This window comes from Mesorhizobium sp. M0184, from assembly GCF_040322215.1.
In the GTDB taxonomy this organism is placed as follows: Bacteria; Pseudomonadota; Alphaproteobacteria; order Rhizobiales; family Rhizobiaceae; genus Mesorhizobium.
In genome coordinates this window covers 56074-110061 of the sequence record NZ_JAMYSZ010000009.1, presented here as the reverse complement: position 1 = coordinate 110061, position 53988 = coordinate 56074, and the positions used below count along the sequence as shown (strand labels likewise).

Sequence of the window (53988 nt, the reverse complement as noted above, 5' to 3'; positions counted from 1 at the left end):
GCTTCTGCGCCGGCCAGGAAAACTGGCGGGGCTGGAGCTTTCGTGACTGGCGGCTCAACCGCGCCCTCGACAGGCGTGGCCCGTTCGTGGTTCCTCCGATGTCCGAACCCTTCATGCCGGGCCGCTGATTTGATGCCGCACCACATACTGGTCGCCGACGACGACCCGCACATTCGCGAAATCATCTGCTTCGCGCTGGAAAAGGCCGGCATGAAAACGCTGGCGGTGCCGGACGGCGCGGCTGCCTTGCTGGCGATCGAACGCCGTGCTCCCGATCTTGTCGTGCTCGATATCGGCATGCCGGAAATGGACGGGCTGGAAGTGTGCCGGCGGCTTCGCCACACATCCGACCTGCCGGTGCTGTTCCTGTCCGCGCGGGATGAAGAGATCGACCGCGTCCTCGGGCTGGAGATGGGCGGCGATGATTATGTCACCAAGCCGTTCAGCCCGCGCGAGCTGGTCGCCCGCGTCAACGTCATTCTGCGCCGCGCTCGGCCCACGCCGGAACTAGCCGACGACCGGCAATTCTCGCATGGCAGACTGTTGCTGGTTCCGGCAAGCCATACAGCCAGCTTCGACGGCAAGCCGCTGGCGCTGACGTCGATCGAATTCGCGATCCTGAAAGACTTTTGGCGCGGCCGGCGCATGTGCTTGGCCGCGACATGGTGATGGCCAACGCCTATGCGGCCAATATCCATGTCGCAGACCGCACCGTCGACAGCCATATCCGCAATATCCGCGCCAAGCTGGCGGCCGTCGGCTGCGTCGATGCGATCGAGACCGTGCACGGCGTCGGTTTTCGGCTGGGCGGATGCGGCGCGTGAGCGCCCAAGAACTGATTGGCAGCAAATGGCGGCCTCGCCTCGCCACGGTCGTCATCGCCATCCTGATCATGGTAATGGCGCTGCCGCTGGCCGGCCTGTTTTTCTTCCGGCTCTACGAGAACCAGCTGATCCGGCAGACCGAGGCCGAGCTGATCGCCCAAGGCGCCGCCCTTGCCGCGATCTATGCGCAAGAGGTTCGCGAGGCCGGCATTGCCCCGGAAAAGCTAGGCGCACCCGTGCCTTCACCCAACACCAGCGATCGGGCCTCTCCCTACCAGCCGATCGAACCGGGCCTCGATCTTGCGTCCGACGGGATCCTGCCGACCCGGCCCGCGGCCACCGCGGCCAGCGCCGATCCCGCCTTCGCTGCAATCGGCGCACGCCTGACGGGCATTCTTGCCGAGACGCAGAAGACCACGCTCGCTGGCTTCCGGCTGCTCGACCCCAGAGGTGTGGTCATCGCCGGCCGCGCGGAAGCCGGCCTGTCGCTCGCGGCTGTCGAAGAGGTTCGCGCAGCGCTTGCCGGCCGCTACGCCAGCGCGCTCAGGCTGCGGGTTCCCGACCAGCCGTCGCCGCCGCTCTATTCGGTCAGCCGCGGCACCAAGGTTCGCGTCTTCGTGGCCATGCCGGTTGCGGTCTCCGGCAAGGTCGCCGGCGTCGTCTATCTGTCGCGGACGCCGAACAACATCGTCAAGCATCTCTATGGCGAGCGCGGCAAGGTGGCGCTGGCGGCAATCGCCATCCTCGGCGGCGCGCTGCTGATCGGGCTGGTCTTCCTGCGCGCCGTCAGCCGTCCGATCTATGCGCTGATGGAACGCACGAAACGCATCGCCGCCGGCGACCGCGCGGCGATCAGGCCGCTCGATCACCACGGCACGCGCGAAATGGGTGAACTCTCTGCTGCTTTCCTCGACATGGCCGAAAAGCTGCACGCACGCTCCGACGGCATCCAGACCTTTGCCACCCACGTCTCGCACGAGCTCAAATCGCCGCTGACGGCGATCCAGGGGGCTGCCGAACTGCTGCGCGATTCGGGCAGCGCGATGGACGAGGCCGAGCGGCGGCGGTTTTCGGACAATATCGTCACCGATGCCGGCCGGCTCAACCTTCTGGTGCGCCGCCTGCTCGACCTGGCGCGCGCCGAAAATCTCGAGCCGAGCGGCGAAAACACGTCGCTCGGTGCGTCATTGGCGCTGCTGCCGGCAGACGACAGGCTGGCGGTGCGCGTCGAGGCGGGCACCGAGATCGGGCTGCGCATATCGGCCGAAAACGCTGCGATCGTGCTGGCCAATCTCATCGACAATTCGGCGCGGCACGGCGCGACGCTGGTATCGGTCACAGCCGCAAAAGCGGACGGCAAGGCCACCATCGTGGTCGCTGACGACGGCGCCGGCGTTTCGCCCAGCAACCGAGGCCGCATCTTCGAGCCGTTCTTCACCACGCGCCGCGATTCCGGCGGCACCGGCATGGGCCTCGGCATCGTGCTGGCCCTCCTGAAAGCGCATGATGGCACGATCCGGCTGGTTGACTCGGCGAGCGGCACGCGCTTCGAGATCATCCTGCCGGCGGCGTGACTCGGCGATTCAGACCGGAAGGGCGAAAAGGTGCATTACGACATCGTCATCATCGGCGGAGCCATCGTCGGCTCGTCGGTTGCCTATTACCTGCGCGAGGAAGGGTTTTCGGGCTCGATCGCGCTTGTCGAGCGCGACCCGCAATTTTCCCGCGCCGCGACCACGCTGTCCTGCGCCTCCATCCGCCAGCAGTTCTCGATCCCGGAAAACATCCGGCTGTCGCAATTCACGCTGAAACTGTTCCGGCGGCTCAGGGAAGAGTTTGGCGCGGACGCCGATATCGGCTTTCGCGAAGGTGGCTACCTCATCCTTGCCGGCGAGAACGGGCTGCCGATCCTGCGGGCCAACCACGAGGCGCAGATGGCCGAGGGCGCCGACATCGTGCTCGAGGATGCGGAGGCGCTCGTCCGCCGCTTTCCGTGGCTGTCGGTCGAGGGCATTTCCGCCGGCGCCTATGGCCGCAGCGGCGAAGGCTGGTTCGACGCGCATGCGATGCTGATGCTGTTCCGCAAGGCACTGCGGAGCAAGAACATCGATTTCATCACGGCGTCGGTGACCGGTATGGAGCGGCAAGGCGGCCGCGTCACCGGTGCGACCCTCGACAATGGCGAGCGGCTCGAGGCCGGCATCGTCGTCAATGCCGCCGGGCCGAACGCCGGGAAGGTGGCAACGATGGCCGGGTTGGCGCTGCCGGTGGAGCCGCGCAAGCGCAATGTCTTCGTCTTCGAGGCGCGCGAGAAATATGACGACATGCCGCTGCTGGTAGACCCGAGCGGCATCTATGTCCGGCCGGAAGGTTCGGTCTACATTACCGGCGGCGCCGAGCCGGAAGAAGGCGACGGCCCCGCCGACCCCGCCGATTTCGACCCCGACTGGCCGCTGTTCGAAGAGGTGATCTGGCCGGTGCTGGCGACCCGCATTCCAGCCTTCGAGGCGATCAAGCCGACGCGCGCCTGGGTCGGCCATTACGACTACAACACGCTCGACCAGAACGCGGTGATCGGCCCGCACCCGGAGGCCGGCAATTTCCTCTTCGCCAACGGTTTTTCCGGCCACGGCTTGCAGCAGGCTCCGGCGGTCGGCAAGGCGCTGGCCGAACTGATCGTGCATGGCGGCTATCGCACGGTGGATTGCTCGGCGTTCGGGTACAGCCGGATCGCCGACGGGCGGCCGTTTCGGGAATTGAATGTAATTTAACGCTGGCGCGAAGGGATGCTACCGTTGGGTTAGGCCGCCACCAAGCCGCCTGCACCAAGATACGCCTGAAGCCAGCCCAGCACCCTACCCCAGCCTTCCGCGTGCTCCGTTGCGGCAGCAGCGAGGCCGGCAAAGCCGCCATGGCAGATGGTGACGCGCGTGCCGCCGGCGATCGGCTCCAGCAGCCAGGCGACTTTGGTTTCGCGGCGGCCAAGCGTCGGATGATCCCAGTCATATCTGCGCGTCTGCACGATCCGGCGCGGCTCTTCGATCTCCAGGAATTCGCCACTGGCGGGCAGGTGTCTGCCGGCCGCCGTCTCGACGGTGACGCTCCAGCGGCCGCCGACGCGGAGGTCGGCCGCCCATCCGGTCATCCGGTAGGTCCTGGCGGACCCCCACCAGCGCTCGACCTCGCGTGTAACGAGCGCGTCAAATATCCGCTCGGGCGGCGCGCAAACATCGGCGCTCGCCATGACGGTCTCGCCATTGGTTATGCTGTGCACCGCGGAACCGTGCATCACCTGTCCTCCAGAAACGTTTCGCTATCGAAACGACCTCAAGCCTTCGACGCCGGGCGCGACAGGCCTTTGCCGGTTTCGAGCAAGCTCTTCAGGCTGGACAGGATGAGCGGCCAGCCGTTCGCCACATGGCCAAGCAGCTTGTGCGGTCCATCGGCTTCGTGTGTGATGGCGAGCTTCATCATCTCGCCCTCCTGCTCGAGGGCGAAGGTGCAGCGTGTGTAGCCGTCCGCCTTGACCTCGGGCATGAACTCGTTGCGCCATTTGAGCACGATGCGCTTGGGTGGATCGATCTCGAGGACCTCGCCGCTGTCGGTGACGCGGCCGTCGGTGTAAACCATCTTCCACGCCGAACCTTGTTTCCAGTCGCTTAGCATCTGGGCGCCGAGGAAATATTGCCGCTGGAACTCCGGCTCGGTCAGAGCTTGCCAGAGTTTTTCGGGCGAGGTGCGGGTGTAGGTGACATAAACGAAAATGTTGCTCATCAGTCTTCCCTTTCGAGGCGTTTCTTCAAATCGCTGAGGGCGCCCAGTCGCCCCCGCTCGAATTTGCCGATCCAGCGTTCGGCGATCTCGTTGATGGGAACCGGATTCAGATAATGTTGCTTCTCGCGTCCCTTGCGGATGGTGGTGACGAGGTTTGCTTCTTCCAGGATCGCCAGATGCTTGGTCACCGCCTGGCGCGTCATGTCCATCTCACCGCACAGCGCGTTCAGCGTCTGCCCGTTCCTGGCATGAAGGCTGTCCAGCAATCGCCGGCGTGTCGGGTCGGCCAAGGCGCGAAAGACGGCATCCATGCTCATGACTCTAATATGCAACCATTTGGTTGCATGTCAAGAGGCAGAACCCTAGCCAAGAATGCGCGGGTTGAGGTCGCTGGGAGTGGATTTCAGCGCTTGCGGCCGAACCAGAATGCGTTGGGCATGCGCTCCATGCCGATACGCTCATAGAAGCCGACGGCGTCGGGTATGGAGATCAGGCTGATGGCAACGGAAGGTCCGAGTTGCCGGCGTGCCTCATCCATCAGGCCCTTGCCGATACCCAGCCCTTGCGCCGATGCAGAAACAGCGAGCTCGGAGATATAGCAGACCCAGGAAAAGTCGGTGATGCCGCGAGCGACACCAACCAGCGGCTTGCCCGGTGCATCGATGCGCGCGGTGAGCACCAGGTCGGCACTGGCAAGCATCGCCTTCAAACGGGCATGATCATCGACGGGCCGTGTCTCGCCGAGGCCGGATTCCACCAGAACGCGGCGGAACTCGGCGATGCCGAGGCCCGGTTCGCTGGCATAAAGGATCGTGGATCGCGTTGTCATGTCGACAAAAGTGCACCATGGGCTGGTGGTTTTGAAGCTGTTTTGTACCGATTTTGTATTTCGATCGACGACGGAAGTCCAAAAACAGCCGTCTTTTATTTGCCCGCGGCATTGTGTAAACCGGGCGCCAGCAATTCCCCGCAACGAGAAGAAGACGGGCAAGAACCATGGAAAAATTCACCAAGCTCACCGGTGTCGCCGCGCCGATGCCGATCGTCAATGTCGACACCGACATGATCATCCCCAAGGATTATCTCAAGACGATCAAGCGCACCGGGCTCGGCACCGGCCTGTTCGCCGAAATGCGTTACAAGGACGACGGCTCGGAAAACCCGGACTTCGTGCTCAACAAGCCGGCCTACCGCAAGGCGCAGATCCTGGTCGCCGGCGACAATTTCGGCTGCGGCTCGAGCCGGGAACATGCGCCGTGGGCGCTGCTCGATTTCGGCATCCGCTGCGTCATCTCGACCTCGTTCGCCGATATTTTCTACAATAACTGCTTCAAGAACGGCATCTTGCCGATCACCGTCAGCCCGGAAAACCTGGAGAAGCTGATGGACGATGCCTCGCGCGGTTCCAACGCGACGCTGTCGGTCGATCTCGAAGCCAAGGAAATCCGCGGGCCGGACGGCGGCGTGGTCAAGTTCGACCTCGACGAATTCAAGCGCCACTGCCTCTTGAACGGCCTCGACGATATCGGCCTGACCATGGAGAAGGCCGGCGCCATCGCTTCGTTCGAGAAGAAGAACGCCGAGCTGCGGCCCTGGGCATAGGCTCTAAAGCCGCGCCGACGGTCAGCCTCTACGCCAAGTGTCCGGGGAGGGATGTGATGACACGCTTGCTTGTTGCCGCTGCCTGCGGACTGCCGCTGATGCTGCTGCCCCCGGCGAGCGTCTATGCCCAGACGCAGACGCCCGCCACGGAAGCGCCAGCGGCAGATCAAGGCGCCAGCGACACAGCCGCCGCCGACGATGACAAGCAGGCGCCGATCCCGTTCGAGGGCGGCCAGCTGACCATCACCCAGGAGGAAGAATACGGGGAACGGGTACTCGCCTTCGACGGCAAGGAACTGGCGCGCAATTACGACGTCTTCTTCGACAAGATCGTCGAGGTCGGCGGCGTCAAGGTGGCGCTGGTCGATGTCGGCGACGGCGGCAACCAGTGCGGCCCGGCCAAGGTGATCGTGTGGAAGCCGGAGGGCGGTGCGATCCAGACGACCACGGTCGAGCAGGATGAATGCGGCGCGCCGCCGGCCGCGATCTCCGACAGCGCCGTCTATTTCGTACCCTATCTGCTGCCGGGCGATTCCAAGCCGGCGCTGCAATGGTCGCCGACGGACGGACTGACGACGTCCGGTAATCTGACCTACATGCCGGAGCCGGGCACCGACTGGAAAGACATCGATCCGTCGAAATACGACAACATCATTGATGCCTTTCACAACGAGGCCGTCTACAGGCTAGCCGAGACGCTGCTCGGCAAGGACATGCCCGACATGGCGACCAGCCTGCTGGTCGGCGGCGGCACGGAAAAAACCGCGTCGGGTGCCTTCTTTGCCAGCGGCTGCGTGCCGCATGATTGCGGTGGCAATGACGGCTTCATGGCGGTCGACCCGGTCAAGCACAAGCTGTATTTCGCCCGCCGCGGCGACAAGCCCGAGCCGGACGCGTGGCCGGCGGTGAGTACATGGCCGGCCGACGTCAAGGAAGCGCTGGACAAGGCGCTGGGGTCGCCGAATTAGAAATCGTTCTGCCGCGATCCTTCGCGCGCCCCTCTGTCCTGCCGGACATCTCCCCCACTTGGGGGGAGATCGGCCGTCACCGCCGCTTTCGCCAAACCGCCTACGCTGCAAAAAAGGAGGACACCATGCGAAAACTGATCTCCACCGGTTCGCCCTTCGAGAAGACCGCCGGCTATTCGCGCGCCGTGGTGCAGGGCGACTGGTGTTTCGTGTCCGGAACGACCGGCTACGATTATGCGACCATGTCGATGCCGGAGACCGTGGAGGCACAAACGCGCAATTGCCTGACGACGATCGCCAAGGCGCTCGGGGGCGGCGGCTTCGAGACGGCCGATGTGGTGCGGGCGCATTACTATATCACCGATGCGGCTTTCGTGGATGTGGTGTTCCCGATCCTCGGCGAGGCCTTTGGCGAGATCAGGCCGGCGGCAACGATGATCGTGTGCCAGCTCAACAAGCCGGAGATGAAGATCGAGATCGAGGTGACGGCGCTGCGGCGCACAGCCTGATGCCTGTCACGGTTGCGACAACGACACGGTTAGCACGAGGATCGGCCCATGGTGAAGGTCAGGCGCATCGTTGCAAACATAGACACGCAGGATATCGCGGCGGCAAAACCCTTCTATCAGGATGTGCTCGGCCTCGATCTCAAGATGGATATGGGCTGGATCGCTACCTACGGCTCGCAAGAGACGATGTCCGTGCAGGTCAGTTTCATGGCCGAAGGGGGATCAGGAACGCCGGTGCCGGACATCTCTATCGAAGTCGACGACGTCGATGCCGCGCTTGAAAGCATGAGGACGGCCGGCTTTGCCATCGAATACGGTCCGGCGGACGAACCCTGGGGCGTGCGGCGCTTCTTCGTACGCGACCCGTTCGGCAGGCTGGTCAATATCCTTTCGCATCTCTAGGCATTTTGTCTTGAGCATCGGATTTTCCCAAAACCGGTTTCCACTTTTGGGTCCGATGCTCTGAACCGCAGGCTTGCGCGCCGGCCGCTTGGCGTTTAGCAAGGCCGCGGCTCACGACACAATCAGGACGGTTCCCCATGGCTTCGAAAAATCTTCTCCTGCTTGCCGGCGACGGCATCGGCCCCGAGGCAATGGCCGAGGTGAAGAAGCTGATTTCCGCCATGAACGACAGGCTCGGCAGCGATTTCGTCACCGATGAGGGCCTTGTCGGCGGCTGCGCCTACGACGCGCATGGCGCGGCGATTTCCGATGCCGACATGGCCAAGGCAATGGCGTCGGACGCGGTGCTGTTCGGCGCCGTCGGCGGACCGAAATGGGATGCGGTGCCTTACGAGGTGCGCCCGGAGGCGGGTCTGCTGCGGCTGCGCAAGGACATGGAGCTGTTTGCCAATCTCAGGCCGGCAATCTGCTATCCGGCGCTGGCGGCGTCCTCCTCGCTGAAGCAGGAGGTGGTCGAGGGGCTCGATATCCTGATCGTGCGCGAGCTCACCGGCGGCGTCTATTTCGGCGAGCCTAAGCAGATCATCGACCTCGGCAACGGCCAGAAGCGCGGCATCGACACCCAAATATACGATACGTTCGAGATCGAGCGCATTTCGGGCGTTGCCTTCGAATTGGCGCGCACGCGCAAGAATCACGTCACCTCGATGGAAAAGCGCAATGTGATGAAGTCGGGCGTGCTGTGGAACGAGGTCGTCACCCAGACGCACAAGGCCAAGTATGCCGACGTCAAGCTCGATCACATGTTGGCCGATGCTGGCGGCATGCAGCTGGTGCGCTGGCCGAAGCAGTTCGACGTCATCGTCACCGACAATCTGTTCGGCGACATGCTGTCCGACATCGCCGCCATGCTGACCGGCTCGATCGGCATGCTGCCGTCGGCCTCGCTCGGCGCGCCGGATGCGAAGACAAAAAAGCGCAAGGCGCTCTACGAGCCGGTGCACGGCTCGGCGCCCGACATCGCTGGCAAGGGCATCGCCAATCCGATCGCCATGATCGCCTCCTTCGCCATGTGCATGCGCTATTCCTTCGGCATGGTTGAAGAGGCCGACCGGCTGGAAGGCGCGATCGCCGCCGTGCTCGATCAGGGCTTGCGCACCAGGGATATTCATTCACCGGGGATGACCGAGGTCGGCACCGCTGAGATGGGCGACGCGATCATCGCCAGGTTCCTGGGCTGATCCTGTGGCGGTCGACGTCCGCTGGGCGACGACTGGGGATGCGGCGGCACTCGCCACCCGTGCTTTGCGAGATGGCGGTGCATTACCGGCAACCGCCACTCGACGCCAGCCAGGTTTTGTCGGCGGCGCAGAAATGGCTTGGCGACGAAAGCCCATCCTATCCGCATTTTGCGCTCGCCTTCGTCGATGGCGAAGTTTGCGGGCTGGCCTCGGTTGCGATCGCGCATCCCGGCATCGATCTCGAGCGGCTGCTGTTCCTCAAGGACCTGTTCGTGCGCGATACCGCCCGCGATGACGGTGTCGGTCGAGCGCTGATGGCATTCCTCGCCGGCAATTGCATGCGCGAAGGCATCGGCCGTATCGATCTGACCACGGAGGACTGGAACGAAGGCGCGCTGCGCTTCTACGTCGGACTCGGCGCGGAGCGCCAGGGCCAGAAGGTCTTCCTCAGGCTTTCGAGCGAGGCGCTGAAGGCGATCGCTAAACCCTGACGCCCGCCGGCACCGGACCCCACTGGTTTTCGCGCGGCTGGGTCGGGATCAGCGCAAAGATCAGGATGATCACGGTGCCGAAGGTCGGGATCAGGAAAAGCAGGAAGAGCCAGCCGGTCAGGCCGATGTCGTGCAGGCGACGCACGTTGAGCCCGAACCACGGCAGGGCTGTCGCCAGCAGAAAGAGGCCGAAAAGGCCGACCGCTACTGCCGGCAGTTCACTGTTGTCGAGATTGCCCATGGCGTCGTCGATAAAGACGCCGAGTCCTATGACCACGATCAGCGCGATCGTCCAGAACAGGCAATAGCCCCAATATTCCTTGCGGCAGGCACGGCCAGCGAAGTTGAAGTAATTCTCGGTCAGACCCAGCCAGAAATAGTTCCACAGGCCGGCCGATTCGGCCGGATTTTGTTCAGCGGAACGGCCGAAATGTTGCGGCTGACGTGCCGCGGGCGCATTGCCGGCCTGAGACGGCGCGGCGGTTGCAGTGGAGGCGTCGGCGGGCGCACTGGCAGGTTGGGCGCGGATCGAAAAAACATCGCGTGCCCGTCCGCCAGCCGGCTGGAATTCGACGGTCGTACCTCCGGCAACCGATGCTTCGCGGCGCAAATCTTCGCGCGCCAAAGTGTAGCGGTTGCCGTCGGCTCCGGTGATGAAGCCGAAACCCTGGTCTTCGTCGTAATGAAGAACTTCGCCGCGCATGTCCTGCCCACCCCCATTTCCCCGCCCCAGACTGTGCAAAGTTCCGGCAGACCGCAAGGGGCGTGCGGAAATGGAGAGTGCTGGCTATTTACCCCGGCCGTTCTTCGATTTCTTGTGTTTCGCAGGTCCGCCTTCGAACTTCGCCTTGGCCGGTTTCCCGGCCCAGGGCTTCGCCTCGAATGCCGGGCGCTGGTCGGCCGGTGCGCGCTTCTCGAATTTGGGCGTGTTCTGATCGAAGGTGCGCTTGCCGCGGTGCGGCTTCTTGTCGGGCCGTGGTTCCTGATAGCCGGCCCGCGACAAATCCGGCGTGCCGTCCAGCCGCTTGACCGCAATGTTGCCCTGCAGCTTCCGGTCGGGGCCGATCGCAGCGAGGAAACGCTCGGCCCAGTCCGCCGCGATCTGCACGAAGGTTTCCTCCGGCTGCATCTTGATGGCGCCGATCTCGCGCTTGGAAATGCCGCCTGTCCGGCACAGCATCGGGATCAGCCAGCGCGGCTCGGCATTCTGCCGGCGTCCGACCGACAGCGAGAACCAGACGCTGTCGCCGAAATCGTCGCGGCGGCTCGGTGTCTCGTCCCGCCGCGCAAATTTTTCGCCCGACGGCGTGAACGCTGCCACGTCGAGAAGATCCTCCGGCGCCGAGTGGCTGGAGCGGCACATCCGCACGAAGGCGGCGGCAACCTGTTCGGGCCCGTGCTGATCGAGAAGCGCCTCGACGAAGCCGCGCTCCTCATCCTTCATAGGCTCGCTGAAGACCGGATCAGCGAGAATGCGCTCGTCGTCGCGCCGTATCACGTCGTCGGCCGACGGCGGGCTCGCCCAGGTTGCCGCAAGGCCGGCACTTTGCAGCAGCCGCTCGGTGCGCCTGCGGGCACTATTGGGCACGATCAGCGCGCTGACGCCCTTGCGTCCCGCACGACCCGTGCGTCCGCTTCGGTGCAGGAGCGTTTCCGGGTTGGTCGGCAGGTCGGCATGGATCACGAGCTCGAGATTGGGCAGGTCGATGCCGCGTGCCGCGACGTCGGTGGCGATGCAGACCTTGGCGCGGCCGTCGCGCATCGCCTGTAGCGCGTGGCTGCGCTCGTTCTGGCTAAGCTCGCCGGACAGCGCCACCACGGAAAAGTTGCGATTGTTGAAGCGCGCTGTCAGATGGTTGACGGCGGCGCGGGTGTTGCAGAACACCAATGCATTCTTCGCCTCGTAGTAGCGAAGCACGTTGATGATGGCGTTTTCGCGGTCCGCCTGGGCGACGCTCAGCGCCCGGTATTCGATGTCGAGATGCTGCTTTTCCTCACCGGAGGCCGAGATGCGTACCGCATCGCGCTGGTAGCCTTTGGCCAGCGTGGCGATGGAGCGCGGCACGGTCGCGGAAAACATCAGCGTGCGGCGATCGGCGGGTGCGGCATCGAGGATGAATTCCAGATCCTCGCGAAAGCCGAGATCGAGCATCTCGTCGGCCTCGTCGAGCACCACTGCCTTGAGCGCCGACATGTCGAGCGAATTGCGGGTGATGTGGTCGCGTAGGCGGCCGGGCGTGCCCACGACGATATGGGCGCCGCGCTCCAGCGCGCGCCGTTCGGTGCGCATGTCCATGCCGCCGACGCAGGACGCCACCGTGGCGCCGGTCAGTTCGTAGAGCCATTCCAGCTCGCGCGTTACCTGCAGGGCCAGCTCCCGCGTCGGCGCCACGGCCAGCGCCAGGGGTGCCGCCGCGTGGGAAAAGCGCTCCGCGCCATCGAGAAGGGTCGGCGCCAAAGCCAGACCGAAGGCGACGGTCTTGCCGGAGCCGGTCTGGGCCGAAACCAGCGCATCGGCCTGGCCAAGCTCGAGAACGGCCTTCTGCACCGGCGTCAGCTCGACATAGCCGCGTTTTTCCAGCGCCTTTGCCAGCGCTGGAACAATAGCTTCGAAATTGGACATCTTGCTCTTTCGAAATTCGGATTCTGAATACCCGGCGACGGGTCAAATGTCGGCAAGCGCCACAGACGGGCGCCACGAGCCAGACGATGCTCGTTCGTACTTGGTGCCGCCGTCATTGTACAGGGCGGGCGGGTCGGCCTGGTTGGATTGACTCTAGACGTAAACCGCGTAAAAGCCGGCACCGAACGGGATAGTTTTCGATGCGCGGCCTTTTGATGGCGCTTTCTGCCTTCGACATCCCCGGCCCCAATGCGAACCATTGGGCCGGGCGCGTCTTTGCGTCTCCTCGTTCCAGCAAAATCACGTTCTTGCTCAAAAAAACCGGCAAAACGACCACCAAAACGGTCTGATTCCCTTGGCCTAACCACCCTCTCCCGGGTCCGGCCCGGGGGTTGAAACCCGCATCGGCCGGCGGGTTTTCTCCAGAAAACGAGCGGAGAGGGACAGGAGATTTCGATGAGTTTCAAGGTTGCGATCGTCGGCGCCACGGGCAATGTGGGCCGGGAAATGCTCAACATACTCGAAGAGCGCGACTTTCCGGTGAGCGAGGTGGTGGCGCTGGCCTCGCGGCGCAGCCAGGGCACGGAAGTGTCGTTCGGCGACCGCACGCTGAAGGTCAGAGCGCTCGACCAATATGATTTTTCAGATACCGACATCTGCATCATGTCGGCCGGCGGCAACGTCTCCAAGGAATGGTCGCCGAAGATCGGCAAGCAGGGCTGCGTCGTCATCGATAATTCGTCGGCCTTCCGCTACGACCAGGACGTGCCGCTGATCGTTCCGGAAGTGAACCCGGATGCGATCTCGCTGTTCACGCGCAAGAACATCATTGCCAACCCGAACTGCTCGACGGCGCAGCTGGTCGTGGCGCTGAAGCCGCTGCATGACGCGGCCACCATCAAGCGCGTCGTCGTCGCCACCTACCAGTCGGTCTCCGGCGCCGGCAAGGAAGGCATGGACGAATTGTTCACGCAGACGCGCGCGGTGTTTGTCGCCGACCAGGTCGACGTCAAGAAGTTCACCAAGCGTATCGCCTTCAACGTCATCCCGCATATCGACGTCTTCCTCGACGACGGCTTCACCAAGGAAGAGTGGAAGATGGTGGCCGAGACCAAGAAGATGCTCGATCCGAAGATCAAGCTGACGGCGACCTGCGTGCGCGTGCCGGTGTTCATCGGCCATTCGGAAGCGGTCAACATCGAGTTCGAGAAGCCGATCACCGCCGATGAGGCGCGCGAGATCCTGCGCGAGGCGCCGGGCTGCCAGGTCATCGACAAGCGCGAGGACGGCGGCTACATCACGCCGCTGGAATCGGCCGGCGAGGACGCCACCTTCATCTCGCGCATCCGCGAGGATTCGACCATCGACAACGGCCTGTCGATGTGGATCGTCTCCGACAATCTGCGCAAGGGCGCGGCACTCAATGCGGTGCAGATCGCCGAGCTGCTGGTCGAGCGCGGGCTGATCCAGCCGAAGAAGAAGGCGGCATAGTTCGCTCACGGCCGTATCGCCGCTAGCGCGGCTGGCCTCCGCGGGGGCGCCGGACGACCGGCGGCCTGCGGTCGCAGGCTCGGCCTTCGGCCGCGGTTTTTGCTCAGCTTGCTTTTCCGCTCACGGCCGTATCGCTGCTGTTGCGGCTGGCCCTCCGCGGGGGCACCGGACGACCGGCGGCCCGCAGTCGCGGGCTCGGCCTTTGGCGGTTGTTTCGCTCACGGCCGTATCGCCGCTACGCGGCTGGCCTCCGCGGGGGCGCCGGAAGGCCGGCGGCCCGCAGTCGCGGGCTCGGCCTTCGGCCGTTCACGCCCTTCTCGCCGTTCGCGGGGAGGAGGTTCCGGCAGGCGTATGAGGGGCAGCGCAGGCGTCTCAAATAGGCAGCAAGGCGCCGGTGTCACAGCCGGTTCTCCTCCGCTAGGTCCAACAGCAACTCCAGCGCCTCCTCCGCCCGGTCGGCGGGCACGAACAGATGATCGTGGTAGAAGGCCGAGACCGGATTGACGCCGATGCCGGCGGTGGCCAGCCGCGCGGTGATGGCGGCGAGGAAGCCGACCGCTTCCAGCGACGAATGGATGTTCAGCGTCAGCATCCGGCAGCGGAACACGGTTTTCAGTCCAGCGGCCTTGGCATGCTCTTCAAGCACGATCAGCGTCGTGCCCTCGCGCTCGCGAAATAGCATCACCGGCTGGAGCCTGTCGGGAACGGGCGCATCGGGTGGCAACGTGGTGAAGACATGAACGCCGGCAAGCAATTCCGGCGTCATTGCCGCCAGCAACTGTTTCAGGTCGGTCTCTCCGGCCATCGGTTGCTTTCGTTGTGCGATCAGGCGGTGGTTGCCGTCGAGCGCTCGGAAGACACCTCTACGGTTTTCAATAACGCCCTCCACCTCACCCTGCAAGGTGGACTTGTCCAGGTTCGTTGCTGACTGAACTTGCACATCCAAGGTCGCCGTCCCCCCGGACCTGAAAAAGAACTGGAGGCATGTCGGATCGCCGTCATGGGCCGCGTCCTTGGTTCGAGCTGGCGGAGGAGCCAGTGCTCACAACGACCGGAGGGAACATCAATGACCATGTCTCAGGCAGCACCCGTCTCACCGCGTGCCCTGTGGGCCGGCCGCGTGCTCAGCGCCGTCATCGTGCTGTTCATGATCTTCGTCGGCGTCATCAAGCTACCGCCGCTCGAAATCGTCACCCAGACCATGGTGCAGCTCGGCTGGCCGGCCGATGCCAATGTCTCGCGCATGCTCGGCACCATTGGATTGGTCTCGACAGCGCTTTACGCGCTGCCAGGCACCTCGGTGCTCGGCGCCATCCTGCTCACCGCCTATCTCGGCGGCGCCGTCGCCACGCATGTGCGTATCGGCAGCCCTTTGTTCTCGCACATACTGTTCGGCGTCTATCTCGGCGCCGTCCTCTGGGGTGGCCTGTATCTGCGCGATCCAAGGGTGCGCGCATTGTTCCCGTTCAGCCAATAGCGGCGACATCGAAAGCCGTTCGATGCTGGCCACGCTGCCAGAGCGGGCGCGGTCTGCGCCGCCTTTCTACTCTTTGGATCAAATTGAGCGCCGCCGGGCGGCAGCCGATCTTCTTCTTTGGATCAAATCGCCTGGTTGCGAGTTAGGGGGTGCAGCGGCGAGGACGGCACCCTGTTGGAGAGGAACGACAATGAAAAAGGTGATGATCTTGATGGCCTTGCTGGTCCCGCTCGGTGCCTGCTCCCGTACTGAGCAAGGCGCGGCAGTTGGTGGCCTGGGCGGTGCGGCGGTCGGCGCTGCTGTGGCCGGCAACCCGACCAAGGGCGCGGTGATCGGCGGTGCGGCCGGCGCTTTGGCCGGTGCACTGATCGGCCGCGCCAGCGAAAGCGGCCAATGCCGTTATCGCGATCGTAACGGTCGTGTCTACGTTGCGAGTTGCCCGGAAGGCTATTGATCGGGCCGCATCATATGGATGCAATAGCAAAACGGCGGGCAGGGCCCGCCGTTTCGTGGTTGTGGAGATGATTTATTCGGCGGTCGCGCCCTCGGCCGGCGCTGCTGCAGCGGCGGCAACAGCGGCTGCCGCATCTTCCTGCGCCTTCTTCAGCAGCGCTGCGCGCTCCTGCGCCTTCTTGCCGGGCTCGGCCTTTTTCGGGTTGGCGCGCGCTTCGCGCTTGGCGAGGCCGGCCTCGTCGAGGAAGCGCAGCACGCGGTCGGTCGGCTGGGCGCCGTGCGACAGCCAATGCTTGACACGCTCGGCGTCGACCTTGACGCGTTCGCCGTCCTTGGGCAGCAGCGGGTTCCACGAGCCGAGCGACTCGATGAAACGGCCGTCGCGCGGCGAACGGGCGTCGGCGACGACGACGTGGTAATAGGGACGCTTCTTCGAGCCCGCACGGGCCAGTCGGATTTTCAGTGGCATTTCTTTTCTCCTAAAAAGCTCTGATTTGGTTGATCGGTTGGTGGCTGGTCCTCAGCCGGTTTTCGCTACGCCGTTGGATGCGGCGATCTGCTCGTGATGGCGGATCACTTCGCGGACGACGAAGTTCAGGAATTTCTCCGCGAAATCCGGGTCGAGATGGGCGTCCTTCGCCAATTGGCGAAGACGGGCGATCTGCTCCTGCTCGCGTGCCGGATCGGCAGGCGGCAGGCCATGCTCCGCCTTCAGAACGCCGACCGCCTTGGTGCAGCGGAAGCGCTCGGCCAGCATGTGGATCAGCGCCGCGTCGATGTTGTCGATCGAGGCGCGATAATTGACCAGCGCCGCGCGCGCGTCGGCCATGTCCTTTTCTTCGTTCATGGCGCCCTCACTTCTTCTTGCCGAGGCCATTCTTGCCAAGCATTGGCAGCCCGCCACCGCCCGGCAGGCCGGGAAGTTTCATGCCGCCGGGCAGCCCAGGCAGGCCACCGCCACCGGGAAGACCACCGGGCAGGCCCTTCATGCCGCCGAGCCCGGCCGCCTGGGCCTGCTTCTGCAAGGCTTCGAGCTGCTTGGGGTCCATCTTGGAGAGGTCCGGCATGCCGCCGCCCATCATACCGCCTGCGCCGCCAGGCATCATGCCGCCGAGCCCCATCTTGGAAGCGAGGCCGCCCATCATGCCGCGCATCAGGCCGCCGCCTTTGCCCTTGCCGCCCATCGCCTTCATCATGTCGGCCATGCCGCGATGCATCTTCAACAGTTTGTTGATTTCGGCTGCGTCGGTACCCGAGCCGGCGGCGATGCGCTTCTTGCGCGAGTGCTTCAGAATATCGGGGTTGGCGCGCTCGGCCTTGGTCATCGACGAGATGATGGCGAGCTGGCGACCGAACATCTTGTCGTCGAGCCCGGCGGCGGCCATCTGGTCCTTCATCTTGCCCATGCCGGGCATCATGCCCATGATGCCACCCATGCCACCCATTTTCGACATTTGCTGAAGCTGGCCGGCGAGGTCGTTCAGGTCGAACTTGCCCGACTGCATCTTCCTGGCCATCGCCGCGGCCTGTTCGGCGTCGATGTTCTCGGCCGCCTTTTCGACGAGGCTGACGATGTCGCCCATGCCGAGGATGCGGTCGGCGATGCGCTTGGGGTGGAATTCCTCCAGCGCGTCCATTTTTTCGCCGGTGCCGATCAGCTTGATCGGCTTACCGGTGACGGCGCGCATCGAGAGCGCCGCACCACCGCGGCCGTCGCCGTCCATGCGGGTCAGCACGAGGCCGGTGATGCCGACGCGCTCGTCGAAGCTTTTTGCCAGATTGACGGCGTCCTGGCCGGTCAGCGAATCGGCGACCAGCAGGATCTCGTGCGGCGACGACATCTTCTTGATGTCGGCCATCTCGACCATCAACGGCTCGTCGATATGGGTGCGGCCGGCCGTGTCGAGGATGACGACGTCATGGCCGCCGAGCTTGGCCGCCTGCACGGCGCGGCGGGCGATATCGACCGGCGTCTGGCCGGCGACGATCGGCAATGTGGCGACCTTGACCTGCTCGCCGAGCTGGCGGAGCTGCTCTTGCGCGGCGGGACGCCGCGTGTCGAGCGAGGCCATCAAGACTTTCTTGTTTTGACGGTCGGCGAGGCGCCTGGCGATCTTGGCCGAGGTCGTCGTCTTGCCGGAACCCTGCAAGCCGACCATCATGATGACGACCGGAGCCGGTGCATTGAGGTCGATGGCGACGCCCTCGGCGCCGAGCATCTCGACCAGCTCGTCATGGACGATCTTGACGACCATCTGGCCGGGCTTGATCGACTTGACCACGGCGGCGCCGACGGCCTTCTCGCGCACCTTGTCGGTGAAGGAACGCACCACTTCCAGCGCCACGTCGGCCTCGAGCAACGCACGGCGCACCTCGCGCAGCGCCGCCGAGACATCAGCCTCCGACAAGGCGCCGCGGCCGGTGAGGCCGTTCAGGATCGAACCAAGACGTTCCTGTAGCGATTCAAACATTCTTTTTCCTTTTCCCTGGCACCCGGATGATGCCCGAGAGGTAATGCGTTCGCGCCAACTGTCCAAGCAAAAGCCGGTCCGGGCAAAGCCCAAAGCCAAAAAGCACCCGGGGGCGCACAGCGCTGCCGGGTGTTGGCCTCCGGGATCGATTTACAGCACTTCACCTCAAAGAGGTTTCGGCGTCCCGGTCGGTTTGCTCGGAGGAATACTCGTCGCGGAATTCGCGGCGTGTAGACAGGAAATCGGCCGCAGAGTCAAGCTTTGGTCAAGCTTTGCGTCAAATAGCTCAGGACGACCAGGCAATGCACATCAGCGCACGCTGCCGGCGCGCGCCATATCCGGCTCGACCTTCAGCGGTGAGCGCGGATGTAAAAGCAGCAGAACGGTCAACAGGCTGCTGACGATGCCGATCGAAGCGATGAGGACGGCGTCTGAAGTCGTCCAGCCGGCGGCTTCGAGCGGCTTGGCGTTGAACAGGGCGAAGGAATTATAGCTTTGCTGGTGCGAAATCAGCAGGAAGCCGGTCAGATTGTTACCGAGATGGGCACCAAAGCCGGCACCGAGATTACCGGTTGCATAGACCAGAAGCGTTAGCAGCAGCGCAAAGGCGGCGATCGAGGCCAGCACGCAGGCATTGATGGCAGCGCTCGAACCTGGGCTCCAGTGCAGGGAGGTGAACAGCAATCCCGGCAGCAGCGCCCAGATGAAAGGGTTCCGGAACCGGCTCGCCAGGCCCCTGAGCAGATAACCGCGAAACAGCATCTCCTCCGACGAGGTCTGCAGAAAGGTCAGGGCGGCGATCGGGATCAGGAACGAAAGCCACGCGGACAGGCCGATCGCGCCGCGCGCGATGTCGGGCTGCAAACCATAAAGCAGGATCTCGGAAAGCAGCGAGGTGATCAGCACCGCGGTCAGTCCTTTCAGGAACCCCGACCAAGAAATGCGCCGGCTGACGCCAATCAGGGCTGTCAGCTTCTCGCGATGGATCCAGCGCATGGCAGCCCAAAGGCCGAGCCAGATTCCGGCAAATGAAGCCAGCGCCGCGAGGATGCCCGCAGGAGAGGCCATTAAATCCTGCACCGCTCCTCCACCTGGCGGGGCGGTGCCAGACGATGCCTGCCAAACGGCAAAGGCATAGGTGCCGCCGAACAGCACGGCGGCAGTGGTTCCGAGCCAGAACAGGATGACGACCACCGCTCCAAGCAGAAGCCGCAGCAAAGTGGTCTTGTTGTTGGCGGTGTGCCGGTACTGTTGGAAGGCGGTTGGGTCGATCGTCACGCGGGCTCGCTGGCTGGTGCTTCGGCTCGCAAGGTCTAGAACATCGGCCCCAATGTGGAAACCGGTATTGCAGCGGCAATACCGGCTTGTGGCAATGTCGGGAGTGCGAGCGGCCGCCATTACAGGGCGACCGCCCTGTTTGTATCGTCAGCGCACGACGTACATGATGCGCCTTGTGTCCGGATCGATCAGCGCCGGCTGACCGTTCACATAGACGTAGCGGTAATCATAGTCCGGAATCTCGCGCAGCTCGACGGTGTCAGGCAACGTCGCGCCCGTCACCACCTCGCCCTCGAGATAGACCGGATCGAGCCGATGCGTACGTACATAGGTACGGATCTCGGCCGGCGGTCTCCGGATAGGTTCGATCGCCTCGCCGGCGACGATTGCTCCGGTATAGCTGTCGGAATACTCGACGCTATCGGCGGGCGGCATCACGACGGCAATGTCGGCGCTGGCCGGACGCTGTGTCAGGACCACACGGCTGCCGCCGAAATCGGCCGTCACATAGTCGGAATAGACCCAGCCCTGGCCGTTAGCCTCGGCGATAGTGCACCATTTGCTGTTGGCGATGCAGCCGTCGAGCGTCGCCGACTGGCCGGCCGCGAGCACGCCGATCACCGGATATTGCGGGCCGGGGCCGGCGCGTACATTGAGATCAGTGATGGCCGAGACGGCGGTGTCGGCCAATGCAGAGCCCGACATCGCTATGAGCGCTCCGGCCACCGCCGGAAACAATATGCGTTTCATGGTCTTCTCTCCGTTTCACAGTCCCTTGGCACGGAAAACGAAGCAAAGCCGCATGCGTTCCGGCTAAAAGGCTTCGGCCGGCTCACGATTTGTTCCAGTCGTTTTCGGCAGGTCGGTCAAAAGCTCGTGAACAAAAGCAAGTTTTTGCGCCGCCACGTCCGAGATGACGAAGGGATAGAGATCGGGCAGGCCCATGCAGCGGTTGATCGAGTTGGACGCCTCCGACAGCACCAGCCAGCGGTCGAGAATCCTTTCGAAAGGCTCTGGCCTGGAGGCGGGTTCCGATGGTGCCGGCTGCAGCTTGCCGCCGGTGTCGGCGCGCGGCAGCTCGTTGGCTTCAACGGTTTCCAGCCGGCCGAGCGGGAAATTCAGGGCATGCACCATCTCCAGCGTGTCGGTGATGTGCATGTGATGCGCCCATGTCTCGGCCCAGTCCTCCCATGGGTGCGACGTCGCATAGGCCGAGATATGGCGCTGCTGCCAGTCGGGCGGCGCGCCATCGGCATAATAGGTCTTCAGCGCCTGTTCGTAGCCGGCGCGCTCGTCGCCGAACAAAGCGCGAAAACCGGCAAGCTTTTGCGAATCGTCGCGGATCAGGCGGTCCCAGTAATAATGGCCGAGCTCATGGCGGAAATGGCCGAGCAGTGTGCGGTAGTTCTCGCCCATCTCGACGCGCCGCCGTTCGCGCTCTGCCGAATCCGCCTCGGCGACGTTGAGCGTGATCCGGCCGTTGTCATGACCGGTCAGGATACGTTCGCCGCCCGGACCGCCGCCGATCGGATCGGCAAGAAAATCGAAAGCGAGACCGATCTCGTCGCCAACTTCCTGCTTGGGTGCGACCGGCAGGCCGAAGGCGAGCAGCGAATAGACGGCACGCTTCTTTGCCGCCTCGACACGGATCCAGCGGCGGCGGTTGCCGTCGACCGACAGATCCGGGATCAGCTGGTTCAGCGCACAGGCGCGGCAGAAGGCGTGGCCGGGCTCCGCCATCCAGTTGCAGGCGCATTCGTCGGCATTGGTGCAATGGAAGACGTCGGCGCCGGACAGCGCGAAGCGCGCATGCTCGGGATCGTAGAGCACGAGGCTGGCGCAGTTCAGGCATTGCGCGTTCTCGAAATAGAGACGGTGGCCGCAATGCGGGCAGTCGAAAAGCTTCATTGGCGTCTCAAATCATTCGAAATGCGGAGGACGATACGAGCAGGAGAACGCCAAACGCATGTCAGCTGCCCACGTTCCTGCCGGCCGATGCTATTTTGCCGCAAGCTGGGCGACGACCTCCTTGGCCACTGCCTCGCCCGACAATCTAGCGCCGCCGCAGGTCTGCATCAGCGGACCGGCCAAATGTTCGCCGGCGAAGAAGATCTTTTCCGCCACGGGCTGCATCAGCGTGGCGCGCGCTTGCGAGCGGCCGGGCCGCGCCGCCGCATAGGCGCCGCGCACGAACCGCTCAGCGCCCCAATTGGTCATCATTGCGCGTCCGACATGCTTTCGTATGTCGCCGCCAAAGATGCCGCAGAGCCGGTCGACGACGAAGTCGATGCCAGCCGCCTCGCCCGCCGCCGACATCTCCCAAGCGAAATCGCCGCCGACGAAACCGACCATCAAATCGAGGTCGAAGGGAAAGCAGAGGAAGTAGATGTCGTGCCGGGCCAACCGCTCGATCAGCAAATCGTCGAACGGCTCCAGGCCGAGTCTTGTACCGGATATTTCGACCGGCAGCTTGGTCAGCATGCCCATCGGCAGGTCGAAGAAGGCGGCGAAATGCGCATCGGGGAGTGCAGGCGAGAACGCAATCTCCTCGAAGGCGAGCACTGCCGGGGAGGCAGTGACGATGACCGCCTTGGCGCAGATGGTACCGCGATCGGTGACGCAGGCTACGCCCGGCCCATCCCAGACGATCTTGCGCACCGGCGTCGACAGTTCCACTGGCACATCGGCACCGAAGCGGGCAACCAGCGTACCGAAGCCTTCCCTGGTGAAATAGTTCGGATCGAGATCGGCGGCGGCCTGAAAGTCGCGGATCGATATCTCGTCCTCGTCGGCGCCGAAATCCATCGGCCCGGCGAAGGTTGCGGCGGCGCGCGGCGCGTGTCCCTTGGCGAGCAATGCCGAAAGGCGGTCGTCGTCGCCTTCCCTCACCTGATGTGCCGCCACCAGTTCGAACAGCCTTGCGTCGGCCACCTTCATCGCCGCCTCCTCGGCTTCGCTTGCCTTTCGCTCACGGTAATAGAGATGATCGACATTCATGTCGTGGTGATGAAGCGTCCAGGCAGCGGCCTTCGCCTCGGGAAAGTAGGGATTGCGGTCCGCGGCATGCAGCCAGGCGCAGCCGATGTCGAACGGCACGCCGAAATGCTGGTCGCTGGTCCAGGCGCGGCCGCCAATGCGGTTCATCGCTTCCAACAATTTGAAGGAAAAACCGGCAGCGCGCAGGGTCTTGGAAGCCGAAAGCCCGGCTGAACCGGCGCCGATGATCACGACATCAACGTCTTCCATGCTTATTCTGTCCCCGCCACAATAATTACTTGATCGTAGGCAAATTCCCGGGCGTCCGCCAGTGTGGTGGATTTGAGGTTCCTGCTGTATTGAGTGCATCGGCGCAGCGCCGGGGCAGTGACAAGCAGGTGTTTCGCAGGCAAGTTCGCAATTGGGAACGTGATTCAGGCAACCAGGAGAGCAGCATGGCATTTCTTGCCAAGGGGAAGATGTTTGTAGTGGCCACGGTGGTGGCGGTGCTTGCGCTGGCGACGGGCGCGCAGGCGGCGGCCAGCTGTGGCAAGAGCGGCGCCGGCTTTGAGGCATGGAAACCGGAATTCGCCGCGGAGGCGAAGGCCGACGGTGTCGGCTCGAAGGGTCTGGCCGCTCTGGCTCGCGCAACCTACGCGACAAAGACGATCTCCGTCGACCGCGCCATCCATAAGGCTTTCAGCGGCTCGGTGGAAGCTTTCATGAAGCGCCGTGGCGCGTCCGCGATCATTGCCAGGGGCCGTGCGCTGAAGAAGGCCAATGCTGCGCTGTTCGACAAGATCGAACGGAATTACGGCGTGTCGCCGGGCGTGTTGCTCGCCATCTGGGGTATGGAGACCGGCTTCGGTTCCGCCATGGGCAACCAGAATACGGTCTCCGCCATTTTAACGCTGGCCTATGACTGTCGCCGTCCGGAGTTCTTCTACCCGCATGCCATTGCGGCCCTGAAGCTGGTTGATCGCGGAGCGTTGAGCGCCGCGTCGGTCGGTGCCGCGCATGGCGAGATTGGCCACACGCAGTTCCTGCCCGGAAATGTTTTGACGTATGGTGTCGGAAACAAAAATCTGCGCGACAAGAGCACTGCGTTGGCTTCTACCGCCAACTTCCTCAAGGGTCATGGTTGGCGACCGGGCGCCAGCGCGCAGGCGAATATCGGCGCAATTGCTGGCTGGAATTCGGCGAGCGTCTATCAACAGGCCATCGCCCGCATGGCCACGGCGATCGATGCCGACTGACAGGATATAAACGCAAAAATGACTGGGCTCGGTTGGAAGCGCGAGGCGAGCATGAAGAGTCTCGCAACAGCGCAGGGCTTGCCTTGCCCTTTGGAACCTAGCTAGGACAGGCGATGATCTCGCTCTCGATCGTTGATTTCGATGCGGACCCCGAGGGGGTGACTGCGATCCTAAGCCTCGAACCGACACGCATAGTCCGCAAGGGCGACCCGATGCGTAACGGTTCCCCGCGCAAGAAGAATGGATGGAGCCTCGATGGTCCGCGGCAAAGGCTCCGGAGTGGGGCCGAGCACGAGAATGCGGTCAACTACCTGATCGAGCAGATGCGAGGTCGGGAGGAGGCCTTCGCACGGCTGCGGCAGGAAGTGCGGCCAAAGCAGATAACTATCTACGGCGGGTTCTATCAGCCCTACGACGTACAGTGCGGCATTTGGCTTGAGCCGTCTGCGATGAGGGTGCTCGCGGATTGCGGTGTTGGCTGGAGCCTCGACCTTTTTGTTGAGGACGAAGCTCACCAACATGGAAATGAGGTGTGAGCAGGCGTCCTGTCCGCATTGGGTCGTTTGCCGACTGGCTGGTTCCAAATTTGAGCGGAGTCTGATTCATAAGGGCATGAGCCGATACGATCTGACCGACTTCGAATGGCGCGTCATCGAGCCGCTTTTGCCCAACAAGCCGCGAGGCGTGCCGCGTGTCGATGACCGTCGCGTGCTGAACGGCATCTTCTGGGTGCTGCGATCGGGTGCGCCATGGCGTGATCTGCCCGAGCGCTACGGCCCTCGCACCACTTGCTACAACCGCTTCGTTCGATGGCGGAAAGCAGGTGTCTGGGATCGGCTGATGGACGCCACTACCGAGGCCCATGACGGCACGGTGCAGGTAATGAGTCTACGTCCTAGTTTTCTCGGATCGTTTTCAGCTTTCACGAGATCGGTAGAGCGCCCAGCCCGCTGTTCGGATGTCAGCGCTGGCGGTTACGCGCCGCCAGTGTCCTCAGCCTGAGCGCGTTGAGGCGGATGAAGCCTTCGGCATCCTTCTGATCGTAGGCGCCGCGGTCGTCCTCGAAGGTGACCAGCGCGTCGGAATAGAGCGTCTTCCTCGACTTGCGGCCTGTGACAATCACGTTGCCCTTGTAGAGCTTCAGCCGCACGGTGCCTTCGACGTCTTCCTGGCTCTTGTCGATCATCGCCTGCAGCATCAGCCGCTCGGGCGCGAACCAAAAGCCGTTGTAGATGAGCTCGGCGTAGCGCGGCATGAACTCGTCCTTGAGATGGGCGGCTCCGCGGTCGAGCGTGATCGATTCGATGGCCCGGTGGGCCGATATCAGGATGGTGCCGCCGGGGGTCTCGTAGACGCCGCGCGATTTGATGCCGACGAAACGGTTCTCGACCAGGTCGAGCCGGCCGATGCCATTGTCACGGCCGAGATCGTTCAGCGCCGCCAGCATCGTTGCCGGCGACAGTTTCTTCCCGTTGAGCGCAACCGGGTCGCCCTTGAGGAATTCGATCTCGATCTCGGTGACCTCATCGGGCGCATCCATCGGCGAGATGGTGCGCTGGTGGACGAATTCCGGCGGCTCGCTCCACGGGTCTTCCAGCACCTTGCCCTCGGAAGACGAATGCAGCAGGTTGGCGTCAACCGAGAACGGCGCATCGCCCTTCTTGTCCTTCGGCACCGGGATCTGGTGCTGCTCGGCGAAGTTGATGAGATCGGTGCGCGACTTGAACGACCAGTCGCGCCAGGGTGCGATCACCTTGATGTCGGGGTTGAGCGCATAGGCCGACAGCTCGAAACGCACCTGGTCGTTGCCTTTGCCGGTGGCGCCATGCGCGATTGCATCGGCGCCGGTCTCCCTGGCGATCTCGACAAGATGTTTCGAGATCAGTGGCCGGGCGATCGAGGTGCCGAGCAGATAGGTGCCTTCATAGACAGCGTTGGCGCGGAACATCGGGAAGACGAAATCGGATACGAACTCCTCGCGGACATCGACGATGCGGATATCCTTGATGCCCATCATCTCGGCCTTGCGCCTGGCCGGCTCCAGTTCGCCACCCTGGCCGAGATCGGCGGTGAAGGTGACGACCTCGGCGCCGAGTTCGGTCTGCAGCCATTTCAGGATGATCGAGGTATCAAGGCCGCCGGAATAGGCGAGCACGACTTTCTTGACGGCTTTTGCTTTCGACATGGTGGGCAGTTCCGCGACAGGGGTTCTTCGCGGGCGAGGTATCACGGCGTTTTAGGCCAGCGCAAGGGACGAACGATGCCTGGACCAGATGCTTCATCTCCAAGAGGCTGGCGAGGACACGGCTCTTGCGCTATGGCTGCGCCGTCTTTTGCCCCTACGAGACGAGCCATGTCCTTCATCCCCGACAGTACGACGCTTATCCAGTTCTCCATCGCCACCTTCATCCTGGCGATCACGCCCGGGCCTGACATGACGCTGTTCGTCTCGCGCACGCTGAGTCAGGGCCGTGCCACCGGCTTTGCCTCGATGGCCGGCGCCTTGTGCGGCACGCTGATTCACACCACGCTGGTGGTGGTCGGCGTCTCGGCGCTGATCGTCGCCTCGCCGATGGCGTTCTTCGTGCTGAAGATTTTTGGCGCCGGCTATCTGGTCTTCCTGGCATGGCAGGCGATCACAAAAGGGTCGGCGTTTTCACCGGAGAAGAAGAGCGGGCCGCAGATCTCGCTGTTCCGTAGCTGGGCGGCGGGGCTCGGGGTCAATCTGCTCAACCCGAAGATCATCCTGTTCTTCATGACCTTCCTGCCGCAATTCGTCTCCGCGCATGATCCCGACGCGCCGGGAAAGCTGTTCTTCCTCGGCGCGATGTTCGTCGTGCTGGCGATCCCAGTGACGGCGCCGATGGTGCTGGCGGCGGAAAAATTCTCGGCCGCGATGAAATCCAGCCCGCGCGTCACCCGCGTCGTCGACTATCTGTTTGCCGGAGTTTTTTCGGCCTTCGCGCTCAAGATCCTGACGGCCCAGGCGAAATAGGGCGTCCGATCTGACGCCAGCTTCCGGCCGAGCGCCCGGCGCTCAGCCAGTAGAAAATACCGCCGACCATACCGCAGCCGATCACCGCCAGCATGACGCTGGTATTGGTAACCTCGAAATTGGCATCGGCCGTCTGGTGGACGAAGCCAAGGAAGACCGCCGAGACCACAGCACCCGCCAGCGCATAGAACAGCCAGTCACGCCGGCCAAGGATCTCGGAGACGAGGATGGCGATGGCGGCCGGCATGAAGGCGAAATAGGCGACGAACAGCGCGACGAAGGGGATTGAAAACCACAGCGACGCCTGCGCCGCCGGTTGCGTCTCGTCCGTTATCAGCCCAAGAGACGCCAGGAACATGACGTTAAGGAAGGCGCTTGCCGCCAGCGAAGCCACGCCGTAGCCGACAAGGATGACGGCGAAGCGGATCAGATAGGCGACGACGCGATTCACGCCTCGCCATGCCCTGCGATCATCATCGCTTCCAGCGCCAGCCGGTCGACCTTGCGCATGCGCTCGGACTCCGACTTGAGCTGGCCGCAGGCGGCCAGGATGTCGCGGCCGCGCGGCGTGCGGATCGGCGAGGCATAGCCGGCATTGTTGATGTAGTCGGCGAATTTCTCGATCGTCTCCCAGTCCGAGCACTGGTAGTTGGTGCCCGGCCACGGATTGAACGGGATCAGATTGATCTTGGCCGGGATGCCCTTGAGCAGCTTGATCAGCGCCTTGGCGTCTTCGATCGAATCGTTGACGTCCTTCAGCATCACATATTCGAAGGTGATCCGCTTGGCGTTGGACAGGCCGGGATAGGCGCGGCAGGCAGCGATCAGTTCGTTCAGCGGATACTTCTTGTTGATCGGCACCAAAAGGTCGCGCAGATCGTCATTGGTGGCGTGCAGTGAGATCGCCAGCATGACGCCGATCTCTTCGCCGGTGCGGAAGATCTCCGGCACGACGCCGGAGGTCGACAGCGTGATGCGCCTCTTCGACAGGGAAAGCCCGTCGCCGTCGGATGCAATCAGCAGCGCCTTCTTCACCGCCTCGAAATTGTAGAGCGGCTCACCCATGCCCATCATCACGACGTTGGACACTTTCCTGCCCTCGGCCGGCACGATGGCGCCGTCGGGCGTGTCGCGGTCGGGGAAATCGCCGAGCCGGTCGCGGGCAGTCAAAAGCTGGGCGAGGATTTCCTCGGCGGTCAGGTTGCGCACCAGCTTTTGTGTGCCGGTGTGGCAGAAGGAGCAGGTCAGGGTGCAGCCGACCTGCGAGGAGATGCAGAGCGTGCCGCGGCCCTCTTCGGGAATGTAGACCGTCTCGATCTCGACCGGCCGGCCAGCGCCGCGCGGCGGAAAGCGGAACAGCCATTTGCGGGTTCCATCGGAGGAAATCTGCTCCTCGACGATCTCGGGCCTGGCGACGGTGAAATGCCTGTCGAGCGCGGCGCGCAGATCCTTGGAGATGTTGAACATGCCGGCAAAATCGGAAACGCCGCGCACATAGATCCAATGCCAGAGCTGTTGGGCGCGCATTTTCGCCTGGCGCTCCGGCACGATGCCGGCGGCGACGAGGGTGGCCCCGAGTTCGGCGCGCGTCAAGCCGATCAGCGACGGCTTTTCAGGCGTCGTGCGGGTGCGCAACGCGTCACGCGCGCCTTCGGCGGTAAGATCGAATGAAAGGGTCATTGTTGCGCCAATATAAGCGATTTGCGGCCGAATACAGCATCGTGCCCGAAATGAAGCGCGGCGCATAGCACAGGTTAGCGGCGGAGTCATGCCGGGGTTCTTCCTTCTCCCTTGTGGGAGAAGGTGGCCGAGCGAAGCTCGGTCGGATGAGGGGTGTTCCAGCTTGGCGCCGACGGCGTTCCGTCCAACACCCCTCTTCCGTCTCGGCGCTGCGCGCCGATCCACCTTCTCCCACAAGGGGAGAAGGGAAGACCGCGCCTAACCGCCTACTTGCACTTGGCGATCGAGGCCAGCGCCGCCGAGATGCCCTTCAGCGAGAAGACGTAGGTGGTGGTGTTGCCGCGGCCGGACTTGGCCGACACCTTCATGTCGGTGCCGGTCTTCATCGCGGCGATCAGCACCGGCTCCTCGGCGGCGTTCTCGACCCAGGCCGACTTGCCGCGCGTGAACATCGAAAAAGACTTCTTGTCGATGGTGACGGTGGCCTTGGAACCTTCCTGGAAGGTATAGCCGGCGATGAATTGCGGCTCGTAGGACACTTGCTGCCCCGGCCGCTGGCTGACGAAGAAGAACATGTCGCCATGATCGAGCGTCGGCGGCTGCTTGTCGGTTGGCACCGTCAGGACATAGCAGACCTTGCCGCCGCCCGACGCCTGATAACTGTAGGTGCCCCAGGCATTATGCTGGCCGATCTTGGTTGCCGACTGCGCCAGCGCGGGCGCCGTCAAGGCCACCAGGGCCAGGCTGGAAACTATAGCAATCAATCCGCGCATCGCTTTTCCCGTATTCCACTGGTGCGGCGGCAGGCCGGCTCGGCGTCCTGCCCGTCGCTTCATTTTGATTTAATCTGGGTTACCAAACGGTGAATTTCCCTGAGAAAAGGATGTTCACGCCAGGAAACCGCCGCCGTCTTCGCGCTGCCGCTCGAAAAAGCGGCTGTCGCACTGTCCCTGCCGCGACTTGGAGGCCACGAAAACGGCAAGAGTTTGACTTTTCAAGCAGCTAGGTCTTGCAGCCATCCTGGCTTTTCTGAGATACGTGACGAATTTCCCTGCAGGCGGTACCATGTCTGCGTTCGCCGCCACGGCGCTCGGCCAGGGTGCCTCCCTGGCGGCTACGGGAGATTGGCCATGGCCGTTTCCGAGACAGTCCTGATCCTCGCGGGCGGCACAGCCGTCCTGGCGATTGTGTTCGGCGTACGTGTCGCCATGCGGCGGGCGGCCGGTGGCGCGGTGCGCCGGTCGGATGCCGGGGAGACGGCGGGCGGATCGGGCGCCCCCGACGTGGCCGGGGTCATTGCGCTGCCACCTTTGATCTTCCTCGGCTTCCTGGTGGCGGCAACCGTGCTTGAGGTGCTCGTGCCGCTCCCGGTCATGGCCGGGCAGGCGCTCGCCCGCTATCTGGCTGGCGCTGTGCTCGCGGTGTGCGGCTTCGTGTTCATCTTTATGGCGGCGGGCCGCTTTCAGGCCGCTGGCACCAACATACCACCGACCTTGCCGACGACGGCGCTGGTCGTCGACGGCATCTATCGGCGGACCAGGAATCCGTTCTATCTGGGAACGACCCTCGTCTATCTGGGCCTCGGCGTCGCGGCAGGAAGTCTTTGGGCTATTGCGCTCGTCATCCCGCTGCTGTGGGTGATCAATACCGGCGTTATCGCGCCGGAAGAGCGCTATCTCGAGCGGAAGTTCGGAGATGCCTATCGCGCCTACAAGGCGCGGGTGCGGCGGTGGGTTTGACGGCCGGAGAGTCGGTTCTCACGCGATTTTTTGCGCCGCACCGGCTCAGCTCTTGTCGGCGATGGCCTGCCTGGCGGCGAGCCGGTGCGCCGGCGTGATGTGGGCGCTGACGGCGGTAATCGCGGCGGTCAGCACGGCGATGTCGTCGGTGAAGCCTAGCCCAAGGATGAAATCGGGGATGACGTCCGTCGGCAGCACGAAATAGCCGAGCGCAGCAAGCAAGGTGCCCTTGGCGCGAAGCGGCGTCTTCTTGTCCATGGCACAGTAATAGGCGGCGACCACCTCTTCCATGAACGGGATCTGCCGGGCGGCCTTCTTCGCCGTACGCCAGAACTTTTCGCGCACTTCGCTCTCGTTGCCCGGCTTGCTGCCGAGGCCGAAGAAATCAAAACCGGATTTTTGCGCCATCAACCTCTCCTTGCGGCCGTCGCGTGACTTCACGCGTGACCGCGAGGCAAAATGTGGTGAAAGCCGAACCTCGCTGCAAGGTGCAGATAGGCTCAGCCGCCGAAATAGCGGTTCATTTTCCTGGCCAGATCGAAATCCAGCGCGGTCAGGCCGCCGGCGTCGTGCGTGTTGAGGGTCACGTTTACCGTCTTGTAGACGTTCGACCAGTCGGGATGGTGGTCCATCTTCTCCGCGGCCAGGGCAACGCGGGTCATGAAGGCAAAGGCTTCGGAGAAATTCTTGAAGGTGAAGCTGCGGGTGATCGAGCCACCATCCTTGGCCAGCGACCAGCCGTCGAGGCCGGCAAGTTCGGCGCGGATCGCCTCTTTTGCTAGTTTCTCCCTGGCCATGTCCGTCTACCGCATGATCCGCGAAGCGTCGGCGGCGCCAACCAAACGGCTGGCGACGCGGTTGTCAGCACCTGAAAGCGGCCAGGCCTCCTCGACGACGTAAGGCCCGCCGCCGACCGAATCGCGCGACGACATCAGCACGAAGCGGCCGATCCGGAACGGCAGCGTCGAAAAATTGCCGCGCGCCGACAGATACTGGGCGACATCGAGCGGGCTGGAATTGCGCAGGCGGGCCAGCGTCACATGCGGCATGAACTTGCGCGGGTCGGCCGGGATGCCGAGCCGCTGGCAGATGCGCTCGATCTCGGCCTGCAATGCGGAAAGATCGGGCGAAGCGGCGACCCCGGCCCACACCGCATGCGGCTTCTTCTGGCCGAAGGCGCCGACGCCGGACAGCGTCAGCGGGAAGGACGGGCGGTGAACACGGTCAAGCGCATTGGCGATTTCGTCGGCGACATGGCCCTCGACATCGCCGATGAAGCGCAGCGTCAGATGATAGTTTTCGACGTCGATCCAGCGGGCTCCGGGCAGGCCGCCCCTGAGCAGGGACAGCGAAAGAGCGGCATCACGCGGTATTTCGAGGGCGGTAAAAAGACGCGGCATGGCAAGCCTCCTGTCCTCGAATCGAACTCTTGCCCTAGCGAATCATCGATATTCGAACGGGGCAAGGGGTTTGTTGGTCGCAGGCCTGCCTAAAAGCTTCCCCTGCGGAAGGTGTTGCGACGGCGAACCCTCGCCTTCAGGAATTGCCCCGGACCGCTTCAATGGTCTTCTCCACACTGGGTAGGATACCCTCGACGATGCGGTCGACGCCTCGGGCGTTTGGATGAAGGCCGTCCTCGAGTTGCAGGACGGATTGACCGGCGATGCCCTCGAGAAAGAAAGGATAGAGCGGCACGCCATATTTTTCAGCCAGTCTCGGAAAGGTCGCGTCGAAGGCGTTCTGGTAGTCGGCGCCGAGATTGGGCGCCGCGCGCATTCCGGCAAGCAAAACGGCGATCTTGCGCTGCTTCAGTTTTGCCAGCATGGCGTCCAGGTTCTTTTCCGCTATGGCGGGCGAAACGCCGCGCAGCATGTCGTTGGCGCCGAGCTCCAGGATGACGAGTTGCGTGCCGTCCGGCACCGACCAGTCGAGCCGCGACAGGCCGCCGCTTGTCGTATCGCCGGAGACGCCGGCGTTGGCGACCGTGACATCGTAGCCCTTGGCGCGCAGCGCCGCCTGCAGCTTCTCGGTGAAGCCCTGACCTGGCCCGAGGCCATAACCCGCCATCAAGCTGTCGCCGAAACCGACAATGGTGAACGGTTCGGCGCGCGCCGACGAAATGGCGCCGCAAATGGCGAGGAAAAGGGCGAAGGCTGCGGCAAAGGTGTGTTTGAAAGCCATGCGGCAGGCCCCATATGACCAGGAACATCTGTTGGCGAAGGCAGGTTTTCGTCTTTGTCGAGCATCGGATGCACTAGCCTTCATCCCCCATATAGGACGATTTGATTTTGGAAGAAGCCGTCATTTCGCTGAAAGACGTATCGCTGACGCTCGGCGAAGGTGCATCCTCGGTCCATGTGCTGAAGGGCGTCAGCCTCGATGTGGCGGGCGGCGAAGCGACAGGCATCGTTGGACCTTCAGGTTCGGGAAAGTCGACATTGCTGATGGTTTTGGCCGGACTTGAAAGGGTCGATTCGGGTACGGTCCGAATTGCCGGCGAGCTGCTCAACGGCAAAAGCGAAGACGAGATCGCATCGTTTCGAGGGCGAAACATCGGCATCGTGTTCCAGTCGTTCCATCTCATCCCCAATATGACGGCGCTGGAAAACGTTGCCGTCCCGCTGGAGCTTGCCGGCCATGTCGATCCGTTCGGCGTAGCGGCGCGCGAGCTGGCGGCGGTCGGTCTCAGCGATCGCGTCACCCATTACCCCGGCGAATTGTCTGGCGGCGAGCAACAGCGCGTGGCCATCGCCCGGGCACTGGCGCCGTCGCCGCGCATCCTGATCGCCGACGAGCCGACCGGCAATCTCGACCAGGCAACGGGGCGGCACGTCGCCGACCTGCTGTTTGCCAAGGCGGCCGAACGCGGCATGACGCTGGTGCTGGTCACGCATGACCCACTACTCGCGGCGCGCTGCTCGCGCCAGGTGTCGATGCGGTCGGGGCTGATCGAAGACGCGCCTAAGCCGGCCACCAGGGCTGGCAAGGTGACCGCATGATGCCGCTGGCGCGCACGCTGAGGCTCGCCTTTCGGTTTTCGCTGCGAGAAATGCGTGGCGGGCTGTCCGGCTTCCTGATCTTCCTTGCCTGCATCGCGCTCGGCGTCGCTGCGATCGGCGGCGTCAATTCGGTGGCGCAGGCTATTTCCGCCGGTGTTGCCGACCAGGGCCAGACGCTGCTCGGCGGTGATCTCCGCTTCCAGCTCAACCAACGCGATCCGACTAGAGCCGAACGCAGCTTCCTCGACCGGCTTGGCACGGTTTCGCACAGCGCCAATATGCGCTCGATGGCGAGGCTCGAGGACGGCTCCGACCAGGCGCTGGTCGAGGCCAAGGCGGTCGACGGCGCCTATCCGCTCTATGGTGCGCTGGAGACCGAGCCGGTGCTGTCGCGAGAGGATCTGTTCGGCGAAAAATCCGGCGTCTTCGGCGCCGCCGCCCCGGACCTCTTGTTCGAGCGGCTGAACCTTGGCATCGGTGACCGGCTAAAGCTCGGCAGCGCGACGTTCGAGCTGCGCGCCAGGCTGGTCAACGAGCCGGATGCAGTGTCGGATGGCTTCGGTTTTGCGCCGCGGCTGATGGTGTCGACCGACGGGCTTGCCGCTTCCGGCCTGATCCAGCCGGGCAGCCTGGTCGAGAACGCCTATAAGGTCCGCCTGCCCGGCGGCACCACTGAGGCACAGATCAAGGCGATCCAGGAGCAGGCGGCAAACCAGTTCCCGCAGGCCGGCTGGTCGATCCGCACCCGCAGCAACGCAGCGCCGGCGCTGTCCTCCAACATCGAACGGTTTTCGCAATTCCTGACGCTGGTTGGGTTGACGGCGCTGGTGGTCGGCGGCGTCGGCGTGGCCAATGCCGTGCGTGCCTATCTCGACGGCAAGCGCGGCGTCATCGCCACCTTCAAGAGCCTGGGGGCTTCGGGCGGGTTCGTCTTTGCCGTCTATCTGGTGCAGATCCTGATGATCGCCGCCCTCGGCATCACGCTAGGCCTTGTGCTTGGCGCGCTGATGCCGTTCGCGGCCAGCGCGGCACTCCAATCGGTCATTCCAGTGCCGGCGGAAGGTGGGTTCTATCCCGGCGCCCTCGGCATGGCAGCGCTGTTCGGGCTGCTGGTGACGCTGGCTTTCGCCTTGCTGCCGCTCGGCCGCGCACGCGACGTGCCGGCAACGGCGCTGTTTCGCGAAATGGGTTTCGAGGGCCGCGGTTTTCCCCGCCCGCTCTATATCGCCGCGGCATTGGGCATCGCGCTGCTGCTCGCGGTACTGGCGATCCTGTTTTCCGGCGACCGCCGTATTGCCTCGATCTTCGTTGGCGCCACGATCTTTTCGTTCCTGGTGCTGCGTGTGGTCGGCTCTCTGGTGCAGTGGGCGGCGAAGAAAAGCCCGCGCGTGCGCTCGACCGCGCTCAGGCTCGCCATCGGCAACATCCATCGGCCTGGCGCCTTGACGCCGTCCGTGGTGCTGTCGTTGGGACTCGGGCTGACGCTGCTGGTGACGCTGGCGCTGATCGACGGCAATCTCAGGCGGCAGATCTCGGGCAGCCTGCCGGAAAGGGCACCGAACTTCTTCTACGTCGATATCCAGAGCGGTGACGTCGATGCCTTCTCCGCGCTGGTCGGCAAAGAGGCACCGCAAGGCAGGCTGATCAAGGTGCCGATGCTGCGCGGCCGGGTGATGGCGCTCAACGGCGTCGATGTCGACAAGGTCAAGGTTCCGGCCGAAGGCGCCTGGGTACTGCGCGGCGATCGCGGCCTGACCTATGACGCAAAGCTGCCGGAGAATGCGACGCTGACCGAGGGCAGCTGGTGGCCGGAGAACTATGCCGGCGAGCCGCTGGTCTCGTTTTCCGCCGAGGAAGGCAAAGAGATCGGGCTGAAGCTCGGCGACACCATCACCGTCAACGTGCTCGGCCGCAACATCACGGCCAAGATCGCCAATTTCCGCCAGGTCGAATGGGAAACCATGGGCATCAATTTCGTCATGGTGTTCTCGCCCAACACATTCGCCGGTGCGCCGCATGGCTGGTTGGCGACGCTGACCGAGACGAATGCGTCGGCAGCCGACGATGCGCATCTTCTCAACGCCGTCACGCGTGCCTTTCCCGCGGTGACGACGGTCAGGGTCAAGGACGCGCTCGAAATCGTCAACCGGCTGGTGGCGCAGCTCGGCACAGCAATCAGGGCAGCAGCGGGCGTGGCGTTGATCGCCTCGGTGCTGGTGCTGGCCGGGGCGCTCGCCGCCGGCAACCGGGCTCGCATTCACGACGCGGTGGTGCTGAAGACCCTGGGTGCGACCAGGAAAACGCTGATCGCCGCGTTTTCGCTGGAATACATGCTGATCGGCCTTGCCACTGCGATCTTCGCGCTGGCGGCGGGCGGTGTGGCGGCATGGTTCGTCGTCGCGCGCATCATGACGCTGCCATCGCATTTCATGCCCGAAGTGGCGGTGGCGACCATCGGCTTTTCGCTGGTGGTCACGGTCGGCATCGGCCTTGCTGGCACGTGGCGGGTGCTGGGCCACAAGGCGGCGCCGGTGCTCCGAAATCTTTGAGCCAGAGCCGGTTTTGATTAAATCTCGGTAATGTTCCGGGCGGGAAGGCCAATAAAACCGTATCTCTGGCACTTCACGGAGCATTACGCTTGGTTACGGTCTTGTCCTTTACGCCAAGAACCATCATATTTCGGCGCAGGCATGCTGGAGCCCCGCCAGCGGCGCCTGGGTTCAAAAGGACCTGACACCGGACGGGGCAGAAGCAATATGAGGATTTCCATGGCTGATCCCGTTCGCAATTATCAGACGCGCGCCGTGCCCGGCGCCGGCGTCGATGCTGCCATCGACCAGGGCCTGCGGGCCTACATGATTAAGGTCTACAATCTGATGGGGCTTGGCCTCCTCATCACCGGCCTTGCTGCGGTCGGCACAATCATGCTGGCCACCACCAGCGATCCCGCCTCGGCCGTCGCGACGTTGCCAAGCGGCGAGATGCTGACCTCGTTCGGCTACGCGATCTTCGGCTCGCCGCTGAAATGGCTGGTGATCTTCGCCCCTCTGGCAGCGGTGATGTTCCTGTCGTTCCGAGTCCAGTCGATGAGCGTTTCGGCCGCGCAGACGACGTTCTGGGTCTACGCCGGCCTCGTCGGCCTGTCGCTGTCGTCGATCTTCCTGGTCTACACCACCGCCAGTATCTCGCAGACCTTCTTCGCCACCGCCGCCGCCTTTGGCGGGCTGTCGCTCTACGGCTACACGACCAAGCGCGATCTCTCGGCGTTCGGGTCGTTCCTGGTCATGGGCCTGGTCGGCCTGATCATCGCGATGGTGATCAACATCTTCCTGCAGTCGTCGGCGCTTTCCTTCGCCGTTTCGGCGATCGGCGTGCTGATCTTCGCGGGCCTCACCGCCTACGACACGCAGAACATCAAGGAGATGTACTTCGAGGGCGACGAGACTGATGTCGCCGGCCGCAAGGCGATTATGGGCGCATTGAGGCTCTATCTCGACTTCATCAACCTATTTATGTTTCTGCTGCAGTTCATGGGCGACCGTCGCTAAATACGGTTTTCCTGGACCAGCGAGTTTGGAAAGGGCGGCCCAATGGCCGCTCTTTTCTTTTGTGCCGGCTTTTGCTGTGATATAGGCAGATGAACGACGTGCCTAAATTATGAGCAGCATCACCTTGCGGGCCGCGACGTCGGCCGATCTCGACCGGATCACGGAAATCTATGCCGACGCGGTGACGAATGGCACGGCGAGCTATGAACTCGAACCGCCAAGCCGCACCGAGATGGGCGCGCGCTTCGACAGCCTGATGGCGGGCGGCTTTCCCTATCTCGTGGCGGAAAAGGCCGGCGGCGTGCTCGGCTATGCCTATGCCGGGGCGTTCCGGCCACGCCCGGCCTACCGCTTCGTCGTTGAGGATTCCGTCTATGTCGCGCCCGAGGCCAAAGGGCAAGGCGTCGGGCTGCTCCTGATGCAAGGGCTGATCGAGGCGGCCAAGGCGGCGGGCTTTCGCCAGATCATCGCGGTGATCGGCGACGGCCGGCACGACAGCGCCTCGGTACGGCTGCACGAAAAGCTCGGCTTTCGCCATTCCGGCCGCCTGGAAGGCTCAGGCTACAAGCACGGACGCTGGCTGGACACGGTGTTCATGCAACTGCCGATCAATGGCGGGGCGTCCATCCCGCCTGATGCGCAATCGCTGCCCGAGCGGAAGTTCCGCCAGCAAAAATAAAGAGTTACGCCTCGACCAGCTTCAGTGTTCGGTCGAACACGCCAAGCACCCGGCCGAGTTCCTGGCCGCGCTTGAGGATGCGCCCGCCGGCGGCGATGACGGCGAACGCGCCTTGCCGGCGCGCCAGCTTCGGATCCTTGACGATCTGGAAAAGCGGCACTTCGCTGGTGCGGCGGAAGACGGAAAAAACGGCGCGGTCGGCGAGATGGTCGATGGCATAGTCGCGCCACTCGTTGGCGGCAACCATACGGCCGTAGAGCCTGAGGATCTGGTCCAGTTCGCGCCGGTCGAACCGCACCGGCTGGTCGAGGCGTTCGCGTCTTGCCTCATGCAGCGGGATCAATATTGCGGATGCGTCCCCATCCTCCGTCCCGCTGCTGCGATCAGTCATGCCTGGATCCTCGCAATGAATCGTACGCCGACCAAAGTTGGCGCTTTCGTTGCCGAATTGCAAGGCCCGGCCGGGCAAGGCCAGCACCGCGCGGTTTCTCCAGCGTCCAGTCACGTTTGCGAAACGCCTGTTGGAATTGGTGATGCTTCGCCACAATCCTGCCTTTTTTTATCCGTGCTCATGCCCCAATGTCCGACGAATTTACCGGTGTTGCCTGAGACGGTTCGGTCCGGCACCGGCTCGTAAACCCCAAGCCCCCCGCCCACGGGTCTGCGTCGGATCGAACCAACCTCGGTTTTTCCTTGGAAAGATCGGGTGCGACGATCCCAAAACCTAAATGACCGGCGTCAGAAGCAAGCTGACGCCGGTTTTTTATTGGCCGGAGCCGTGGCGGTGCGATCCGTCCGGATTGGCTGCCATCAGAAGGTTGAGCGCGGTTCTCCCTTCTCCCCTTGTGGGAGAAGGTGTCGCCGAAGGCGACGGATGAGGGGTGTTCCAGCTTGGCAATTTCCTTGAAATCGCCGCCGCCTCAATTCTTCCAGCACCCCTCAACCGTGTCGGCGCTGCGCGCCGATCCACCTTCTCTCACAAGGGGAGAAGGAGAGGTCCCCGCTTAAGGCTTGCGGATAAAGGCTGCACCCAGGATCGGACCGGGCATGCCGTCCTTGCCAACTGACTGCAGCAGCACGGCGCAGCCGCCCTTCTTGGCGATCTCGCTCATCGGCAGTTCGTAGCGCTGCGCCTTGCCGTGCCACATGCCGGCGGTCTGGATGCTGGAGACGGCGTTCCAGTAGGTCATGCTGCGGCCGCTGTTTTCACCCTTGCCGATTTTTATCGTCTGTGGCGGGTTGAAATAGACGATGACGACATGCGCGTCGGTGGGGCCGGTCACGGCGTCGCCGGCATCGATCATGACGCGATCGCTGGTCCGGCTGACCTTGATGCCGACGCGCATGCCTTCGCCGACCCTCTCCATGCGGGCCAGCGCGCCGTCGACTTCCTTGCGGCTGGCGCCGTTGACATGGCTGCGGCCGTTTATGACGGCTTGCGGAGTGTAGACGGACCGACTGCCGAAGGCGCGCATATACTCGTATTGCCGCTCGGTATTTTCCTTGCGGCTCAGCGTGTCCTGCCAGCCGAGGTAATCCCAATAATCGACATGATAGGCGAGCGCGACGATGTCCTCCTTGGCGGCAAGCTCGGCGAAGAATTCGTCGGCCGGCGGACAGGAGTTGCATCCCTGGCTGGTGAAGAGCTCGACGACGCCTAATGGCTTGTCGGTTGGCTCGGCAAGGGCCCTGCCGGCAAACGCCGAGAGGGCCAGCGCAAGGGCCGCAAGCCGCAATGGTCTTCGAGATGGCATGGCCGTTCCGATCCCGCCGGTGACGCCGGCTTTGTTCTGGTTGTCGAAATATGTGGCAGAAGCGGCAGTCAACGGGAAGTCACGTTGCGGTGAAATTTTGCCGTTGCAACCGCTGGCAAGGGCGCAATAGGTGGACTTGCACTTCACGATGGAAGCGATTCGGGCGGCAATCAGCATGTGGCAATCTCTCCTGGCGCCGGTCGACCTCTATTGCGAACGGACGGGGCCGGAATTCTGGGCCGAACCGCTCAATGCGCTGAGCAATCTGGCTTTTTTTGCCGCCGGGCTATGGGGTGTCTGGCAGGTGCGCAAGCGCGGCACCGGCACCTTCGCCGAAGTGCTGGCCTGGTGGGTGGTGGCGATCGGCGTCGGCTCGTCGCTGTTCCACACCTTTGCCACAAGGGCAATGATCCTGGCCGACGTGCTGCCCATTGCAGGGTTCACGCTGGCCTACACGCTGTTCAACCTGCGACGTTTTCTCGGCATGAAATGGGGCAAGGCGATCGCCGTCTTCGTCGCCTTTTACGCCGTTGCCGGGCTGGTGACCTTTGCCGTGCCCGACTGGCTGCGCCAGGCGTCGAACGGGACGACCGGCTATCTGCCTCCGTTTCTGGCGCTCGCCTTCTTCGGTGCCTGGGTGGCGGCCAGCGGCAATCGCGCCGGCTGGTACAATCTGGCGGGTTCGGCGATCTTCGTCGTGTCGGTCATCTGCAGGATGATCGATCCGCTGGTCTGCGGCGGCTTTCCGCTCGGCACGCATTTCCTGTGGCACATATTCAACGGGCTGATGCTCGGCGTGCTGCTGGCGGCGACAGCGCGGTTTGGAAAGCCGGGAGTAGGGGGCAGTAGGGCAGTAGGGCAGTAGGGCAGTAGGGCAGTAGGGCAGTAGGGCAGTAGGGCAGTAGGGCAGTAGGGCAGTAGGGGAATAAGTCGCTTCTCCTTGCTTCACCCTACTGCCCTACTCCCTTAAGCGGCCAGATCGCGCAGCACGTATTGCAGGATGCCGCCATTCTTGAAGTAGTCGAGTTCGTCCAGCGTATCGATGCGGCAGATGATCGGAACCTCTTTGACGCTGTCGTCGCCGTAGGTGATCCTGGCGATCATCTTCTGCCGCGGCTTGATGTTGCTCAGTCCGTCGATCTCGACCAGTTCGTCGCCCTTGAGGTTGAGCGAGGCCCATGAGGTGCCTTCCTCGAAGACGAAGGGGATCACGCCCATGCCGACCAAATTGGAGCGGTGGATGCGCTCGAAGGACTGGGCGATGACCGCGCGGACGCCCAGCAAATTGGTGCCCTTGGCCGCCCAGTCACGCGACGAGCCGTTGCCATATTCGACGCCGGCGAAGATGACCAGCGGCACGCCTTCCTTCTTGTAGCGCATAGCGGCGTCGTAGATCGATTCCTCTTCTTTCGAGGGGTAATGGATGGTGTAGCCGCCCTCGCGGCCGTTCTCGCCCAGCATATGGTTGCGGATGCGGATATTGGCGAAGGTGCCGCGCATCATTACCTCATGATTGCCGCGGCGTGTGCCGTACTGGTTGAAATCGGCGACGCCGACGCCGTGGTCGGTGAGATACTTGCCGGCCGGCGAGGCCGCCTTGATCGAACCGGCCGGCGAAATGTGGTCGGTGGTGATCTTGTCGCCGAACAGGCCGAGCACACGCGCGCCCTTGATATCGCCGATCTTGCCGAAGCCTGACTTCATGCCGGCGAAATAGGGCGGGTTCTGCACATATGTCGAATTGTCGTCCCAGGCATAGGTCTGGCCTTCCGGCGCCTTGACGTTCTGCCAGTACTCGTCGCCCTTGAAGACGTCGGCATATTTGCGGGCGAACAATTCGCGCGTGACGTTCTTCTCGATGAATTCCTGGATCTCGACCGAACTTGGCCAGATGTCTTTGAGATAGACCGGACTGCCGTTGCGATCGTCGCCGAGCGGCTCGGTGGTCAGATCTTTGGTCACGGTCCCGGCCAGCGCGTGGGCGACGACCAGCGGCGGCGAGGCGAGATAGTTCGCCTGCACGTCGGGCGAGACGCGGCCTTCGAAATTGCGGTTGCCGGACAAAACTGCCGCAGCAATCAAGCCCTTATCGTTGATGGTCTTGGAGATCGGCGCCGGCAACGGGCCGGAATTGCCGATGCAGGTGGTGCAGCCGAAGCCGACCAGGTTGAAGCCGATCTGGTCGAGCTCCTTCTGCAGGCCGGATTTCTCGAGATATTCGGCGACGACCTGGCTGCCCGGCGCCAATGAGGTCTTGACCCACGGCTTCTGCTTGAGGCCGAGCCGGTTGGCATTGCGCGCCAACAGCCCGGCGCCGATCAGCACGCTCGGGTTCGAGGTGTTGGTGCAGGAGGTGATGGCGGCGATGACGACATCGCCATGGCCAAGATCGTAGTTCGTGCTCTCGACGGCATAGCGCTTGTCGATTTCGGCGGCCTTCCTGTATTCGGACTCCATGGCCTTGGCGAAGCCGGCCGGAATGTCTTCAAGTGCGACCCGGCCTTCCGGCCGCTTCGGGCCGGCCATCGACGGGACGACACTGCCGAGATCGAGCTCCAGCAGGTCGGTGAAGACCGGATCGGCAGAGCCGGCATCGCGCCACAAGCCTTGCGCCTTCGAATAAGCCTCGACCAGAGCGATGCGGCTTTCGTCGCGACCAGACATTGTGAGATAGCGGATGGTTTCGCTGTCGACCGGGAAGAAGCCGCAGGTGGCGCCATATTCCGGCGCCATGTTGCCGATGGTGGCGCGATCGGCCAGCGTCATGTTGGACAGGCCCGGCCCGAAGAATTCGACGAACTTGCCGACTACGCCCTTCTTGCGCAGCATCTGCGTGACGGTGAGCACCAGGTCGGTGGCGGTCACGCCTTCCCTCAACCTGCCGGTGAGGTGAAAGCCGATGACTTCCGGCAGCAGCATGGAGACCGGCTGGCCGAGCATCGCGGCCTCCGCCTCGATACCGCCGACGCCCCAGCCGAGCACGCCGAGGCCGTTGATCATCGTGGTGTGCGAATCGGTGCCGACGCAGGTGTCGGGATAGGCGGTGGTCTCGCCGTCTTCGCTGTTGGTCCACACCACCTGGCCGAGATATTCGAGATTGACCTGATGGCAGATGCCAGTGCCGGGCGGCACGACGCGGAAATTGCGGAACGCCTGCTGGCCCCATTTCAGGAATTTGTAGCGTTCCTCGTTGCGCTCATATTCAAGCTCGACATTGCGGGCGAAAGCCAGTGGCGTGCCGAATTCGTCGACGATGACCGAGTGGTCGATGACTAGATCGACCGGCACCAGCGGATTGATCTTTTGCGGGTCGCCGCCGAGCGAGGCCATGGCGTCGCGCATGGCGGCAAGGTCGACCACGGCTGGAACGCCGGTGAAATCCTGCATCAGCACGCGAGCCGGGCGATAGGCGATCTCGACGCCGGCGGTGCCCCGGTCGGTCAGCCAGCCGGCGACCGCCTGGATGCTCTCCTTGGTAACGGAACGGCCGTCCTCGTTGCGCAGCAGATTCTCCAGCAGCACCTTCATCGAATAGGGCAATTGGGCAATACCGGTGAGGCCGTTCTTTTCGGCCTCGACAAGGTCATAGTAGATGTACTCGGTGCCGCTGGCGGTCAGCGTGCGGCGGCAATTGAAGCTGTCGAGTGATTTGGACACGTGCGATCCCTAACTGTCGGTTGCCGGAAGGGAACGGACGCCAGTGGGCATGCAAATCACGCGCAAAGGTGCGGGTACGGCCATTTCCGCTATCCGTTCCCAAGCGTCCGGGCCGTTCAAGGCGGCACGCGCGCTGGTTCGGCGCAAATTCGGTTCCCGTGCCGACCGCTGGCACGGATGATGCGGATATAGAGAATTTTCTGGAATAGTTCTAGACACGGATTCGCCATTTTTGCTGCGGCGCACCGAAGCCGCACCTGAACTTTCGGCGAAGGGGGACGGATGCGGCTGATCGCCGAAAATCTGGGCGGCGAACGCGGCGGCGAGACGGTATTTTCCGGCATCGAATTCGCGCTGGGGGATGGCCAGGCGCTGGTCGTCACCGGGCCGAACGGCGCCGGCAAATCGACGCTGCTCAGGATCGTCGCCGGACTGTTGCCAGTGGCGGCAGGCCGTGTGCGGTTCGAAGGTGGTGGCGAGGACTTTCCGTCGGCCGCCTCGGCCTGTCACTATCTCGGCCACCTCAACGCGATGAAGACGGCGCTGAGCGTTACGGAAAACCTGTGCTTCTGGCGCGATTTTTCGGGCGCCGGTTCCGTGGGTGTTGAAGAGGCGCTGGAAACCGTCGGGCTGGGCGGCATCGGCCATCTGCCGTTCGGCTATCTCTCGACCGGGCAACGCCGCCGCGCGGCGATTGCAAAACTGCTGGTAAGCCACCGGCCATTGTGGCTGCTCGATGAGCCGACGGCAGGACTGGACAAGGCTTCGGAGGAGAGGTTCGGCGAATTGATGGGGAAGCACCTCGAGAGTGGGGGGATCGTGGTTGCGGCGACGCATTTGCCGCTAGGGATCGAGGGGGCGGAGGGGCTGGTGATGGGCGAGGCCGCTTGATGTTGGTGCTCTATGCGATGGAACTCCATCCTTTGCTTGGCCTTCATGCATGCATCGGGACCAAACCATAATGTGGTCCCTCTTCCTACGCGACATCCGCCTGAGTATCCGCGCCGGCGGCGGGGCGCTTACCGGCGTGATTTTCTTTCTCGCCGTTATCGCGACCATCCCCTTCGGCGTCGGTCCCGAGCTGAAGCTGCTGGCCCGCATCGGCCCGGCGATCCTGTGGATCGCCGCCTTGCTGGCCTGCCTGCTCGGCCTCGACCGGCTGTTCCAGGCCGACCGCGAGGACGGCTCGCTCGATCTTCTGGTGCTTGGCAACGACCGGCACATGCTGGCCTTGACCGTTCTGACGAAATGCCTGGCGCATTGGGCGGGAAGCGTGCTGCCGCTGGTCATCGCCGCTCCCTTGCTCGGCCTGTTCATGAACATGGAGCCGGCCGGCATCGGCGCTACGGCGTTGACGCTTCTGGTAGGCACGCCGGCGATCACCTTCATCGGTGCTGCCGGTGCAGCGGTGGCAGTGGCGTTGCCGCGTGGCGGGCTGCTGATCTCGGTGCTCGTGCTGCCGCTGACCATTCCCGTGCTGATCTTCGGCGTATCGGCAAGCTATGGCGCGGTGGCGGACCCCGATCCATTCCTGCAGCCCTTCCTCATTCTTGCCGCGCTGACCTTGTTTCTTGCCGTGCTCGGCCCTGTGGCGGCGGCGCTGGCGCTGCGGCACGGAACGGATTGATGTGTTGGCTTCAGCTCATGCCTGCGGCGCGGCGAACAATTGCGGAGCCGATGGCGCAGCGTTAAGAGAAGACATGTTGGAACGGCGTGAGACGGACCGGTTGGAAAGCGCCGCGGAGCGAAAAGCATGAGCGTACATGCGCTTTATGTCACCGCCGCCTATGCGATCACGGCCGTGGTGCTGGGCGGGCTGATCGGCTGGATTCTGCTCGACCAGCGCGGCCGCAAGCGAGAGCTTGCCGAGCTGGAGGCATCCGGCCTGCGCCGGCGCTCCGATAAGGCAGTAAAATCATGAGCACGGAAACCCAAACACCGGCGCGCCGCCGCCTGATCGTGCTGCTGCCGCTGCTGGTCTTTCTCGGGCTGGCGGGATTGTTCCTGGCGCAGCTTTTGTCCGGGCGCGACGTGTCGGAAGTGCCGTCAGCGCTGATCGGCCTGCCGGCGCCGCAGACCAACCTGCCGGCGCTCGAAGGCACCAATTTGCCGGGCTTCGATTCAAAACAGTTCGCCGGCAAGGTGACGCTGGTCAACGTCTTCGCGTCCTGGTGCGCGCCGTGCCGCGAAGAGCATCCGGTGCTGCTGGCGCTGTCGCAGGACAGACGCTTCGTCATGGCGGCGCTGAACTACAAGGACCAGCCGGAAAACGCCCGTCGGTTCCTTGGCGATCTCGGCAACCCATTCCAGGCGATCGGCGTCGATCAGGCCGGACGCACGGCGATCGACTGGGGTGTCTACGGCGTGCCGGAGACCTTCGTCATCGGCAAGGATGGCAAGATCGCCTATAAGCATGTAGGGCCGCTGACGCCGGACTCGGCGCGGACGCTGCTGTTACCCGAAATCGAGAAGGCGCTGGCCATGCCGGACTGATGGCCCGCCGTTTCGTCATGCTAGGGTCTTTGCTCCGCTTTGCGTCGCTACGCCCAAGGATGACGAACGTGATAGGTCGACCACATGATAGGTCGACCGAAGACTCAGCCGTAGATCTGCTTGTGGACCTGGTAGAGCATTTCGCTGCGGTCGGCGCGCATGTCGGCGAGGTCACGGCTGCTGAAGCTGTCGATTTCGGCGACGAGGCGGTTGTAATGCCGGCGCTTGGCGATGCTGGCGCGAGCGCGGCTCATGAGGCTGTCGATGATCATAGCGAGTTTCCTTTTTGCGCCGCGTTTCGCGGCCAGTTGTTCCTCCCTTGATCGATACGGAGCATGACATAGTTATGGTGCATTGCAAAAATAAGATGTTGCAATGCACCATTGCGCTGGGCGCATAGCCGGTTAACGGGATGTGACCTGTCGTCCGGGCCAGCATTCGCTTCCATAATGCCTCTGACGCATCATCGATCTTGCCATATCGATCGTGGGCTGGCTTGATCGCGCCTTGCCAAGCGACTGCTACCGGGAGGAACCATGGCCAGCGAATTCTACGAAGTTCTCGATCCGCGCTTTTCGCGGCTGTTCAACGGCAATGCACAGGTCGACAGGCTGTTTACCGGCTGCCGATGGGCGGAAGGACCGGCCTGGTTCGCGGCCGGGCGCTATGTGGTCTGGTCCGACATCCCGAACAATCGCATGCTGCGTTACGACGAAACCGACGGCAGCGTCAGCGGGTTCCGTCAGCCGTCCGGCAATTCCAACGGCAACACGGTCGACCGGCAAGGCCGGCTGGTTACTTGCGAGCATTCCGGCCGCCGCGTCAGCCGCACCGAGCATGACGGGTCGGTAGTCACCATCGCCGACAAATGGCGCGGCAAGCGGCTGAACTCGCCCAATGACGCCGTGGTCAAGTCCGACGGCTCGATCTGGTTCACCGACCCGAGCTACGGCATCGATACCGATTACGAGGGCGACAAGGCCGAAAGCGAGATCGGCGCCTGCCATGTCTACCGGGTCGATCCCGGCACCGGCGAGACCGAGGCGGTGATCACCGACATGGTCAGGCCCAACGGGCTCGCCTTCTCGGTTGACGAGAGCAAGCTCTATGTCGCCGACACTGGCCGCACGCATGGTGCGCAAAACCCGGCGCACATCCGGGTGTTCAATGTCGACCAGGGCGGCAAGACGGTCTCAGGCGAAAAGGTCTTTGCCGACTGCACCGCCGGCCTGTTCGACGGTTTCAGGCTGGATGCGGACGGCCGCATCTGGACCAGTGCCGCCGACGGGGTCCATTGCTACGATCCGGACGGGACGCTGATCGGCAAGGTCAAGGTACCGGAAGTCGTCGCCAATTGCGTGTTCGGCGGCAACAAGCTGAACTGCCTCTACATCGCCGGCACCACATCGCTCTATATGGTCCGGCTTATGGTCAACGGCGCCAAAACCTACTGAGCGGCCGCCAAGCATATCCAAGGGAGGGAACCATGCCATTCGTGAATATCCGCCTGGTCAAGGAGGTGATTGCCGACGACCCGGCCGGCAAAAAGGCCGCGATCGCCGCCCAGGTGACGGCGGCCATCACCGGCGTCACCGGCCTGACCAACAACGATGTCTGGGTGGTTTTCGAGGAGATCGCTGCACGCGACTGGTTCGTCGGCGAGACCGACGTCGAGACGCGGAGGGGCAAGGGATAGTTCCCGGCACAGATTGGCCGCAGCTCCTAGCGTCGTCATCCCAGGGCGGAGCAGGAGCGAAGCTCCGTCGCGGAGACCCTAGGATGACGAAAGCACGGTCCGGCGTTCACCGCGAGCGGATGAACTCCGCGAAGGCGGATAGGGCATCGCGCATCGTCAGCCGGTTTTCCGGCTGCGATAAGATATCCTCCGGCAGCTTCTTGCCGAGCAGCGCTATTTCGAGCGCTGCTTCCTCATGGAGCGCGAAAGACATTGTCCGCATGACCTCGGCCAGTGCGGCGCGGGCAAACAGCGAGCGCTGCGAGGCATGCACCAGCATGGCTGGCTTGCCAACGGCGGCATCGCGCGACACCAGCCAGTCAAGCGCGTTCTTCAGGCCGCCTGGCACACCGTGGGCATATTCCGGGCAGGAGACGATGACGCCGTCGGCGGCGGTGACCGCATCGATCAGCGCCGCTGCTTGCGGCGGCGTTCGCTCGCCTTCGTCGTCGGGGTTGAAGATCGGCAGCCGCCCAAGCCCGTCAAAGACGCCGACATGGCAACCCGGCGGCGCGTTTCGCGCGAGCGCCGCAAGCAGGGCCGAATTGGTCGAGGCGGCGCGCAGGCTGCCGGAGATGGCGAGGATGTTCAGCAAAGGAATGGAGACCGGCTTGGGAGATTCGTTGCCGATCACGCTACCACATGGTCTCCCTGTATTCCTCGTCCAGCCAGCGGTCGGTCGCCTCGGCCGAATCGGCGAGCGCCAACTGGTCGCGCAGGATCTGGCCGAGCGTCGGCAGCGTCGCGCGGTCGTACCAGCTCTCCGGCTTCCACAATTCGGAGCGCATGAAGGCCTTGGCGCAATGCATGTAGGCGGCCTTGACCGTCACCACGACGACGCTTTGCGGTGCCTTGCCGTCGACCGCCAGCCGCTCACGCAACGCCGCATCGACGGTGATGCGGGCATCGCCATTGACACGCAGCGTTTCGTTCATGCCGGGAATGAGGAAGAGCAGCCCGATCGAGGGATTGAGAAGGATGTTCTCCAGCGTGTCGAGCCGGTTGTTACCGGGCCGGTCGGGGATGGCGATGGTCTTCTCGTCGAGCACTGTTACGAAGCCCGGCCTGTCGCCCTTGGGCGTCACATCGGCATTGCCGGCGCCGTCGGACGAGCCGATCAGCACGAAAGGGCTCTTGCCGATGAAGGAACGGCAGTGGCCGTCCAATGCCTTCAGTTCCTTGCGGATCGAGCCGTCAGTCGGCCGAGGCGTCTTGTAGATCGTCCTCAGCTCGTCGCGCGTGGTGATGAATTCCATGCCCCTCTCCTCTTATTCTGACGCAATTCCCTAGGGAAAGCGCTACGCGCTTTTCCCGGGAAAACCGCTACACACTTTCCTGGAATTGCTCTATTTGCCGGCCTTCTCTTCCTTGCCGGTCTTGTCCTCGAGCGAATGGCGCAGGATCAACGGCATTTGGCTTAACGTGAAGACAAGGGTAATGGGAATCGTGCCCCAGACCTTGAAATAAAGCCAGGCTTCCTCAGAAAAGTTGCGCCACACGACCTCGTTCAGCGCAGCCAGAAAAAGGAAGAAGAGCCCCCATCGGAAAGTGAGCTTGCGCCAGCCTTCGGCGTCGAGATTGAAGGCGGAATCAAAGACATAGCCCAACAGCGATCTGCCAAACGCCAACCCGCCAAGCAACGTGATGCCGAACAGGCTGTTGATGATTGTCGGCTTCATGAAAGCGAAGGTCTTGTCCTGCAGCCACAGCGCCAGCGCGCCAAACACAAACACCACGATGGCCGAGACCAATGGCATGATCGGCCAGCTGCGCGTCAAAATCCACGAAACGCTGAGCGATAGCGCCGTCGCCACCATAAAGAACGCTGTGGCAATCAGGATAGGCTCGCCGATATGGCCGAGGATCGGAAACTTCCCGACAAGCCACGCGCCGCGGATGGTGGTGAAAAAGAACACCAGGCCAGGCCCGAGTTCGAGCAGGAATTTCAGGCCAGGGTTCAATGCCTTGCGGCGCGGATCGGACAGGTCGCGTTCGAGGATGGGTGGGCTCATAGGGTCCTTCTTATGCATGATTCAATCCAAAAAGGCCTGCAACTTTTCGGGATCATGCTCGTCAAGCCACGCCAGCGATCGCCCTGGCGAATTCGCTTGCGGAAAAGGGTTCGAGGTCGTCGACCTGTTCGCCGACGCCGATGAAATAGACCGGCAATTTGTGCTTTGCCGCGATCGCCACCAGAATACCGCCGCGCGCCGTGCCGTCCAGCTTGGTCATCACCAGGCCGTTGACGCCGGCGACATTGCGGAAGATCTCGACCTGGTTGAGCGCATTCTGGCCGGTGGTGGCATCGACCGTCTGCAGCACGGTGTGCGGCGCTTCCGGATCGAGCTTGCCCAGCACCCGGACGATCTTTTCCAGTTCCGCCATTAGTTCGGTCTTGTTCTGCAGCCGCCCGGCGGTGTCGATGATCAGCACGTCGGAGCCGGCCTCCTTCGCGCGCTCGAATGCATCGTAGGCGAGGCCGGCGGCATCGGCGCCGAGCTTCGAGGCAATGACCGGCGAGTTGGTACGCTCGCCCCAGATCTTCAGCTGCTCGATCGCGGCTGCGCGAAAGGTGTCGCCGGCGGCGAGCATCACCGAGAGGCCGCCATCGGTGAGCTTCGCCGCCAGCTTGCCGATGGTCGTGGTCTTCCCGGTGCCGTTGACGCCGACCACCAGGATGACATGCGGCTTGTGGCTGAGGTCGAGCTCCAACGGCATGGCGATGTGGGTCAGCACTTTCTCAACCTCGGCCGCCATGATGGCCCGGACTTCGGTGTCGGAGACGTCCTTGCCATAGCGGCTGGCGGAGAGCGCGTCGGTAACGCGCAAAGCCGTCTCCATGCCGAGATCGGCGCGGATCAGCACATCCTCCAGGTCCTGCAGCGTGTCCTCGTCAAGTTTCCGCTTGGTGAAGACGCCGGCGATGTTGCCCGACAACTCCTTGGAAGAGCGGGCAAGCCCGTCTCGCATGCGCTGGAACCAGGAGCGCCTCGGCGCCGGTTCGGGCGCCTTCTGCGGCTCGGCTTTCTGCTCGACCTTCTTGGTTACGGTGACTTTGCCGGGGGCGGGCTTTGGCTCCGGCGATGGTTGCGGAACGGCTTCTGGCTCGGGCTTTACCTCCCCTTCGATGGGAGGGTGGGGCGCCGGCACGACCTCCGGTTCGGGCGCGATCTCGGTCAAGATCGGTTTCGTCTCGGCCGGCGCTGGCTGGCGGATCGGGGGCGGTATTTCGGCGGGCGGGACTTCGCGCGCTGGCGCTGCTGAGGGAGCCTCGGTGGGCACTACCGGCACTTCGACGTGTGCAGGTTCTGGCTGGGAGGGGACGATTTCTGGCTGCTGCGGCTCGGCCCGGATCTCCTCCGGTTCCTCAGCAGGCGTTTCCGGCTCGGGTGGAATGGTCGGCGGCGGCTCAGGCTTCTGCGATTCCGGCGCCGGTTGGGGTGCCGGAGGCAACTCTGGTTCGACTGGCGGTGGAGGTACGGCTTCGACTTCGGGCCGCGATTCTTCGCGTTTCAAAAACTCCGGGACGGCCTGCTCGGCGGCCGGTTTCAGCGCCTCCAGTTCGTCCCATTTGATCGGCGGCAGCGGCGCGGCCTCGTCGGGCCGCTCCTCGACGACTTCCTTCTTGCCGAACGAAAATATCTTCTTGAAAAACCCAGCCATGTCTTGCGCTCTCAGGCGGCGCGGGCGGCGCGGGCGGCAAGCGGCGCGGCGATCAGTCGGATACCGTCATGGCCGGCGATATCAGCCTCGACGATGTCGCCCGGAGCGCCGGCAGAGACCGCGGCCAGCGTAAACCCTTCGGTGCGGCCAAGGCCGTCACGCTCGACCAGGATCGACTGATGCGTTCCAGCGAGCGAGGTAAGATGGCGGCGATAGGCGGCCTCGCCGGCGGCGCGCAGGCGTGCCGCGCGTTGCTTGACGACGTCGCGGCGGAGCTGCGGCATGCGAGCGGCGGGCGTGCCCTGGCGCGGCGAAAACGGGAAGACGTGGAGATGCGTCAGGCCGCATTCCTCGACGATCTCCAGCGAGTTTTCGAACATGGCGTTCGTCTCGGTCGGGAAGCCGGCGATGATGTCGGCGCCGAAAACAATGCCGGGGCGCAGTTTGCGCACATCCTCGCAAAAGCGGATCGACTGGTCGCGGCTGTGCCGGCGCTTCATCCGCTTCAGGATCATGTCGTCACCCGATTGCAGCGACAGATGCAGATGCGGCATCAGCCTCGGCTCGGTGGCGATGGCGTCCAGCAGATCGTCGTCGGCTTCGATCGAGTCGATGGAGGAAAGCCGCAGGCGTTTCACGTCTGGCACCTGCTTCAGGACGGTCTTGACCAATTTGCCGAGCTTCGGTGCGCCCGGCAGATCGGCGCCAAAACTGGTCATGTCGACGCCCGTCAGCACGATCTCGGCATAACCATTGCCGACGAGTCGCTTGATCTGCTCGACCACGGCGCCCATCGGCACCGAGCGCGAATTGCCGCGACCGTAGGGAATGATGCAGAAGGTGCAGCGGTGGTCACAGCCGTTCTGCACCTGGACAAAAGCGCGCGCCCGGCCCTCGATGGCGTCGACCATGTGGGCGGCCGTCTCGCGCACCGAAAAGATATCGTTGACGCGCGCCTTCTCAGTGTCGTTGACGCCGAAATCCGGCAACGCGCGATAGGAATGCGCCTTCAGCTTTTCCTCATTGCCGAGGACGAGATCGACCTCGTCCATGGCGACGAAATCCTGCGGGCCGGTCTGCGCGGCGCAGCCGGTAACGATGATGCGGGCAGCCGGGTTCTCACGGCGGGCTTTTCTGATCGACTGCTTGGCCTGGCGTACAGCCTCGCCGGTGACGGCGCAGGTGTTGAAGATGATGGCACCGCCTTCGAGCCCGCCGAGGCCCGCACTTTCGGCTTCACGCCGCATCACCTCGGATTCATAGGTGTTCAGCCGGCAGCCGAAGGTGACGACCTCGATACCCTTGTTGCCAAGAGGAGCCATCAGGCGGCGCTTTCGGTGTCGCGCGCCCACGCCCCGGTCGACGGATCGAAGCTGCCGGAAAATTCCCATTCGGCGGCACCGGTCAGGATGACGTGGTCGTCGTCGCGCCACAAAACATGCAGCGAGCCGCCGCCGGGCGTCATCAGCGTGACGCCGCGGCCGGTACGCCGGGTGCGGGACGCGGCGACCACAGCGGCGCAAGCAGCCGTGCCGCAGGCCTTGGTCAGGCCGGCGCCGCGCTCCCAGGTGCGGATGGCCATGGTCTCCGGCGAGGTCACCTGCGCGATGGTGATGTTGGCGCGCTCGGGGAAGATCGGGTGGTTTTCGAGCAGCGGGCCGAAGCGCTCGAGCTCGTACGACCAGACGTCGCGGTCGACCCAGAAGATGGCGTGCGGATTGCCCATCGAGACGACCGACGGCGAATGCAGCACCGGGGCATCGATCGGGCCGATCTGCAGCTCGATCATGCGGGTGTCGCGGAATTCCTCGGCCAGCGGGATGTCCTGCCAGCCAAAGCGCGGCCTGCCCATGTCGACCGAGATCATTCCGTCGGCATGTTCCTCGGCATTGAGGATGCCGGCGACTGTTTCAAAGGCAAATGTCTTCTGGCCGGTCTCGGCGGCGAGCGCCTGGACGACACAACGCATGCCGTTGCCGCAGGCTTGCGCCCTGGTTCCGTCGGAATTCAAGATGTCGATGAAAAAGGCGGTGCCCGGCGTCCTGGGGTCGTGGATCGCCATGATCTGGTCGAACCTTGTCGCCGCATCGGCATTAAGCGCGACGGCTGCCGCAGGCGTCACGCGATCGGCACGGCCACGCATATCGGCAACGATGATTTCGTTGCCGATGCCGTTCATCTTGGCGAAAGGGGCCGCGCTTGCCATCGATCGAAAGGTCTCTTGCCGGTTTGGCGCCTATATGGCGGATAGCGGCAGAAATTACCAGCGCGGCGTGATTTTCAAGTCACCGCGAAGACGCCAAGCACGATCAGCAGGAAGATGATCAGCACGATGCCGATGAGGATGCGCGCGCCGGTGGCGGCGGCTCCGGCCAGTGCCGGCATGCCGAGCAGGCTCGCCGCGGCCGCGATAATCAAAAGAATTATGATCCACCTGATCATGAGAGACACCTCGCAGCCGACAGGTTTGAACACGTACAAACGCTTCAGCGAGGCCTTGGGTTCCGCCGGCGGTGGCTGGGGCGGGTCGGAGAACCCGGCTGGGACATGCAGCTACGGATGCAATGTGTCATAGTATTGAATGATCCAAACGACGTGTTAGCTGGCACATGAGCTGCGGCCGGCGGATAGGAAATTCGGGACTTGCATATTTGAGTCTCGACGGCTTGGAAAATTTCCAATGACCGAGCGTTGGGACACAATCATTATTGGTGGCGGCCAGGCGGGGCTCGCCATGAGCTACTATCTTCAACAACATGAACGTGAGCATGTTGTGTTGGAACGCGCTCGTATTGCCGAACGCTGGCGGACGGAGCGTTGGGATTCGCTCCGATTTCAATTCATCAACCAGGCAATAGAGCTTCCTGGGCTTTCTTATCAGGGCCCCGAACCGGAGGGGTTCGCCCATCACACCGCTGTCACGCGATTCATCGAGCACTATGCGGCCAAAATTGCAGCTCCGGTTCGCCAGGGTGTCGAGGTCACGAGGCTCCGGCACAGGGATACCGGCGATTATGCATTGGAGACAAACACCGGCAGCATGAGAGCCCGCAATGTCGTAGTGGCGACGGGCCCGTTCCAGCGTCCGATGGTACCGGCGGCCGCCAGGGATTTGCCTCGATCCGTTTACCAGGTTTACGCTTCGAACTACCGCAGCCCCGACGAACTTCCCCCCGGAGCGGTGCTGGTGGTGGGCAGCGGCGCATCTGG

The 53988-nt window shown here is 63.5% G+C and carries 61 protein-coding genes and 3 pseudogenes (2 of these 64 cut by a window edge); 31 read left to right on the top strand and 33 right to left on the bottom strand.

Annotated features, from left to right (window positions below; genetic code table 11):
- The 4 genes and pseudogenes from NKJ23_RS13660 to NKJ23_RS13640 all read left to right on the top strand — a co-directional run.
- Positions 1-128 (top strand): annotated as a pseudogene (locus tag NKJ23_RS13660) (DUF4153 domain-containing protein); it begins 1418 nt to the left of the window's first position.
- 4 nt (positions 129-132) lie between these two features.
- Positions 133-824, top strand: a pseudogene (locus NKJ23_RS13650) (response regulator transcription factor).
- Complete coding sequence (locus tag NKJ23_RS13645) at positions 812-2398, top strand: ATP-binding protein (protein ID WP_352680631.1); 1587 nt, start codon at positions 812-814, stop codon at positions 2396-2398. The pseudogene NKJ23_RS13650 and the gene NKJ23_RS13645 overlap by 13 nt, the downstream one beginning before the upstream one ends.
- 30 nt (positions 2399-2428) lie before the next feature.
- Positions 2429-3595: an NAD(P)/FAD-dependent oxidoreductase gene (locus NKJ23_RS13640; RefSeq protein ID WP_352680630.1), complete on the top strand. Its 1167-nt coding sequence runs from the start codon at positions 2429-2431 to the stop codon at positions 3593-3595.
- Positions 3596-3624: 29 nt separating this feature from the next.
- On the opposite strand, the gene NKJ23_RS13635 is transcribed toward NKJ23_RS13640, so the two are convergent.
- From NKJ23_RS13635 to NKJ23_RS13620, 4 genes are all read right to left on the bottom strand, one after another.
- Complete coding sequence (locus NKJ23_RS13635; RefSeq protein ID WP_352680629.1) at positions 3625-4113, bottom strand: SRPBCC family protein; 489 nt, start codon at positions 4111-4113, stop codon at positions 3625-3627.
- Between the two features lie 38 nt (positions 4114-4151).
- A complete protein-coding gene (locus NKJ23_RS13630; protein ID WP_352680628.1) occupies positions 4152-4598 on the bottom strand; it encodes an SRPBCC domain-containing protein in 447 nt (148 codons plus the stop codon).
- Positions 4598-4909 (bottom strand): ArsR/SmtB family transcription factor, encoded by a 312-nt coding sequence (locus NKJ23_RS13625; RefSeq protein WP_031213186.1) that lies wholly within the window; start codon positions 4907-4909, stop codon positions 4598-4600. Before NKJ23_RS13625 ends, NKJ23_RS13630 begins: the two co-directional genes overlap by 1 nt.
- 92 nt (positions 4910-5001) lie before the next feature.
- The gene (locus tag NKJ23_RS13620) at positions 5002-5427 is read right to left on the bottom strand and encodes a GNAT family N-acetyltransferase (protein ID WP_352636469.1); all 426 of its coding nucleotides are present in this window, start codon (positions 5425-5427) and stop codon (positions 5002-5004) included.
- Positions 5428-5594: 167 nt separating this feature from the next.
- On the opposite strand from NKJ23_RS13620, the gene leuD reads away from it, so the two are divergent.
- The 6 genes from leuD (at position 5595) to NKJ23_RS13590 (ending at position 9811) form a co-directional block, all read left to right on the top strand.
- A complete protein-coding gene (gene leuD, locus NKJ23_RS13615) occupies positions 5595-6200 on the top strand; it encodes a 3-isopropylmalate dehydratase small subunit (protein WP_023680526.1) in 606 nt (201 codons plus the stop codon).
- 56 nt (positions 6201-6256) lie between these two features.
- The gene (locus NKJ23_RS13610) at positions 6257-7168 is read left to right on the top strand and encodes an Ivy family c-type lysozyme inhibitor (RefSeq protein ID WP_352570054.1); all 912 of its coding nucleotides are present in this window, start codon (positions 6257-6259) and stop codon (positions 7166-7168) included.
- 125 nt (positions 7169-7293) lie between these two features.
- Entirely contained in the window at positions 7294-7677 is a 384-nt protein-coding gene (locus NKJ23_RS13605; RefSeq protein ID WP_352680627.1) for a RidA family protein, read from the top strand.
- Between the two features lie 51 nt (positions 7678-7728).
- A complete protein-coding gene (locus NKJ23_RS13600; protein ID WP_352570210.1) occupies positions 7729-8079 on the top strand; it encodes a VOC family protein in 351 nt (116 codons plus the stop codon).
- 137 nt (positions 8080-8216) lie between these two features.
- Entirely contained in the window at positions 8217-9320 is a 1104-nt protein-coding gene (leuB, locus tag NKJ23_RS13595) for a 3-isopropylmalate dehydrogenase (protein ID WP_352680626.1), read from the top strand.
- Positions 9321-9358: 38 nt separating this feature from the next.
- Positions 9359-9811, top strand: a complete 453-nt coding sequence (locus tag NKJ23_RS13590; RefSeq protein WP_352680625.1) for a GNAT family N-acetyltransferase — start codon at positions 9359-9361, stop codon at positions 9809-9811.
- Here NKJ23_RS13590 and NKJ23_RS13585 read toward each other — a convergent pair.
- Positions 9801-10514 (bottom strand): DUF805 domain-containing protein, encoded by a 714-nt coding sequence (locus tag NKJ23_RS13585; RefSeq protein WP_352680624.1) that lies wholly within the window; start codon positions 10512-10514, stop codon positions 9801-9803. The two genes, NKJ23_RS13590 and NKJ23_RS13585, sit on opposite strands and share 11 nt — an antisense overlap.
- Positions 10515-10598: 84 nt before the next feature.
- The gene (locus NKJ23_RS13580) at positions 10599-12434 is read right to left on the bottom strand and encodes a DEAD/DEAH box helicase (protein WP_352680623.1); all 1836 of its coding nucleotides are present in this window, start codon (positions 12432-12434) and stop codon (positions 10599-10601) included.
- A gap of 200 nt (positions 12435-12634) precedes the next feature.
- Here NKJ23_RS13580 and NKJ23_RS13575 point away from each other — a divergent pair, with 200 nt between their 5' ends.
- Both NKJ23_RS13575 and NKJ23_RS13570 read left to right on the top strand, forming a co-directional pair.
- Positions 12635-12784: a hypothetical protein gene (locus NKJ23_RS13575; protein ID WP_352680622.1), complete on the top strand. Its 150-nt coding sequence runs from the start codon at positions 12635-12637 to the stop codon at positions 12782-12784.
- Between the two features lie 106 nt (positions 12785-12890).
- A complete protein-coding gene (locus NKJ23_RS13570; protein ID WP_352680621.1) occupies positions 12891-13925 on the top strand; it encodes an aspartate-semialdehyde dehydrogenase in 1035 nt (344 codons plus the stop codon).
- A gap of 397 nt (positions 13926-14322) precedes the next feature.
- Here NKJ23_RS13570 and NKJ23_RS13565 read toward each other — a convergent pair whose 3' ends face one another.
- The gene (locus tag NKJ23_RS13565; RefSeq protein ID WP_023680736.1) at positions 14323-14730 is read right to left on the bottom strand and encodes an ACT domain-containing protein; all 408 of its coding nucleotides are present in this window, start codon (positions 14728-14730) and stop codon (positions 14323-14325) included.
- Positions 14731-14991: 261 nt separating this feature from the next.
- Between NKJ23_RS13565 and NKJ23_RS13560 the strand changes: the two genes are divergently transcribed.
- Positions 14992-15402, top strand: a complete 411-nt coding sequence (locus tag NKJ23_RS13560) for a DoxX family protein (RefSeq protein WP_352680620.1) — start codon at positions 14992-14994, stop codon at positions 15400-15402.
- A 190-nt stretch (positions 15403-15592) separates the two neighbouring features.
- Positions 15593-15856 carry a YMGG-like glycine zipper-containing protein gene (locus NKJ23_RS13555; protein WP_023680734.1) on the top strand — a complete coding sequence of 88 codons (264 nt, stop codon included), beginning with the start codon at positions 15593-15595 and terminating at the stop codon, positions 15854-15856.
- A 72-nt stretch (positions 15857-15928) separates the two neighbouring features.
- On the opposite strand, the gene rpsP is transcribed toward NKJ23_RS13555, so the two are convergent.
- From rpsP to NKJ23_RS13520, 7 genes are all read right to left on the bottom strand, one after another.
- A complete protein-coding gene (gene rpsP, locus NKJ23_RS13550; protein ID WP_023680733.1) occupies positions 15929-16324 on the bottom strand; it encodes a 30S ribosomal protein S16 in 396 nt (131 codons plus the stop codon).
- A 51-nt stretch (positions 16325-16375) separates the two neighbouring features.
- A complete protein-coding gene (locus NKJ23_RS13545; protein ID WP_023680732.1) occupies positions 16376-16702 on the bottom strand; it encodes a chorismate mutase in 327 nt (108 codons plus the stop codon).
- A 7-nt stretch (positions 16703-16709) separates the two neighbouring features.
- On the bottom strand, positions 16710-18326 hold the full coding sequence (ffh, locus tag NKJ23_RS13540) for a signal recognition particle protein (protein ID WP_352450210.1): 1617 nt from the start codon (positions 18324-18326) through the stop codon (positions 16710-16712).
- A 309-nt stretch (positions 18327-18635) separates the two neighbouring features.
- Positions 18636-19604 carry a CPBP family intramembrane glutamic endopeptidase gene (locus NKJ23_RS13535; protein WP_352680619.1) on the bottom strand — a complete coding sequence of 323 codons (969 nt, stop codon included), beginning with the start codon at positions 19602-19604 and terminating at the stop codon, positions 18636-18638.
- A gap of 147 nt (positions 19605-19751) precedes the next feature.
- Positions 19752-20354 carry a DUF1236 domain-containing protein gene (locus NKJ23_RS13530; RefSeq protein WP_352680618.1) on the bottom strand — a complete coding sequence of 201 codons (603 nt, stop codon included), beginning with the start codon at positions 20352-20354 and terminating at the stop codon, positions 19752-19754.
- A gap of 63 nt (positions 20355-20417) precedes the next feature.
- Positions 20418-21512: a zinc-binding metallopeptidase family protein gene (locus NKJ23_RS13525; RefSeq protein ID WP_023680728.1), complete on the bottom strand. Its 1095-nt coding sequence runs from the start codon at positions 21510-21512 to the stop codon at positions 20418-20420.
- 90 nt (positions 21513-21602) lie between these two features.
- Complete coding sequence (locus tag NKJ23_RS13520; protein ID WP_352680617.1) at positions 21603-22850, bottom strand: flavin monoamine oxidase family protein; 1248 nt, start codon at positions 22848-22850, stop codon at positions 21603-21605.
- Positions 22851-23035: 185 nt separating this feature from the next.
- Between NKJ23_RS13520 and NKJ23_RS13515 the strand changes: the two genes are divergently transcribed.
- From NKJ23_RS13515 to NKJ23_RS13505, 3 genes and pseudogenes are all read left to right on the top strand, one after another.
- The gene (locus NKJ23_RS13515) at positions 23036-23836 is read left to right on the top strand and encodes a lytic murein transglycosylase (RefSeq protein WP_352680616.1); all 801 of its coding nucleotides are present in this window, start codon (positions 23036-23038) and stop codon (positions 23834-23836) included.
- 113 nt (positions 23837-23949) lie between these two features.
- Positions 23950-24372 carry a DUF4279 domain-containing protein gene (locus tag NKJ23_RS13510; RefSeq protein WP_352680615.1) on the top strand — a complete coding sequence of 141 codons (423 nt, stop codon included), beginning with the start codon at positions 23950-23952 and terminating at the stop codon, positions 24370-24372.
- 76 nt (positions 24373-24448) lie between these two features.
- Positions 24449-24712, top strand: a pseudogene (locus NKJ23_RS13505) (IS5 family transposase); the annotation flags it as partial.
- Between the two features lie 85 nt (positions 24713-24797).
- Here the strand turns inward: NKJ23_RS13505 and NKJ23_RS13500 are convergent.
- Positions 24798-26021 carry an argininosuccinate synthase gene (locus tag NKJ23_RS13500; protein WP_352680614.1) on the bottom strand — a complete coding sequence of 408 codons (1224 nt, stop codon included), beginning with the start codon at positions 26019-26021 and terminating at the stop codon, positions 24798-24800.
- Positions 26022-26189: 168 nt separating this feature from the next.
- On the opposite strand from NKJ23_RS13500, the gene NKJ23_RS13495 reads away from it, so the two are divergent.
- Complete coding sequence (locus tag NKJ23_RS13495) at positions 26190-26831, top strand: LysE family translocator (RefSeq protein WP_023679833.1); 642 nt, start codon at positions 26190-26192, stop codon at positions 26829-26831.
- Here NKJ23_RS13495 and NKJ23_RS13490 read toward each other — a convergent pair.
- The 3 genes from NKJ23_RS13490 to NKJ23_RS13480 all read right to left on the bottom strand — a co-directional run bounded on the left by NKJ23_RS13490 (position 26803) and on the right by NKJ23_RS13480 (position 29284).
- Positions 26803-27282, bottom strand: coding sequence for a hypothetical protein (locus NKJ23_RS13490; protein WP_352680613.1), 480 nt, complete (start codon positions 27280-27282; stop codon positions 26803-26805). The genes NKJ23_RS13495 and NKJ23_RS13490 overlap by 29 nt on opposite strands.
- Entirely contained in the window at positions 27279-28511 is a 1233-nt protein-coding gene (gene rlmN, locus NKJ23_RS13485; protein WP_352680612.1) for a dual-specificity RNA methyltransferase RlmN, read from the bottom strand. The genes NKJ23_RS13490 and rlmN overlap by 4 nt, the downstream gene beginning before the upstream one ends.
- A 266-nt stretch (positions 28512-28777) precedes the next feature.
- Complete coding sequence (locus NKJ23_RS13480) at positions 28778-29284, bottom strand: invasion associated locus B family protein (protein WP_023721899.1); 507 nt, start codon at positions 29282-29284, stop codon at positions 28778-28780.
- A 357-nt stretch (positions 29285-29641) separates the two neighbouring features.
- Between NKJ23_RS13480 and NKJ23_RS13475 the strand changes: the two genes are divergently transcribed.
- Positions 29642-30250, top strand: a complete 609-nt coding sequence (locus NKJ23_RS13475; protein ID WP_352680611.1) for a methyltransferase family protein — start codon at positions 29642-29644, stop codon at positions 30248-30250.
- Between the two features lie 45 nt (positions 30251-30295).
- Here the strand turns inward: NKJ23_RS13475 and NKJ23_RS13470 are convergent, their stop codons facing one another.
- From NKJ23_RS13470 to NKJ23_RS13455, 4 genes are all read right to left on the bottom strand, one after another.
- Complete coding sequence (locus NKJ23_RS13470; protein ID WP_031212728.1) at positions 30296-30658, bottom strand: YkvA family protein; 363 nt, start codon at positions 30656-30658, stop codon at positions 30296-30298.
- Positions 30659-30750: 92 nt separating this feature from the next.
- Positions 30751-31047 carry a 4a-hydroxytetrahydrobiopterin dehydratase gene (locus NKJ23_RS13465; RefSeq protein ID WP_023679826.1) on the bottom strand — a complete coding sequence of 99 codons (297 nt, stop codon included), beginning with the start codon at positions 31045-31047 and terminating at the stop codon, positions 30751-30753.
- Positions 31048-31053: 6 nt separating this feature from the next.
- Positions 31054-31650, bottom strand: coding sequence for an RNA 2',3'-cyclic phosphodiesterase (gene thpR / locus NKJ23_RS13460; RefSeq protein WP_352456356.1), 597 nt, complete (start codon positions 31648-31650; stop codon positions 31054-31056).
- A gap of 136 nt (positions 31651-31786) precedes the next feature.
- Positions 31787-32431 (bottom strand): arylesterase, encoded by a 645-nt coding sequence (locus tag NKJ23_RS13455; RefSeq protein WP_352450197.1) that lies wholly within the window; start codon positions 32429-32431, stop codon positions 31787-31789.
- 107 nt (positions 32432-32538) lie between these two features.
- Here NKJ23_RS13455 and NKJ23_RS13450 point away from each other — a divergent pair, with 107 nt between their 5' ends.
- From NKJ23_RS13450 to NKJ23_RS13435, 4 genes are all read left to right on the top strand, one after another.
- A complete protein-coding gene (locus NKJ23_RS13450) occupies positions 32539-33249 on the top strand; it encodes an ABC transporter ATP-binding protein (protein ID WP_352680610.1) in 711 nt (236 codons plus the stop codon).
- Positions 33249-35798: an ABC transporter permease gene (locus NKJ23_RS13445; RefSeq protein WP_352680682.1), complete on the top strand. Its 2550-nt coding sequence runs from the start codon at positions 33249-33251 to the stop codon at positions 35796-35798. The genes NKJ23_RS13450 and NKJ23_RS13445 overlap by 1 nt, the downstream gene beginning before the upstream one ends.
- Positions 35799-36017: 219 nt before the next feature.
- The gene (locus NKJ23_RS13440; protein WP_254817871.1) at positions 36018-36797 is read left to right on the top strand and encodes a Bax inhibitor-1/YccA family protein; all 780 of its coding nucleotides are present in this window, start codon (positions 36018-36020) and stop codon (positions 36795-36797) included.
- A 109-nt stretch (positions 36798-36906) separates the two neighbouring features.
- Positions 36907-37476 carry a GNAT family N-acetyltransferase gene (locus NKJ23_RS13435; protein WP_352680609.1) on the top strand — a complete coding sequence of 190 codons (570 nt, stop codon included), beginning with the start codon at positions 36907-36909 and terminating at the stop codon, positions 37474-37476.
- A gap of 4 nt (positions 37477-37480) precedes the next feature.
- Here the strand turns inward: NKJ23_RS13435 and NKJ23_RS13430 are convergent, their stop codons facing one another.
- Together NKJ23_RS13430 and NKJ23_RS13425 are read right to left on the bottom strand one after the other, a co-directional pair.
- A complete protein-coding gene (locus tag NKJ23_RS13430; RefSeq protein WP_031212724.1) occupies positions 37481-37867 on the bottom strand; it encodes a DUF2794 domain-containing protein in 387 nt (128 codons plus the stop codon).
- Between the two features lie 613 nt (positions 37868-38480).
- On the bottom strand, positions 38481-39230 hold the full coding sequence (locus NKJ23_RS13425; protein WP_352470828.1) for a DUF1223 domain-containing protein: 750 nt from the start codon (positions 39228-39230) through the stop codon (positions 38481-38483).
- 175 nt (positions 39231-39405) lie between these two features.
- Between NKJ23_RS13425 and NKJ23_RS13420 the strand changes: the two genes are divergently transcribed.
- Positions 39406-40095, top strand: a complete 690-nt coding sequence (locus tag NKJ23_RS13420; RefSeq protein WP_352680608.1) for a ceramidase domain-containing protein — start codon at positions 39406-39408, stop codon at positions 40093-40095.
- Positions 40096-40196: 101 nt separating this feature from the next.
- Here NKJ23_RS13420 and acnA read toward each other — a convergent pair whose 3' ends face one another.
- Complete coding sequence (acnA, locus tag NKJ23_RS13415) at positions 40197-42887, bottom strand: aconitate hydratase AcnA (RefSeq protein ID WP_352680607.1); 2691 nt, start codon at positions 42885-42887, stop codon at positions 40197-40199.
- A 282-nt stretch (positions 42888-43169) separates the two neighbouring features.
- Here acnA and ccmA point away from each other — a divergent pair, with 282 nt between their 5' ends.
- The 4 genes from ccmA to NKJ23_RS13395 all read left to right on the top strand — a co-directional run bounded on the left by ccmA (position 43170) and on the right by NKJ23_RS13395 (position 45380).
- On the top strand, positions 43170-43778 hold the full coding sequence (gene ccmA / locus NKJ23_RS13410; protein ID WP_352680606.1) for a heme ABC exporter ATP-binding protein CcmA: 609 nt from the start codon (positions 43170-43172) through the stop codon (positions 43776-43778).
- Positions 43779-43848: 70 nt separating this feature from the next.
- Positions 43849-44514: a heme exporter protein CcmB gene (gene ccmB, locus NKJ23_RS13405; RefSeq protein WP_352680605.1), complete on the top strand. Its 666-nt coding sequence runs from the start codon at positions 43849-43851 to the stop codon at positions 44512-44514.
- Positions 44515-44640: 126 nt separating this feature from the next.
- Positions 44641-44808, top strand: coding sequence for a heme exporter protein CcmD (gene ccmD / locus NKJ23_RS13400; protein WP_352680604.1), 168 nt, complete (start codon positions 44641-44643; stop codon positions 44806-44808).
- Complete coding sequence (locus tag NKJ23_RS13395; RefSeq protein WP_352680603.1) at positions 44805-45380, top strand: DsbE family thiol:disulfide interchange protein; 576 nt, start codon at positions 44805-44807, stop codon at positions 45378-45380. The genes ccmD and NKJ23_RS13395 overlap by 4 nt, the downstream gene beginning before the upstream one ends.
- Positions 45381-45484: 104 nt before the next feature.
- Here the strand turns inward: NKJ23_RS13395 and NKJ23_RS13390 are convergent, their stop codons facing one another.
- Positions 45485-45652 carry a hypothetical protein gene (locus NKJ23_RS13390; protein WP_023721879.1) on the bottom strand — a complete coding sequence of 56 codons (168 nt, stop codon included), beginning with the start codon at positions 45650-45652 and terminating at the stop codon, positions 45485-45487.
- A 264-nt stretch (positions 45653-45916) separates the two neighbouring features.
- Here NKJ23_RS13390 and NKJ23_RS13385 point away from each other — a divergent pair, with 264 nt between their 5' ends.
- Both NKJ23_RS13385 and NKJ23_RS13380 read left to right on the top strand, forming a co-directional pair.
- Entirely contained in the window at positions 45917-46834 is a 918-nt protein-coding gene (locus NKJ23_RS13385; RefSeq protein ID WP_352680602.1) for an SMP-30/gluconolactonase/LRE family protein, read from the top strand.
- Positions 46835-46866: 32 nt separating this feature from the next.
- A complete protein-coding gene (locus tag NKJ23_RS13380) occupies positions 46867-47076 on the top strand; it encodes a tautomerase family protein (protein ID WP_352680601.1) in 210 nt (69 codons plus the stop codon).
- Between the two features lie 106 nt (positions 47077-47182).
- On the opposite strand, the gene NKJ23_RS13375 is transcribed toward NKJ23_RS13380, so the two are convergent.
- The 7 genes from NKJ23_RS13375 to NKJ23_RS13345 form a co-directional block, all read right to left on the bottom strand.
- Positions 47183-47710 carry an NADPH-dependent FMN reductase gene (locus NKJ23_RS13375; protein ID WP_352680681.1) on the bottom strand — a complete coding sequence of 176 codons (528 nt, stop codon included), beginning with the start codon at positions 47708-47710 and terminating at the stop codon, positions 47183-47185.
- A 40-nt stretch (positions 47711-47750) separates the two neighbouring features.
- Positions 47751-48371: a pyridoxamine 5'-phosphate oxidase family protein gene (locus NKJ23_RS13370; protein ID WP_352456344.1), complete on the bottom strand. Its 621-nt coding sequence runs from the start codon at positions 48369-48371 to the stop codon at positions 47751-47753.
- 90 nt (positions 48372-48461) lie between these two features.
- Positions 48462-49127, bottom strand: a complete 666-nt coding sequence (locus NKJ23_RS13365; RefSeq protein WP_023679806.1) for a septation protein A — start codon at positions 49125-49127, stop codon at positions 48462-48464.
- Positions 49128-49188: 61 nt separating this feature from the next.
- Positions 49189-50778, bottom strand: coding sequence for a signal recognition particle-docking protein FtsY (gene ftsY, locus NKJ23_RS13360; RefSeq protein WP_352680600.1), 1590 nt, complete (start codon positions 50776-50778; stop codon positions 49189-49191).
- A gap of 11 nt (positions 50779-50789) precedes the next feature.
- A complete protein-coding gene (gene mtaB, locus NKJ23_RS13355) occupies positions 50790-52100 on the bottom strand; it encodes a tRNA (N(6)-L-threonylcarbamoyladenosine(37)-C(2))-methylthiotransferase MtaB (protein ID WP_352680599.1) in 1311 nt (436 codons plus the stop codon).
- Positions 52100-52984, bottom strand: a complete 885-nt coding sequence (gene dapF / locus NKJ23_RS13350) for a diaminopimelate epimerase (RefSeq protein ID WP_352470815.1) — start codon at positions 52982-52984, stop codon at positions 52100-52102. The genes mtaB and dapF overlap by 1 nt, the downstream gene beginning before the upstream one ends.
- Positions 52985-53058: 74 nt before the next feature.
- Positions 53059-53220 (bottom strand): DUF1328 family protein, encoded by a 162-nt coding sequence (locus NKJ23_RS13345; RefSeq protein ID WP_031195454.1) that lies wholly within the window; start codon positions 53218-53220, stop codon positions 53059-53061.
- 238 nt (positions 53221-53458) lie between these two features.
- Between NKJ23_RS13345 and NKJ23_RS13340 the strand changes: the two genes are divergently transcribed.
- On the top strand, positions 53459-53988 hold the 5' portion of the coding sequence (locus NKJ23_RS13340) for a flavin-containing monooxygenase (protein WP_352680598.1). The gene runs 730 nt beyond the window's last position; 530 of the gene's 1260 nt are visible here — the first part of the coding sequence; the start codon lies at positions 53459-53461; the stop codon falls past the right edge of the window.

Excerpts from the sequence above, each read along its gene's own strand:
- NKJ23_RS13645 (WP_352680631.1), top strand. The coding sequence starts at position 812 with ATGCGGCGCGTGAGCGCCCAAGAACTGATTGGCAGCAAATGGCGGCCT.
- NKJ23_RS13635 (WP_352680629.1), bottom strand. The coding sequence starts at position 4,113 with ATGCACGGTTCCGCGGTGCACAGCATAACCAATGGCGAGACCGTCATG.
- NKJ23_RS13630 (WP_352680628.1), bottom strand. The coding sequence starts at position 4,598 with ATGAGCAACATTTTCGTTTATGTCACCTACACCCGCACCTCGCCCGAA.
- NKJ23_RS13625 (WP_031213186.1), bottom strand. The coding sequence starts at position 4,909 with ATGGATGCCGTCTTTCGCGCCTTGGCCGACCCGACACGCCGGCGATTG.
- NKJ23_RS13620 (WP_352636469.1), bottom strand. The coding sequence starts at position 5,427 with ATGACAACGCGATCCACGATCCTTTATGCCAGCGAACCGGGCCTCGGC.
- leuD (WP_023680526.1), top strand. The coding sequence starts at position 5,595 with ATGGAAAAATTCACCAAGCTCACCGGTGTCGCCGCGCCGATGCCGATC.
- NKJ23_RS13610 (WP_352570054.1), top strand. The coding sequence starts at position 6,257 with ATGACACGCTTGCTTGTTGCCGCTGCCTGCGGACTGCCGCTGATGCTG.
- NKJ23_RS13605 (WP_352680627.1), top strand. The coding sequence starts at position 7,294 with ATGCGAAAACTGATCTCCACCGGTTCGCCCTTCGAGAAGACCGCCGGC.
- leuB (WP_352680626.1), top strand. The coding sequence starts at position 8,217 with ATGGCTTCGAAAAATCTTCTCCTGCTTGCCGGCGACGGCATCGGCCCC.
- NKJ23_RS13590 (WP_352680625.1), top strand. The coding sequence starts at position 9,359 with ATGCGGCGGCACTCGCCACCCGTGCTTTGCGAGATGGCGGTGCATTAC.
- NKJ23_RS13585 (WP_352680624.1), bottom strand. The coding sequence starts at position 10,514 with ATGCGCGGCGAAGTTCTTCATTACGACGAAGACCAGGGTTTCGGCTTC.
- NKJ23_RS13580 (WP_352680623.1), bottom strand. The coding sequence starts at position 12,434 with ATGTCCAATTTCGAAGCTATTGTTCCAGCGCTGGCAAAGGCGCTGGAA.
- NKJ23_RS13575 (WP_352680622.1), top strand. The coding sequence starts at position 12,635 with ATGCGCGGCCTTTTGATGGCGCTTTCTGCCTTCGACATCCCCGGCCCC.
- NKJ23_RS13570 (WP_352680621.1), top strand. The coding sequence starts at position 12,891 with ATGAGTTTCAAGGTTGCGATCGTCGGCGCCACGGGCAATGTGGGCCGG.
- NKJ23_RS13565 (WP_023680736.1), bottom strand. The coding sequence starts at position 14,730 with ATGGCCGGAGAGACCGACCTGAAACAGTTGCTGGCGGCAATGACGCCG.
- NKJ23_RS13560 (WP_352680620.1), top strand. The coding sequence starts at position 14,992 with ATGACCATGTCTCAGGCAGCACCCGTCTCACCGCGTGCCCTGTGGGCC.
- NKJ23_RS13555 (WP_023680734.1), top strand. The coding sequence starts at position 15,593 with ATGAAAAAGGTGATGATCTTGATGGCCTTGCTGGTCCCGCTCGGTGCC.
- rpsP (WP_023680733.1), bottom strand. The coding sequence starts at position 16,324 with ATGCCACTGAAAATCCGACTGGCCCGTGCGGGCTCGAAGAAGCGTCCC.
- NKJ23_RS13545 (WP_023680732.1), bottom strand. The coding sequence starts at position 16,702 with ATGAACGAAGAAAAGGACATGGCCGACGCGCGCGCGGCGCTGGTCAAT.
- ffh (WP_352450210.1), bottom strand. The coding sequence starts at position 18,326 with ATGTTTGAATCGCTACAGGAACGTCTTGGTTCGATCCTGAACGGCCTC.
- NKJ23_RS13530 (WP_352680618.1), bottom strand. The coding sequence starts at position 20,354 with ATGAAACGCATATTGTTTCCGGCGGTGGCCGGAGCGCTCATAGCGATG.
- NKJ23_RS13525 (WP_023680728.1), bottom strand. The coding sequence starts at position 21,512 with ATGAAGCTTTTCGACTGCCCGCATTGCGGCCACCGTCTCTATTTCGAG.
- NKJ23_RS13520 (WP_352680617.1), bottom strand. The coding sequence starts at position 22,850 with ATGGAAGACGTTGATGTCGTGATCATCGGCGCCGGTTCAGCCGGGCTT.
- NKJ23_RS13515 (WP_352680616.1), top strand. The coding sequence starts at position 23,036 with ATGGCATTTCTTGCCAAGGGGAAGATGTTTGTAGTGGCCACGGTGGTG.
- NKJ23_RS13510 (WP_352680615.1), top strand. The coding sequence starts at position 23,950 with ATGATCTCGCTCTCGATCGTTGATTTCGATGCGGACCCCGAGGGGGTG.
- NKJ23_RS13500 (WP_352680614.1), bottom strand. The coding sequence starts at position 26,021 with ATGTCGAAAGCAAAAGCCGTCAAGAAAGTCGTGCTCGCCTATTCCGGC.
- NKJ23_RS13495 (WP_023679833.1), top strand. The coding sequence starts at position 26,190 with ATGTCCTTCATCCCCGACAGTACGACGCTTATCCAGTTCTCCATCGCC.
- rlmN (WP_352680612.1), bottom strand. The coding sequence starts at position 28,511 with ATGACCCTTTCATTCGATCTTACCGCCGAAGGCGCGCGTGACGCGTTG.
- NKJ23_RS13480 (WP_023721899.1), bottom strand. The coding sequence starts at position 29,284 with ATGCGCGGATTGATTGCTATAGTTTCCAGCCTGGCCCTGGTGGCCTTG.
- NKJ23_RS13475 (WP_352680611.1), top strand. The coding sequence starts at position 29,642 with ATGGCCGTTTCCGAGACAGTCCTGATCCTCGCGGGCGGCACAGCCGTC.
- NKJ23_RS13470 (WP_031212728.1), bottom strand. The coding sequence starts at position 30,658 with ATGGCGCAAAAATCCGGTTTTGATTTCTTCGGCCTCGGCAGCAAGCCG.
- NKJ23_RS13465 (WP_023679826.1), bottom strand. The coding sequence starts at position 31,047 with ATGGCCAGGGAGAAACTAGCAAAAGAGGCGATCCGCGCCGAACTTGCC.
- thpR (WP_352456356.1), bottom strand. The coding sequence starts at position 31,650 with ATGCCGCGTCTTTTTACCGCCCTCGAAATACCGCGTGATGCCGCTCTT.
- NKJ23_RS13455 (WP_352450197.1), bottom strand. The coding sequence starts at position 32,431 with ATGGCTTTCAAACACACCTTTGCCGCAGCCTTCGCCCTTTTCCTCGCC.
- NKJ23_RS13445 (WP_352680682.1), top strand. The coding sequence starts at position 33,249 with ATGCCGCTGGCGCGCACGCTGAGGCTCGCCTTTCGGTTTTCGCTGCGA.
- NKJ23_RS13440 (WP_254817871.1), top strand. The coding sequence starts at position 36,018 with ATGGCTGATCCCGTTCGCAATTATCAGACGCGCGCCGTGCCCGGCGCC.
- NKJ23_RS13435 (WP_352680609.1), top strand. The coding sequence starts at position 36,907 with ATGAGCAGCATCACCTTGCGGGCCGCGACGTCGGCCGATCTCGACCGG.
- NKJ23_RS13430 (WP_031212724.1), bottom strand. The coding sequence starts at position 37,867 with ATGACTGATCGCAGCAGCGGGACGGAGGATGGGGACGCATCCGCAATA.
- NKJ23_RS13425 (WP_352470828.1), bottom strand. The coding sequence starts at position 39,230 with ATGCCATCTCGAAGACCATTGCGGCTTGCGGCCCTTGCGCTGGCCCTC.
- NKJ23_RS13420 (WP_352680608.1), top strand. The coding sequence starts at position 39,406 with ATGTGGCAATCTCTCCTGGCGCCGGTCGACCTCTATTGCGAACGGACG.
- ccmA (WP_352680606.1), top strand. The coding sequence starts at position 43,170 with ATGCGGCTGATCGCCGAAAATCTGGGCGGCGAACGCGGCGGCGAGACG.
- ccmB (WP_352680605.1), top strand. The coding sequence starts at position 43,849 with ATGTGGTCCCTCTTCCTACGCGACATCCGCCTGAGTATCCGCGCCGGC.
- ccmD (WP_352680604.1), top strand. The coding sequence starts at position 44,641 with ATGAGCGTACATGCGCTTTATGTCACCGCCGCCTATGCGATCACGGCC.
- NKJ23_RS13395 (WP_352680603.1), top strand. The coding sequence starts at position 44,805 with ATGAGCACGGAAACCCAAACACCGGCGCGCCGCCGCCTGATCGTGCTG.
- NKJ23_RS13390 (WP_023721879.1), bottom strand. The coding sequence starts at position 45,652 with ATGATCATCGACAGCCTCATGAGCCGCGCTCGCGCCAGCATCGCCAAG.
- NKJ23_RS13385 (WP_352680602.1), top strand. The coding sequence starts at position 45,917 with ATGGCCAGCGAATTCTACGAAGTTCTCGATCCGCGCTTTTCGCGGCTG.
- NKJ23_RS13380 (WP_352680601.1), top strand. The coding sequence starts at position 46,867 with ATGCCATTCGTGAATATCCGCCTGGTCAAGGAGGTGATTGCCGACGAC.
- NKJ23_RS13370 (WP_352456344.1), bottom strand. The coding sequence starts at position 48,371 with ATGGAATTCATCACCACGCGCGACGAGCTGAGGACGATCTACAAGACG.
- NKJ23_RS13365 (WP_023679806.1), bottom strand. The coding sequence starts at position 49,127 with ATGAGCCCACCCATCCTCGAACGCGACCTGTCCGATCCGCGCCGCAAG.
- ftsY (WP_352680600.1), bottom strand. The coding sequence starts at position 50,778 with ATGGCTGGGTTTTTCAAGAAGATATTTTCGTTCGGCAAGAAGGAAGTC.
- mtaB (WP_352680599.1), bottom strand. The coding sequence starts at position 52,100 with ATGGCTCCTCTTGGCAACAAGGGTATCGAGGTCGTCACCTTCGGCTGC.
- dapF (WP_352470815.1), bottom strand. The coding sequence starts at position 52,984 with ATGGCAAGCGCGGCCCCTTTCGCCAAGATGAACGGCATCGGCAACGAA.
- NKJ23_RS13345 (WP_031195454.1), bottom strand. The coding sequence starts at position 53,220 with ATGATCAGGTGGATCATAATTCTTTTGATTATCGCGGCCGCGGCGAGC.